Genomic DNA, 57,052 nt, shown 5'->3' with positions numbered 1-57,052 from the left:
TGCCGCGCACGAAGAGCCGCGCCTCGTAGATGGAATCGCCCAGCGCATCGCCGGCATCGCCCAACACCACGAGATTGCCGGACTGCGCCATGAAGGCCGACATGTGGCCGATATTGCCGTGCACGACGATGTCGATGCCTTTCATCGAGATGCCGCAGCGCGAGGAAGCATTGCCCTCGATGACCAAGAGGCCGCCCTTGCCGGTGGCGCCGGCATATTGGCTGGCGTCGCCCTTGATGACGATCTGGCCCGACATCATGTTCTCGCCGACGCCCGGGCCGGCCGAACCGTGCACGGTAATCGCCGCGCCGTCGTTCATGCCGCCGCAATAATAGCCGACGCTGCCGCGTACATCGATCGAGACCGGCTGGTCGACGCCGACGGCGACCGAATGGCTCCCCCTGGGATGGAGCACCTCCCAGGCGGTTTCGTTCGAACCCGGCGCCAGCTTGTGCAGCGCCTGGTTCAACTCGCGCAGTGAATGTTCGGCGAGGTCGAAGACGCGTGACGGTTGACTATGGCTCTGCTCTCGCTCGGCCTTGGACACGTTAGTTGCCGGCATCGGCTCAATGCTCCCAGAAATAGACGGTTGCGGGCTCCGGTTCCCAGACCCGCGCATTGTCGATGCCGGGCAGTTTGGTCAGCGCGCGATATTCGGAGCCGAAGGCGACATATTGGTCGGTCTCGGCCATGACGGCCGGCTTGCAGGCGATCGGGTCGCGCACCACGCCGAAGCCGTTCTTGGTGCCGACGACGAAGGTGAAGAAGCCGTCGAGGTCGGAGAGCGTGCCCTCCAGCGCCTCGCCGAGATTCTTGCCATGCGCCATCCGGTTGGAGAGGTAGGCGGCCGCCACTTCGGTGTCGTTCTCGGTTTCGAATTTCATGCCGTCGCGGATCAGCTCGCGGCGCACATTGTTGTGGTTGGAGAGCGAGCCGTTATGCACCAGGCATTGGTCGGCGCCCGTCGAGAACGGATGCGCGCCCATCGTGGTCACCGCCGATTCCGTTGCCATGCGGGTATGGCCGATGCCATGCGTGCCGGTCATCGCGCGCACGTCGAAGCGCTCGACGACGGCTTCCGGCAGTCCGACTTCCTTGTAGATCTCGACCGCCTCGCCGGCGCCCATGATGCGCACGTCCGGCCGCAGCGTTTGCAGCGCCTCGCGCGCGGCGTCGACCTTGTCGGGCGTGCTGCGGATGACCGCATGCGTCGACTTGACCGCAATGCTCACCGGCGCGCCGATCGCCTTGGCGAGCTCGGCATCGAGGCCGCGGAAGTCGCGATCGGGCTTGGCCGACTGGATGGTGATCTTGGCTTCATTGCCGGTGGTTGCGCCATAGATGGCGATGCCGGCGCTGTCCGGCCCGCGGTCGCTGAGCGACACCAGCATCTCCGACAGCATCGCACCGAGCTTCGGCTCCAGCGCCTTGTCCTTTAGGAAAAGTCCGACGATTCCGCACATGTTAGCCTCCGACGTTTGTGGGCTCTGAAGATGCTGTAACGAATGCGTTTGCTTAATTCAATGGCATGAAAGAAATTTTCCTGAGATTATATGTTCGAAGGTGCATCGCCTGCGGCACTATCGCCGTCCGGGCTCGCCTTGTGAACCCAGACGGCATGGCGGATGCGGGCAATCCTGTAGGCATCGAGGATCGACAGCGCATAGATCAGGAAGCCGCCGGCATGACGGCCGATGAAGCTGGCGTCCGCAGGCGCCACTTTCGTCGTCACCCAGCCGAAGATCACCATGAAGAACAGGAACTGCAGCCCGCGCACCGGAATGCCGAGCACGACATGGCCGCTGGCCGGCAGAACGATCGCGGCGCCAAGCACGAGGTAGGGGTTCGCGGGGGCAGGGGTATCGGTCATGCTGCTTGCCTTTCGCGCTGGTTGATAGCCGCGCGAAGCGCCGACGTCGCTTCCAGCAGCTTTTCGATCAAGGCCGGATCGATGGCCGTGTTGTTGAACGCGGCCTGCCGGAACACGCCGTAGCGCGCGCGCTCGGCCTCGGCCAGCAGCCAGACGATGCGCACGCCCTTCTGCGTGATCAGCAATTCCTTGGCGCGGCTTTCGGCAAATATTCCGGCATGCGCGGCGATCAGCTCCTGCGGGAAGGCAACGCCCCGGCGATCGGTCCGCAGCACGGCCTCGGCGGGAAGGGCAGTGGTCTTCGGCAGCGTGTGCGGCAGATGGTCGAAATTGGAGAAGGTGGTGGCCGAGCCCGGCCTCATCATCATGTCGAAAGTGCCTGGCACCGCCACCGGCTCGGTGATCGACACGCTCAGCCAGCGTGTCGGCAGTTTCCGGGTCGCCAGCGTGTCGACGATGGTGCGCACTTGCGCGCGCTGACCGTCCCATGTCCCGGCCCAGGTGGCGACACCGGCCGTGCCGTCCGAGACATCGACGGCGTCGGCTATTGTTGCGCGGACATTCGCCGTGTCGGCTTCGCGCGCCGCGTCGGCGCGCTTGCGGCTGGCGCGCGCGAGCCATGCGAGATGAAGGACGACGGCAAGCGCGATCGCCCCGGCAAACAACACTGACGCCAACTCGGACATCCCGTCACACTGCGACTTGCCCTGCTTTGGAGCAAGCCGTTCTTTCCGTTCAATAGCCCTGCGGCTTCGGCCACGGCATGGTGAACTGGTCGCCGCGGCGCACGAATTTGTAGCGGTAGAAGTGGAACCACAGCGAGATCAGGAAATAGAAGATCGTCATCGCGATCAGCTGTGAGCCGAAGCCGAGGAAGATGGCGAAGAAGGTCACCACGCACAGGCAGAACAGCACGATTGCCGGCAGCGGATGGAAGGGGTGCGTGTAGCCGCGGCGGATCGTGCCCAGCGGCCACTTCTTGCGGAACATCATGATGTTGATGCTCATGAACGTGTATTGCAGCACGCCCGACAGGATCGAGAAGGTGATCGCCTGGTTGAGGTCGGCGATGAAGGCGAAAGCCAGCGCGATCGGCAGCAGGAACAGGATCGAACGGTAGGGTGTGCGATACTTCGGATGCACCGCCGAAAACCAGCTCGGCAGATAGCGGTCGCGTCCAAGCGAGAACCAGGCGCGCGCCGCATCGTTGATGCAGCCATTGGCCGAAGCAAGCGCCGACAGCAGTGTCGCGACGAACAAAAGCTCTTCGAGCAGCGGGCTGCCGCTCAGCTTGCCGGCGTCCCAAAGCGGGTAATAGGTGATGCCGAGATACTCCCACGGCATCATCGAGGCACAAACATACCAGGTCATGGCGGCGGCGATCAGAAGCGTGATCATGCCAGCCATGGTGCCGTAGGGCAGCGAGCGCGCCGGCGAGCGCACTTCCTCCGCGGCCTGCGTGGTGCCTTCGATGCCGAGATAATACCAGATGCCGAACTGGAAGGCGGCGATGACGCCGATCCAGCCATAGGGCAGCGCGTTGCCGGGCGTGACCAACTCGTTGAGCTTCAGCACCGCGCCTTGCGTCCACGGGCTGACCGAGAAGAACAGGATGACGATCGAGACATAGGCGATTGCGGTGATGACGAAATTGACGTTGAGCGTCATGAGGACGCCGCGATAGTTGAGCCAGGCGAGCACCACGATGGTGGCGGCGATGAAGGAATTGTGCGTCAGCCCTTCGACGCCGGCCTTGGCGACGATGGTGTCGCCGAGCAGGATCGCGTCCGACACTTCCAGCATTGTGTAGGCAAACACCAGGAACAGCGCCACGTTGAAGGCCATCAGCGGGCCGACGATGTGCTTGGCCTGTGCATACTGGCCGCCGGCGGCGGCGACGGTCGACGTTACCTCGGAATCGATCATCGCGACCGAAGTATAAAGCAGTCCGACGATCCAGCAGACGATCAGTGCCGCCAGCGCGCCGCCCTTGTCGGCTGAAAAATTCCAGCCGGTGAATTCGCCGACCAGCACGATGCCGACGCCGAGTGCCCAGACATGGGCCGGCCCGAGCACTCGAAGCAGCGAGACCCTGTCACCGTGGATTGTCGTCGTCTTTCCCGTTTCGACCGCAGCCGTCATTGCTCAGTCCCCACTCAGATCCGGTGTGTTTCGGAAACGGCTTCAAGCTCGCCTTCGCGCGAGGAGGTCAGCGTCTCCTCGGAGTAGGTCGTGTCGACTTTGAACCAGTCGTAGAGCATCCACAGCGCAAGCACGGCCGAGATGCCCCAGCAAACGTAAGACAGTCCCATCCACATGGTTTTTTCCCCGGATTACTTATCTTCGAACTTCTCGTTGATCACCTCGCGATATTCGCGATCGGAGGCGCGGAACAGGAAGACGAAATAGCCGATCAGCACGACCGCCATGATGATCAGCGTCGGCCAGTCGATGATGTAATGGAAATGGTTGCGGATGACGTCGTGGGCAGTCTCGGGCGTGTAGCCGAGCTTTTCCCAGATCGATGCCATCGTCGCGTTCTGGCCGAGCGAGTCCCAGGTCTTGGTGTCGAGCGCGTCGATCGATTTGGCGGCGCCCGCCAGCCCCAGTTTCAGCGGCAGCCAGAGCGCCACGAAAATGGCGACCACCACGACCGCGATGTCGAAGATTTGCCCGACCTTGCTCTGCTCCGGCGGTGTATAGCGCGGCATCTCTTTACCCCTCAGGATTTGCGGTTGCGGGCCGCGTCGGCATTCTTGATGTCGAGCCCGTAGATGAAGTCCTTGTCTTCCTTGTAGTGGTTGAGCATGGCGAGGATGGCGGCGGTGTTGAAGATCAGCACCGCGGCCGCCGCGACCGCCACAACGAATTTGATCCCGCTGTCGGGGATGTAGGACCATGTCATCAAGAGGACGAAAAGGATCGTCGCCCACAGGCAGACGATCAGGAGCACGGATCCGCGCACGTCGGAACGGTACAGCGCTTCTATGCGCTGCTTAAGGTCGGCCATCGGTTTTCCCCTTTCTCGATGTCCGGCCCCGAAATCGACCGGGCATCCACTCTTTCTACAGAGTGAAATTTTTTTCATAAATTCCGACCGAATCTCGCGATTGTCAAGCCGGATTTACGCTCCGTAAACCGCTTGTTTCAGGTCAACAAATTTGCCTGACAATGAAATTATTTGCTTCAAGGGGATTGCAGCGCTCCGCCGTTTGCGGTCAATATTCGACCAAGCTCCGCCACCGAGCAGGAGCAGGGAACAGCAACGACTTGAAAATCGCAAGGAGGACGATCGGATGACGGCATCCTGGAGATTCTCGACCCTGGCGGATCGCCATCGCGCGCTCGGCTCGAAGCTCGAGGACTGGAGCGGCATGGGCACCGCCTGGACCTACAACAAGGACGCCGACGAGGAATATATCGCCATCCGCACCAAGGCCGGGCTGATGGACGTGTCCGGCCTGAAGAAGATCCACATCACCGGGCCGCACGCCTCGCATTTGATCGACCTCGCCACGACCCGCGACGTCGAAAAGATCTACCCGGGCAAGTCGGCCTATGCCTGCATGCTGAACGAGGCCGGCAAATTCACCGACGACTGCATCCTTTATCGCATCAGCCCGAACTCCTGGATGGTCGTGCATGGCTCGGGCACCGGCCATGAGGAATTGCAGAGGGCGGCGATGGGCCGCGACGTGTCGCTGCGCTTCGACGACAATCTGCACGACCTGTCGCTGCAGGGGCCGACCGCGGTCGACTATCTTGCAAAGCATGTGCCGGGCATCCGCGATCTGCCCTATTTCCATCACATGCAGACGCAACTGTTCGGTTTCCCGGTGATGATCTCGCGCACCGGCTACACCGGCGAGCGCGGCTACGAGATCTTCTGCCGCGGCCAGGACGCCGGCACGGTCTGGGACAGGATCCTCGACGAGGGCAAGAGCGCCGGCATCATCCCTTGCCGCTTCACTACGCTCGATATGCTGCGGGTCGAAAGCTACCTGCTGTTCTACCCCTATGACAATTCGCAGAAATATCCGTTCGAGAATGAAGGCCCCGGCGACACGCTGTGGGAGCTCGGCCTCGACTTCACCGTCAGCCCCGGCAAGACCGGCTTCCGCGGCGCCGAGGAGCACTACCGGCTGAAGGGCAAGGAGCGCTTCAAGATCTATGGCGTGTTGCTCGACGGCAAGGAGCCGGCGGACGAAGGCGCGCCGGTCTATCGCGACGGCAAACAGGTCGGCGTGGTGACCTGCGCCATGTATTCGCCGCTGGTCAAGAAATCGATGGGCATCGCCCGCCTCGACGTCGACTGCGCGGTCAAGGACACCAAGCTCGAAATCCGCAACAAGAGCGGGTCGATCAAGGCGACGGCGCAGCCGCTGCCGTTCGACGATCCGAAAAAGACCAAGCGCACCGCCAAGGGTTGAGGCATCATCAACGGGAGGGGTTTCGAGGCACGAAGGACGAATGGCCAAGACGATCATCAGCCGGCCCATTTACGGAACGCTCTCTCCGCAGCCCGGCAAGCACCATCTTTTCATCGCCGACGCCGAAGGCGCGCTGGCGATCACCGACATGGCCGGCAAGGCGCCGCCCGGCTTTTTCGACGGCGCCGAAATCGTCTTCATTCCAGGCCCTGAGGGCAAGCACGTCGCTGCCCTCGAAGCGCTGAAGCCGGCGCAACTGCACCTGCCGCCGTCTTTCGCCAGCCTGTTGCCGCGACTCAAGCAGACGTTGACCAACGCCCATATGGGCCTGCGGCTCTACCTTGCCGGCACTGAGGGCCTGATCGGCCAGGCGATGCAGGCAGCGCTTGAGGCCGGCATCGACCACACCTCGATGCAGACCGAGCATCGCGGCTCACTCGCCCGGCGCATGCAGTGCGTGCACTGCAAGGGCATCACCGAGAATGTGACGACGCAGCCTGCGCTCTGCGCGCATTGCGGCCTGCTGCTTCTGGTGCGCGACCACTATTCGCGCCGCCTCGCCGCCTTCCAGGGCGTGTGCATCAACGCCGAGGATCGCTCGGAGAACCCTCCGATGGAGGAGGCCTTCCCATGAGCACCGGCACCACCAAGCTCGATGTCGTCGTCAGCGACGTCGTTCCCGTCAACGAACTGGTCACGCGCTTCCATTTCCGCCGCCGCGACGGCGAGTTGCTTCCGACCTTTTCCGGCGGCGCCCATGTCGTGGTCGAGATGCGCGACGGCGACCGCACCAGGCTCAATCCCTATTCGCTGATGGGCTCGCCGCTCGATACGCGCGAATACACGATATCGGTCAGGCGCGACGATGTCGGCCGCGGCGGCTCGCTGTTCATGCACCGGCGCGTCCATGCCGGCGTGGAGATGGTGATCAGCTATCCGGTCAATTTGTTCTCGCTCGATCTGAGAGCCAGGAAGCACCTGATGCTGGCCGGCGGCATCGGCATCACGCCCTTCATGGCGCAGACCGCGCAGCTCGCCGGTTCCGGCGGCAATTTCGAATTGCACTACACCTGCCGCACCGCTTCGCTCGGCACCTATGCCGATGTGCTGCAACAGCGCCACGGCAATCGGGTGAAGCTCTATCACGACGATCGCGAGGAACGCATCGACCTCGATCGTCTGCTCTCATCGCAGCCGCTCGGCACGCATCTCTATGTCTGCGGCCCGGCCGGCATGATCAACTGGGTGCGCGACCGCGCCGCTGCCTTGGGTTGGCCGCCGGAGACCGTGCATTTCGAGCATTTCGCGGCACCCCAACCCGGCGCGCCCTTCGACGTGACGCTCGCCGTCAGCGGCAAGACGATCCGCGTCGGCGAGCAGCAGAGCCTGCTCGAAGCGATCGAAGCCGCCGGCGTCGATCCGCCTTATCTGTGCCGCGGCGGCGTCTGCGGCCAGTGCGAGACCAATGTCATCTCCTACGACGGCAAGTTCATCCACAACGACCACTGGCTGAGCGAGGAAGACCACCGTTCCGGCTGCAAGATCATGCCTTGCGTCTCGCGCTTCGAGGGCAAGTCACTGGTCTTGGAAAGATAGGAGGCGTCAATGGGCATCACCTTTCGCAAGGAAACCTTTCGCGACGACTATACCTTCAAGAACAGCCCGGAGCACATCAGGCGCTTTCCCTTCCCGTTCCACGAAGACAGCTACATGTATGCGGTCAACATCGAGCCGCATGTCGTCGGCCCGAAGGGCTCGGTGCTGGAGAACCTGATCGACGTCGACGAGCACTATGTCGCCGAGATGCAGGACCGCGCTTTGGTCTTGGCCGAGGATCCGCTGCGCTGCCAGTCGCTGCCGCATATGACCTTGGCCGGTTGGGACCTGCTCGAGCTTCTGATGGAACAGCAGGCGCTCGGCTATCCCGAACACTTCACGCTGCAGCGTGACGGCGACCGCTGGCGCTGGATCAACCGGCCGCTCGGCATCGACGACACCTTCACCTTCGGCGACACCTCGACGCTGCCCTATGGCCCGATGGAATACATCACCCGCCAGAGCCAGGGCGATTTCTGCATCCTCGACCAGCGTGACGGCAATCTGTGGATGGATGCCGGCATGGTCACCACCCAGGCCGACTGGTCGCTCGATTTCGACATCGGCATGAACTTCTTCGAATGGCACGCGCCGGTGCCGCTGGCGCATGAGAAAGGCATCTTCATCCGTGCGCTGAAGTTCCTCACCAACATCCAACAGGGCAAGCCGGCAAGGCGCCTCAACTGGACGATGACGATCAATCCGCGCCTCGACACCAGCCCCGAGAACTACCACAAATGGGGTCCTGACCGCGCCACGGTCACGCCCGAGAATGTCGGCCAGAAAGTGCATCTGCGCGTCGAATTGCAGAGCTTCTGGCGCCTGCCGCGCTCCAACGGCATCGTCTTCCCGATCCGCTGCTATTTGATCAAGATGGACGAACTGGTGACGCAGCCCAAATGGGCGCGCCGCCTGCACCGCGTCATCCGCGACCTGCCGGAAGAACTCGCGACGTATAAGGGCCTGACGCGGTATCGGCCGACGCTGGTGGAGTGGCTGTCGAAGCTCGATGATGGGAGTGCGACTTCACCGGGTTTCGGGCCGGATTAGGCGGGGCGCCGGCGCCGACGATCTCCTCTCCCCTCGGGGAGAGGTCGGATTGCCCCGAATTGCTCTTTGCAATTCGGCCTTGGCAATCCGGGTGAGGGGGCTGCGGCGGTCCGACTAACCAGCGCTGTTCTGCGGATAGCAGATGATCGACAGGTACCGCATCGGCAGCTTGGTCAGCTCTTCCGGTCCGTGCGGCGCGTCGGCGTCGAAGAACAGGCTGTCGCCGGGCTTCATCGGGTAGAGATTGTTGCCGTGCCGGTACACGACCTCGCCTTCGAGCATGTAGAGGAACTCCATGCCCGCATGCTGGAAAGTCGGGAACACGTCCGAATTCTCGGTCAGCGTGATGAGATAGGGCTCGACCACGACGCCGCTGGTGTTAGCGCCTATATGTCCGAGCAGATTGTACTGGTGGCCGGCGCGTGTGCCGCGCCGCTCGACATCGACGCCTTGGCCGGCTTTGACGAAGACGGCGCTGTGCTCCTCCTCGAAGCGGCGGAAAAAGGCGGTCACCGGAACGCCCAATGCCCTCGATAGCGCCTGCAGCGTCGTCAGCGACGGCGAGGTGATGCCGTTCTCGATCTTCGACAGCATGCCGAGCGAAATGTCGGTCGCCGCAGCGAGATCGGCGACGGTGATGCCGAGCTTCTTGCGGAAGGCGCGCACCTCGTGTCCGATCGCCACCTCCAGCACCTTTTCGCGCGTGTCGCGGATGGCGTGCGGGTTCTGCGTCAGCGGCGTGCGGATCGTGCGCCCGTCCGCCGAAACAGGCTTCGCCTTGCCTTTGGCGGCCACCTCGGCGGGCCTGGGATCGGAACTCTTCTTCGCCATGTCGCCCCCCGACTCTGCGGATTTATTTCACTCAAGGTGAACATATTCGGTGGCGATACAGGAGCGCAACCGCCCCGACAAGCCACTGTATGTCGCAGGCTATCCCGGGCTTGCGGGCGAGCGCCGCCGTCTTTGCGCACAAAAACCGTTTCGCGCAAACGCCGTTGCCGCAGATGTTTGTTGACAGCATCGAAGACCCAATTACTGTCACTGTGAGTGAAATTTGTTTCGTAGGAGCAATTCCAGGAAAAGTGTCGAACGGTTTTCCGTCCGGAATTGCGACAGGAAAAAGTCGAAATCGAAAAAGGAGGCCCGCCATGAAATCTCGCGTTGCCGTCATCGGTGCCGGACCGTCCGGTCTGGCGCAGCTCAGGGCCTTCAAGTCGGCCGCCGACAAGGGCGCGGATATCCCGGAAGTCGTCTGCTTCGAGAAACAGTCCGACTGGGGCGGGCTGTGGAACTACACCTGGCGCACCGGCCTCGACGAGCATGGCGACCCGGTGCACGGCTCGATGTACCGCTATCTGTGGTCGAACGGCCCGAAGGAGTGCCTCGAATTCGCCGACTACACCTTCGAGGAGCATTTCGGCCGGCCGATCGCCTCCTATCCGCCGCGTGCCGTTTTGTGGGACTACATCAAGGGCCGCGTCGAGAGATCCGGCCTGCGCGACTGGGTGCGCTTCAACAGTCCGGTGCGCATGGTGACCTACTCGGACGCGACGAAGAAATTCACCGTCACAGCGCATGATCGAACCAACGACGTCACCTACTCGGAAGAGTTCGACAATGTCGTCGTTGCCTCAGGCCATTTCTCCGTGCCCAACGTACCATTCTTTGAAGGCTTCCCCACCTTCAACGGCCGCATCCTGCACAGCCACGACTTCCGCGACGCGATGGAATTTAAGGGCAAGGACATCTTGATCATCGGCCGCTCCTACTCGGCCGAGGACATCGGTTCGCAGTGCTACAAATACGGCGCCAAATCGATCACCTCCAGCTACCGCTCCAAGCCGATGGGCTTCAAATGGCCGGAGAACTGGAAGGAAGTGCCACTCTTGCAGAAGGTCACCGGCAAGACCGCACATTTCAAGGACGGCACCACCAAGGATGTGGACGCCATCATTCTGTGCACCGGCTATCTGCATTCCTTCCCCTTCCTGACCGACGACCTCAAGCTCAAGACCGCCAACCGCATGTGGCCGCTCGATCTCTATGAGGGTGTCGTCTGGGAGAAGAATCCAAAATTGTTCTACATCGGCATGCAGGACCAGTTCTACACCTTCAACATGTTCGACGCGCAGGCCTGGTACGCCCGCGACGTCATCATGGGCCGCATCAAGCTGCCCGCGGCCGAAGCGATGGCCGAGCACAGCGCCAAATGGCGCGCGCGCGAGGAGACGCTTGAAGACGCCGAGCAGATGATCTGGTTCCAGGGTGACTACACCAAGGAGCTGATGGATCAGACCGACTATCCCGGCTTCGATGTCGAGGCGGTCAACCACACCTTCATGGAGTGGGAGCACCACAAGGCGGAAAACATCATGACCTTCCGCGACAACGCCTACCGCTCGTTGATGACCGGCACGATGGCGCCGGTCCATCATACGCCCTGGCTGCAGGCGCTTGACGATTCGATGGAAAGCTATCTCGCGGTGAAGGGCGTCGCGGCCGAATAGCGGAGCCGCTCAGGCCAACACTCCCCACGTGAAGCAATTTATGGGGTGTCTCGCAGGACACCCCATTGTTCTACCAGCAGACGTAGCCGCCATCGACAATCAAGTCGAGGCCGGTCACGAAGCTGGACGCGCGGCTGGCCAGGAATACGGTCGGCCCGACCATTTCCTCCGGCGCCGCCATGCGGCCCATCGGCGTGTCGCGCTTGAAGATCTTTATCTCCTCCGCCACTTCGGGCCGTTTGTTCATCGGCGTCAGCGTGTAGCCCGGGCTGACGACATTGACGCGCAAGCCGCGGTCCGCCCACTCCATGGCGAGGCTCTTCGACATGTGGATGACGGCCGCCTTCGAGGAGTTGTAATGCGCCTGCGTCAGCCCGCGGTTGACGATGCTGCCCGACATCGAAGCGATGTTGATGATCGAGCCCGCGCGCCGCGGAAGCATGACGCGCGCTTCCGCCTGACAGGACAGGAACACGCCCGCAACATTGACCTCATGCACCTTGCGCCATTTTTCCAGCGGCATGGTCTCGGCCGCTTCCGAACCGGCAATGCCGGCATTGTTGACGGCGACGGTCAGTGCGCCGAGTTCGGCTTCGACACGGTCTATCGCCGTGGCCAAATCGGTCTCGGAGGTCACGCTGCCGGTGAGCACCAGCGCTGTGCGGCCAAGCGCCTTGATTCTCTCGGCCGTCTCCTCAAGCCCGCCGTTCGAGGCATGACCGAAACAAGCGACGTCGGCGCCGGCCTCGGCAAGCCCGATGGCGATCGCCTGGCCGATGCCGCTGCCTGCGCCCGTCACAAGTGCTACGCCGCCGTCCAGTTTGAAAAGATCCATCGCACCCTCCCTAGTCGCAGGGAAGGTATGCGCTGAGTTGCGCCTTGATCAAGCGGTCCTGTTCTGGCTGGGCGGGCACCTTCAGCATGGCGGATGGCTAGCGGCAAAACTGCTTGAACGCGATTTCAACGTTTTTCACTCGCGCCGACCCATTTATGACTTGCGTCCGATGCAGTTCCGACCGCAAAACCTGCCACGCTCCCGGAACCGGCTGAGGAAGTTTCGTGCTGCAGAACATCGTTCGGCCACTGGCCACGACATATTGGCGGCGGCGGTTCAAGCCTCGCATGGAACGGCGGGAGCTTGACCTGTTCCAGAGGTTTCTGGCGCGGTCGTCCGCCTATTTCGAGTTCGGCACCGGCGGCAGCACATGCCTGGCGGCAAAACTCGTGAAAAGCACGATCCATGGCGTCGACAGCGATCCGGCCTGGGTGGCGAATGTGCTCCGGGAAATCGGACCGTCGAGAAAGGATATCTGTCTGCGGACGGTCGACATCGGTCCGGTGGGGGACTGGGGCTATCCGGTCGACACTGCCAAACTACCCCTCTTCGGGAACTACTCGAAGGCGATCCTGCACACCGGTTTTCGCGACTATGATCTTTGTCTGGTCGACGGACGTTTTCGCGTGGCCTGTTTTCTCCAGGCGCTGACCTATCTGCCGCAGGACGCGGCGATCGCGATCCATGATTACATTCGGCCCTATTACTGGGTGATTGAAGACTTTGCCCGGCCGGTCGCCGGCGTCGGCGAGTTGCGGTTCTTCGTCAGGCGTCCGGATGTCGACGAGGATCGGCTGGGCGAAGTGCTTGCCGCCCATAGGACTGTCGTCGAGTAGCAACTGTCGCCGCGATCAGGCCGGCTCCGCCTGTATGGCTTCCTGCTTCTGCAGCCTTGCCAGCTCCGCATAAGGGATATGGCAGCGGATCGTGTGCCCGGGCTCGGCCTCGGTCAGCTCCGGCTCCTGCGTCTCGCAGATGGCGCCGATCTTGCGCGGGCAGCGCGTGTGGAAGACGCAGCCCTTCGGTGGATTGGCGGCGCTCGGGATCTCGCCGTCGAGGCGGATGCGTGAGGTTTCGGTCCGGTCGAGCTTCGGCACGGCCGACAGCAGCGCTTCCGTATAAGGATGGTGCGGGCCGGAGAACACCGCTTCCGACGGACCGAACTCCATGATGCGGCCGAGATAGAGCACGGCGATCTTGTCGGAGAGGTAACGCACCACGCCGAGGTCGTGCGAGATGAAGATGTAGCTGACGTCCTGCTTCGTCTGCAGGTCGGCCAGAAGGTTGAGGATCGCCGCCTGCACCGACACGTCGAGCGCCGAGGTCGGCTCGTCGCAGACCACGATGCGCGGATCGCCGGCGAAGGCGCGCGCGATCGCCACGCGCTGCTTCAGCCCGCCCGACAGCTGACGTGGCTTGACCGCGAGATGCCGGTCGGTGAGCCGCACCGAGCGGACCAGCTCTTCTAGCCGCGTGTCCAGCGTCTTGCCGGTGAGCCCGCCCAGCCGCTTCAGCGCGCGGGACAGGATATGCCTGATCGAATGCGAGCGGTTGAGCGCCGAATCCGGGTTCTGGAAGACGATCTGCACCGCCTTCACCTGGTCCTCCGTGCGGCTCGCAAGCCGTGGCGCCAGCTTCTTGCCTTCGAGCGCGATCGAGCCGCCGTCGTCCGGCGAGACGAGGCCGAGCACCAGCCTGGCGAAGGTCGTCTTGCCGCTGCCGGATTCGCCGACCAGGCCGAGTGTCTCGCCAGGCCTCAGGCTGACCGAGACGTCCTTCACGGCCCTGAGCGGGCGGCCGTGGCTGGCATAGGTCTTGTTCAGCCCTTCTACCTGCAGCACCGGCGGCGCCTGTTTCGGTGTGACGGCGGGAATCTCGGCGGGTGTCGCGCGCGGCAGCGACTGCGCCTTGTCGTGATAGTGGCAGCGCGACAGCCGGCCGTCGCCAAGCTCGTAAAGCGGTGGTGGCTCGGCTCGGCAGCGCTCGGTCGCCAGCGCGCAGCGGTCGGCGAAAGCGCAGCCGACGATGTTGGCGCCGATGCCGGGCAGGAAGCCGGGGATGGTATCGAGCCGGCCCTGGTCCTTGCGCTGGCCGCCGCGCGGCAGGCAGCGCAGCAGCGCTACCGTGTAGGGGTGGCGCGGATCGTTGAAGACGTCCTTGGTCGGGCCTTCCTCAACCAGCATGCCGGCATAGAGCACGCCGACGCGGTCGCACATGTTGGAGACGACGGCGAGGTTGTGGCTGATGAACAGGATCGAGGCCGACAGCTCGCGTCGCAACTGGCCGATCAGGTCGAGCACCTCGGCTTCCACCGTCGCGTCGAGGCCGGTGGTCGGCTCGTCGAGGATCAGCATCGAAGGGTCGTTGGCCAGCGCCATGGCGATCGCCACGCGCTGCTGCATGCCACCGGAAAGCTGATGCGGATAGCGCTGCATGACGCTGACCGGATCGGAGATGCGCACGCGGTTGAGCATCGCGATCGCCTTGTCCTGCGCCGCCTGGCCGGTGATGCCGGCCAGCTCGAATATCTCAGTCAGCTGGCGGCCGATGCGTAGCGACGGGTTCAGCGCCTTGCCTGGGTCCTGATAGACCATCGACACGCTGTCGGCGCGGGCGCGTCTGAGCGCCTCGGCGTCGAGCTTCATCACATCCTGCCCGTCGAGCGCGATCGAGCCGCCGGTGATCGAGCCGTTGCGCGGCAGATAGCGCACGACGGAGAGCGCCACGGTCGACTTGCCGCAGCCGGATTCGCCGACCAGGCCGTAGGCTTCGCCGGCCTTGATGGTCAGGTTGACGTTGCGCAGCACCGCGCGGTTGCGTCCGGCGACGCGATAGGCGACGGAGAGGTCGTTGAGTTCGAGCGCGTTGGCGGCTTGGCTAGGCTCAGTCATTGAACGCTCCATGCACGCCGTCGGCCACGAGATTGACGCCGATCACCAGCGAGGCGATGGCCAAAGCATCGAACAGCACTGTCCACCAGAAGCCGCCGCCGATCATGCCGTAATTGGACGAGATCGACAGGCCCCAGTCGGGCGAGGGCGGCTGGATGCCGAAGCCCATGAAGGAGAGCGTAGCGACGGCGAAGATGGCGTAGCCCAGCCGCACCGTCGTCTCGACCAGGATCGGCGGGATGATGTTGGGCAGGATCTCGACGAACATCGTGTGCAGCGCGCCTTCGTGGCGCAGCTTTGCCGCCGCGACATAATCGAGTTCGCGCTCGGCGAGCACCGCCGAGCGCACTGTCCTGGCAATGATCGGGGCGAAGCTCAAGCCGATGACGACGATGACGGTGACCTTGGAGGTGCCGAGCGCGACGATGGCGAGCAGAGCGATGATCACCACCGGGATCGCCATGAAGGCTTCGAGCACGCGGCTGATGACGTCGTCGACGATGCCGCGGAAATAGCCGATGACGAGGCCGAGCGCCGTGCCGGCGATGGTCGCCAGGATGGTTGCCAGCGGCGCCACGGTCAGGATGTCGCGCGAGCCGACGATGACGCGCGAGAAGACATCGCGGCCGAGCTGGTCGGTGCCGAACCAGTGATCTGCGGCCGGCGGCGTGAGCGAGTTGATGATGTCGCTCGCCAGCGGATCGTAGGGGACGAAATGCTCGCCGAACAGCGCGCAGACGACCCAGAAGACGACGATCGCCAGCCCGGTCAGGAAGGTGCCGGAGCGCAAGAGCGAATGCAGCACCTCGCCCCAGGGGCTTCGCCGCGTCGTGTCGGGCGCGGCGGGCATGCCGATAGGGGTGTCAGTGGCGCTCATTGCTCTGCTCCCAGCCGGATCCGCGGATTGAGCACGGAATAGAGGAAGTCGGCGACCAAAGTGGCCACCGCGTAGACGATGCCGATGGTGAGGATGCCGGCTTCCAGCATCGGAAAATCCTTGCCTCGCGCGGCGGTGAAGATCAGCGAGCCGATGCCCTGGTAACGGAACAGCGTTTCGATGACGACCAGGCCGCCGATCAGATAGCCGGTCTGCGTGGCGATGACGGTGATGGTCGGCAACAGCGCATTGCGCAGGACGTGGCGCCAGATCACCGTGCGCCAGGGCAGGCCCTTCAGCACCGCGGTGCGCGTATAGTCGGAATCGAGCGCCTCGATCATGCCGGAGCGCGCCATGCGCGCGATATAACCGAACAGCACCAGGAACAGCGGCAGCGACGGCAGGATCAGATAATAGAGCTGGGTGAAGAAGCCGGCGTCCTTCGGCCAGGTGGCGGCGATCGGCAGCCAGCGCAGCCACACGCCGAAGATCAGGATCAGGATGATGCCGGTGACGAATTCGGGCAGCACCGTCACCGACAGGCCGCCGAGGCTGATGATGCGGTCGAGCGGCCGGTTGAGGTTGAGCGCCGCGATGACGCCGCCGAGGATGCCGATCGGCACCACCAGCACGAAGGCGACCGCCGCCAGCTTCATCGAGTTGCCGAGCGCATCGAGAACGAATGGCGCCACCGGCGCACGAAAGACGTAGGATGTGCCCATGTCGCCCTGGATGAAGTTCCAGATCCAGGTTCCGTATTGCGTCAGCAGCGGCCGGTCGACGCCGAGCGTGTGGTTGAGCGCATCGACGGCGCGCTGATCGGCGAACGGCCCCAATATGGCGCGCCCGACATTGCCGGGCAGCACTTGGCCGCCGAGGAAGACCATGACGCTGAGCAGGAACAGCGTGACCAGTGACAATGCCAGGCGCCGGACGAGGAAAGCTAGAATGGCCGCGTCTCCTTAACGAAGGTCTTTGTGTCCGGGCGCGCCGGACATGTCGGACAAACCGATAGTGGCAGGCGGATCGAAGGCTGTCACCGGCGGAACGGTGCCCGCAAAGCGCGAGACCTGAACCAGCGTCGAATTGCAGGTCGGCGACTGCGCCAGCCGCGACGTGCCGCGATCGGGCGTCAGCACATTGGGATTGCCGTGCTTTTCGAGGCCCTGCGGCTCTCCCGGACGGGCGGGATCGAACCAGGCGCCGGTCGGCAGCTGCACGACGCCGGGGATCAGGCTGTCGGTCAGTGCGGCACCTGCAAGGCAGGATCCGCGATCGTTGGAGACGAGTACCACCATGCCGTCGGCGATGCCGCGCGCTTGCGCATCCTGCCGGTTGATCAGCAACCTGGCGCGGCCGGCGATCTTGCCGGCACGGCTGACCGAGCCGTGATCGTATTGGCTGTGCAACTTGTCGGCCGGCTGCGGCGACAGGAGGTGCAACGGGAAGCGCTCGGCGAGGGTGGTGTTCCCCAGCCATTCGCGCGGCTCGCGCCACACGGCGTGGCCGGGACAGTCGTCATAGCCGAAGGATTCGATCGTCGCCGAGTAGAGTTCGATGCGACCCGACGGCGTCGCCAGGCGATGCCGCTCCGGATCGGCGCGGAAGGCGCCGAGGAAGGTCTGCGACGTCACCGAGCGGGCGAGTTCGGCATGGCCTTCATCCCAGAACCGGTCGAAGGGCGGCATCGTCACGCCGGCGGCGCCGGCATTCTGCAGCGCCTGGTCATAGAGGTGCCGGATCCATTGGTCGGCGTCGCGTCCTTCGGTGAAGGCCTCGCTGGTGCCGAGCCGTGCCGCCACATCGGCGAAGATGGCGAAATCGTCGCGCGCGTCCTGGAACGGCTCGATCGCCTGCTTCATGGCGACGATCAGGTTCTCGCGGTTGGAGAAGGAGAGGTCGTTGCGCTCCAGCGGTGTCGTCACCGGCAGCACGATGTCGGCATGGCGCGCCGTCGCCGTCCAGAATTGCTCGTTGACGATGATCGTCTCCGGCCGCTGCCAGGCCTGGACCAGGCGGTTGAGGTCCTGGTGATGGTGGAACGGATTGCCGCCGGCCCAGTAGACCAGCCTGATGTCGGGATAGGAGCGCGCCACGCCGTTGAAGTCGAAGCCGCCGCCCGGATCGAGCAGCATGTCGGCCATGCGCGCGACCGGGATGAAATGCGGCACCGCGTTCCGGCCTTGCGGCACCGAGGGCCAGCGGAAGCCCATCTCCGGCCGGCCGGCGCCATTGGTCGAGGAATAGCCGAAGCCGATGCCGCCGCCGGGCAGGCCGATCTGGCCGAGCAGGGCTGCCAGCGTGATCGCCGCCCAATAGGGCTGCTCGCCATGGTCGGCGCGCTGCAGCGACCAACTGACCATCAGCATCGTGCGGCTGGACGCCATGTCCCTCGCCAGCGCGACGATCGTCGCTTGATCGACGCCGCTGAGTTCCGCCGCCCATGCCGGATCCTTCGGATGGCCGTCGGTCTCGCCCATGATATACGGCCGCACAATGTCGAAGCCGGTCGAGTAGCGCGCCAGGAAGGCTTCGTCGTGCAGGCCGTCGCTGATCAGCACATGGCAAAGCGCCAGCATCACTGCAGTGTCGCTGTTCGGCCGCAGCGGCAGCCATTCGGTGTCGACGCCGCGCGGCGCGTCGTCGCGCACCGGCGAGACGTTGATCAGCCGCGCGCCGTTGGCGACCGCGTTGCTCAGCGCCACCGATGCCTCGTGCCGCGCCGAGCCGCCGCCTTGCACCTGCGCGTTGCGCCAGGGCAGCCCGCCGAAGGCGACGATCAGCTTGGCATGGCGCTCGATCCCATCCCAGGTTGTATGATTACCGGTCAGCGCATCGGTGCTGCCAAGCACATGCGGCAGGATGATCTCGGCCGCGCCATAGGAATAGCTCAGCACCGAGCCGGTATAGCCGCCGATCGTGTTGAGGAAGCGATGCACCTGGCCTTGCGCATGGTGGAATCGCCCGGCGCTCGCCCAGCCGTAGGATCCGGCATAGATGGCGCTGTTGCCATGCGCGAGGCGGACGCGATCGAGCTCTTTCGCCACGATATCCAGCGCGGTTTCCCACGGCACTTCGACGAAGGGTTCGTCGCCCCGTCTGCTTGTCGGAACGGACCTATCGCCTTCCAGCCAGCCGCGGCGGATGGCAGGGCGGGCGACGCGCAACTCGCCCTGCACCGTGCCCAGCATCGATCGGCCGATCGGCGACGGGTCTGGATCGCCGCTCCACGGCTCGACGCCGACGAGCCGGCCGTTCTCGGCGCGGACCTCGTAGGTCCCCCAATGCATGGTGGTGAGCAGGGTCGCGGTTCCCATGGGACGCGTCATCCCGCTGCGGCCGTTGCGGGCAGGGCGCCTGGCGCCCTGTCCCGTTTCGGCCGGCAAGCGCCAGCCCCTTGGGGAGCCGGCGCTGCGGGATCTACGCTTGCCTCATGCTCAGCCTTTCGACGCCTTGTCGAGGAACAACTGCGACATGGCGGTGGGCTGCGCGCCCGTCACGCCCTTCGCCGTCGCCGTCAGATAGTCGTAGAAATAGCCGAAGATGACCGGCGTTTCCTCGAGCAGCAGCTTCTGGATCTTGCCGGCGTCGGCCTTCTGCGCCTCGAGGTCGAGGGCGGCGATATAGCTCGTCGCGAGCTGGTCGTAGTCCTTGTTCTTGAAGTGGGCGGCGTTCCAGGTGCCCTCGCTCTTCAAGGGCGCGGCGAGATAGACATTGGGCACGCCGCGGTGGCCGTAATCGGTAATGCCCATCGCCGAGTCCAGCCAGTTCGACTTGCCGAACACGGCGTCGCCGTAATAGGCGCCCTGGTCCAGGATGTTGAGTTCGAGCTCGATGCCGATTTCCTTGACCCAGTTCTGGACCAACTGTGCGTATTCCGGGATCTCCAGATAGCGCTCGGTGGTCAGCGTCATCTTGAAGCCCTGCGCGAGGCCGGCCGCTTCCATCAACTGCTTGGCCTGGGCGATGTCCTGCTTGCGCTGCGGCACGCTGGTGTCGGTCGAGGGATAGACGGCGGCGAACGGGCTGTCATTGCCGAGCGCCGAGCGTCCCTTCATCAGGCCGGCGGCGAGTTTCTCGCGGTCGAGGCAGAGCGCGATGGCGCGGCGCACGCGCGCGTCCTTGGTCGGGCCCTCGTCGCAGTGCATATGCAACTGCTGATGCGCCGACGACTTCAGGCTGATGATGTCGACATTCGGATCGCTGAGCAGGCCGACGCCGGCCAGCACCGGCATCTGGTTGATGATGTCGATCTGGCCGCCCTGCAGCGCCAGGATCTGCGGCTGCATATCGGCGAAGAAGGTGAACTCGGTGCGATCCGGCAGCGCTTTGTCGCCCCAGTAGTCGTCGTTGCGCACGAAGGACGCGCCGACCTTGGGCGTGTATTTCTCCAGCTTGAACGGCCCGGTGCCGTCAAAACTCTTCTCGTAGTCGCCCTTGTAGCTCGCCGGGATGATGACGGCGTTGTAGTTGTCGGACGACAGCATATAGGGGAAGTTGCCGTTCGGCGCGTCGAGGTGGAATTCGACGGTGTAGTCGTCGATCTTCTTGCTGTTGCCCTTCTGCAGGATGCCGGTGAACACCGAGAGCGCGTTGGAGGAATTGGCCGGATCGGCGAGACGGTCGATGCTGGCCACCACGTCCTCGGCCTTCATCTCGCCGCCCGAGTGGAATTTCACGCCCTTGCGCAGCGCGAAGGTCCACACGGTGCCGTCGGCATTCGGCTTCCAGCTTTCGGCCAGCGCCGGCTTCAGCACCAGGTCCGGTCCGTCGACGCAGAGGAATTCGGCCACCTGCTGCATGACCAGCAGGCCGCCGGCGTCGGCGATGGTGACGGGATCGATCGCCGCGGCCGGCACGCTGCTGCCGACGCGGATGGTGGCGCCGGGCGCGCCGGCGCGCGCCAGCGAGGGCGCCGCGCCGAAGCCCGCGGCCATGCCGATGCGGCCGAGCAGCGGCAGCGACAGGCCGAGCAGGCTGCCGTGACGCACGAATTCGCGGCGGCTGATGCGGCCGTCGACAAGGCCGTCGATCAAATGGTTTTCGAGCGGCGTGCGGCCACGCCGCAGAAGATCGAGAATACGGTAGTTCTTCATGGGTCTAAGCCCTTTCCCCAGTTGTTGTGGTTGGTGAGGTGCATTCCAGCCAATGAGTTCCGTGGGAGTTCTCCTGTTCCCGGCCCTCATCGATATCGGTCGATCTACACTAGCATGCGGCTCCGACCGGTCCATCCGCTCGTTGGGACGGAAAAGTCAGATTTTCTTGATGAATTGTCTGTCGGCCAGGCGACCCGTGGCCGCCTTTTTCCCGATAAATCCTGCTTGCTTTTCGACATCCCTCCTAATTCAGCGGCAGACGGCGGTAAGTCCCGGGTTTTTCCGGATCGTGATATTTGTTGCAGGGTCCGTTCTCGACGAAATCGCGATGACAGGCGGCAAGCCTGTCTTGCGACAGCGTAACGCCGAGGCCGTGGCCTTCGGGCACCGGCACGACATTGTTCTTCGGCGAAAACGGGCCTTCCTCGATGATGTCCATCGGCCACATCCGAAACAGCGACTGGTTGGGCTCCCGGATCCAGCCGAGCGCGGCGCACAGATGCAAATAGCAGGCGCTGCCGATGCCGGTGTCGCCGCTGTAGCACCAATAGTCGATGCCGGCATGCTCGCAGGCGCCGACGAAACGCAGCATGCGGTTGATGCCGCCATGTGCCGTCGGATTGCCGACGAAAGCGTCCGGCACTTTCAACTCCATGGCACGCGCGATGTCGATGTTGTGGGTCGAGAACGGGATCGAGCAATGCCGGCGCAGTTCGCGCATCTCCTCGACGGTTGCCACCGGGTCTTCCCAGTTGCGCACGCCAAGCTCCTCCAGCGGCCGCGCCAGCTGGCGGGCGGCGGCCAGCGAATAGGCCTGGTTGGAATCGATGCGGATCATCGCAGCGTCGCCGAGCTTCTTGCGGATCAGCTCGACCATCTTCATCGAGACCTTCGGGTCCTGCGTCGAGAATTTGCCCTCGAAGAAGGTCGTGCCGTGGCGCTCGTTGAGTTCGACGCAATAGTCGGCGACTTCTTCCGGCGTCTTCTCGCCCTTCACCCTGGCGCCGTCGCCGCGCAGCGAGAAATAGTCGGTGAACGGGATTTCCTTGCGCACCGCGCCGCCGAGCAGCTGATAGAGCGGCTGCTTCCAGGCCTTGCCGCGCAGGTCCCACAGCGCCATCTCGATGGCGCCGAAGGCCATGATGCGGGTGCGGTCGTTGATCGACTGCACGCCGCTCCAGAAGGGCAGGCAGACTTCCTCGGCGCCGGCAATGTCGAATGCATCGCGGCCGGCAAGCCTTGGCGCCAGTATGTCGTTGATGATCGCGGCGGCGCCAGGAGTCGGCGCTTCGCCGATGCCGACAAGCCCGTCCTCGGTCTCGACCTCGACGATGGTCGGCGAAAAGCCGTCGAGCTCGCCGAACACCCAGACGTAAGGCGCTTCCAGCCTGTAGTTGATCGGCGTTGCCTTGATACGCTTGATCTTCATCTCAGCCGCTCTCGAAGAAGGGTTCGCCGAGCAGGCCGGGGTCGACATCGATGCCGAGGCCGGGGCCGTCGGGAATGCCCATATGGCTGCCGGTCACCGGCGGCGCGTTCCTGGCGGTGCGCACCGTCACCCATTCATGGAAGGCGATGGCGTGCAGCCGGCGTTCCTGCGGCGTCGACAGCGACAGATGCGCCATGGCGGCGGTGTCGATCTCGGCGCCGCCTGTGTCCTCGACCGTGATCATGAAGCCGAGATCGACGGCGACGTCGCGGATCTGCCGCGTCCGCGTCACGCCGCCAAGCCGCGAGATCTTCAGCGTCAGCCCGTCGGCGGCGCCCAGGCGGTGAATGGCGAGCATCTCCTCCAGCGAGGTGACGGATTCGTCGAGCACCATCGGCTTGTCGAGCATGCGGCGCACCGACATGTTCTCCTCGATTGTCGTGCAGGGCTGCTCGAACGTGTAGTCGATGCCGCGCGTGGCGTCGGCGAACTGGCGCGCCTGGTAGGGCGTCCAGCCGGCATTGGCGTCGCAGAAGATCACCGTGCCCTTCGGCACGGCCGAGGCCACCGTCGTCACCCGCTCGATATCGTCATGCACATTGCCGCCGACCTTGACCTGCAGCCGGCGGCAGCCTTCGGCGATGATCCGCTTGGCCAGTGCGGCCATCTGGTCGAGCGTGCCGTGGGTGACGACCCGGTAGGTCTCCGCCATGTCGCTCTCGCGGCCGCCGAGCATGGTCACCAGCGGCACGTCCGCCGCGCGCGCGGCAAGATCCCAGCAAGCCATGTCGAGCGCCGATTTGATGTAGGGATGGCCCTTGAACACCGTGTCCATCAGCCGGCCGATACCGGCGTGGCCGCGTGGATCCTGGCCGATCAGATGCGGCGCGATCTCCGGCACCCCGGCACGGGTGCCGGCCGGAAACGCGGCCGAATAGAAATTGCCGAGCGGCGCCATCTCGCCCCAGCCGGTGACGCCGCTGTCGGAGGTGATGGCGACGATCACCGCGTCGAAACAGTCGGCGACGCGCCCCTTGGACATGCGGTAGGGCCCGTCCACGAAGGGCTGCACGACATTGTAGGCCTTGATGCTCTTGATCTTCACTTTGCTGTCCGTTGATGGGCTTGCGTGTCAGTTCTTAGATGCGCTTTTCGAGGCTGCGCGCATAGGCGAGCAGCTCCTCGAAATCGAGGTCGATATGCTCGCGCGCATGGCGCTGTGCGGCGCGCATGTCCTTGCCCTTGAGCAGCGCCACATAGGTCTCGTGCACGTCCTCGGCCGGCACCGGCTCGTTGCGGGCGCGCTGGTGCAAGGCGAAATACATCTGCAGCCGGCTGGTCAGCCGCTGCCAGGTTTCCAGGAGCACCGAATTGTCGGCCCATTCGTAGATCAGCCCGTGCAACTGCAGTGCGGTCTCGATCTGGCGTGTGGTGTCCTTTGCCCGCGTCGCCTGCTTCACCGCCTCATGGCGGCGGTCGAGTTCGTCGAAGAAACGCTGGTCGCGCAGCGGCCAGGTCCGCTCGATGGCGAATTCGTCCAGCACCTGGTTGAGCGAATAGGCGTCGATGATGTCCTTGGCGGTGACCTCGATGACGAAGGTCCCGGCATAGGGGATGCTGGTCAGGATGCCTTCCTGCACCAGCTCGCGCATGGCTTCGCGCAAAGGCGCGCGGCTGACCCGCATCTGCTCGGAAATCCTGAGCTCGTTGAGCTTCTGCCCCGGCTCGAGCTGCCCGGTAAGGATCGCACGCCGCAGCAGAGCGACGATCTCCGCCCTGCGCGTGGTATCCGCGATCGGACTGAAATCCAGCTTGGCCATGCATCTCTCCTGGAAGGATTTATGCAAGACAATCAGATTGTCGACAATCTAACAAGTAGGCATTTCAAGATTCTTTGCGACGCCGCGCCTCATGCCGCGCGGCCGTAGAAACCGATCCGCTCCTCGTCGCTGAACATCACACCGGGGCGCTCGTAGTAAGAGAACACCGCGATCATACGCTCGCGTTTCCCTTCGACCGTGGTGACTCGGTGCGCGGTGTTCTTGCCGCGAAAGACGTTCAGCGTGCCGGCCTTGATGCGCAGGATCTGCGCTTCCGGGTCGCGCCCTTCGAGCAACTTCGCCACGCCGTCATAGTTCGGGTCGTTGTCCGAGCGCAGGTCGGTGCGGTATTCGAAGTCGCCGCCGATTTCAGGCGCCTGCAGCAAAAGCGTCGTGGTGAATTCCGAGCGGTCGAAATGCCAGTTGAGCGCCTCGCCGGCGCGGTAGCCCATGACGTTGGCGCGGGCCAGCGGATCCTGCATGACGTGCAGTTCAGGCTTGTCCATCGTCGCCGCCAGGAAGCGCACCAGCGGCTCGTATTCATAGATCGAAAGCACGGTGCTGCCGGGGATCTGGTCGGCGCAGACCGTGTGGCTGATCGTCTCGACCTTGCGCAGCGCCGGATGGTCGGGCGCAAGTTCCGGGATCGACGGCTTGAAGTAGATGTTGTGCATGCGCTTATGCACATGCGAGCGGCTGTCCATCACCGGCCGGATCTCGGCGACCGCCTTCTCGGCGATGCCGGGGCGCAGAAAACCTTCGAGGTTGAACATGCCACCCGCCGCGAGCGCTGCCTTGGACTCGTCCACCAGCCGCTGCCATTCAGGGCTGCCCTCGCGGTTCAGCGGGTAGCGGTCCAGGTCGAGAATGTTGTCGATCATAGCGTCCTCCAAAAATCTGAGGTCACTACACAGCAAGGAAATCTTGGCTGCAACGCGCAAAATTGTTAGGCTTGCCCAAGAAAATCTTTTGAGGATAGCGCTTGGAAAAGCTTCCGCCTTTGAATGCGATGCGGGTCTTCGAGGTCGCCGCGCGGGCCGGATCGTTCACGCTTGCCGCCACCGAGCTTGGTGTCTCGTCGGCCGCGATCAGCCAGCAGGTCCGCAATCTGGAGGACTGGTTCGGCAAGCAGCTTTTCGTGCGCAACGGCAACCGCATCACGCTCACCGATGCCGGCCATGCCATCTACCCGCAGACAGCGCGGGCGCTGGGCGAGATCGCAGCGGTCGGCCGACGCATGCTGGAAGGCGGCCTGCGCACGCGCCTCGTGGTCAGCGTGCCGTTCTCGCTGGCCGAGCTTTGGCTGGCGCCGCGCCTGGCGCAGCTGCTCGACGGTTTTCCGCAGATGGCGATCGACGTCCGCGTCGAGGACGATCCCGTCGACGTCGTGCGCCAGAACATCGACCTGCGCATCTCCTATGGCGACTACCACTATCCGGCGCTGAAGATGGTTCGGCTCGTCCATGACGACGTGCTGCCGGTCGCGTCGCCTGAATTCTGGCAGCGCCACGGCAACGGTTCCGCCGGCCTTGCGGATGTGCATGAGAGCCACTTCATCCACACCAATTGGGGTCCAAACTATGCCTCGCATCCGAGCTGGGCGGACTGGTTCGCGGCCGCCGGCGGCAATCGCGCGCCGGACCCGTCGCATGGCCGCCGTGTCGGCCTGTCTAGCCTGGCGATCGGCGCAGCAAGGTTGGGCTTGGGCATTGCGCTCGGTCAGCGGATCATGGCCGGCGCCGATCTCGAAGCCGGCCGGCTGATCGCGCTGTCGTCGGTCTCGGTGCGCCTCGGCCAGCCCTACTGCGCCTTCATGCTACCGGCCAAGGCGGAACGCGCCGATATTGCAGGGCTCGTGGCGCTGCTCAACAAAACGGCGCCCTCGGCGTTGGAACCGAGGGCGCCGTCGGACCGGATCTGATGGGGGAATCAGCTGGCCGGTTTCGGTTGCGGCAAGGGAGAAACCGGCATTCCAGGTCCGATCTTCTGTAAATTGCCCGTGATCACCTGGTCGGTCTCGGAGATGCCGGAGGTCACGGAAATCAGGTCGCCGTCGGTCGGCCCGAGCGAGACCAGCTTCTGGTCGACGGTGTTGCCCTTGCCCAGCACGTAGAGATATTTGCCGAGCTGGCTGGAACCCAGCGCGACCTGCGGCACCATCAGTGTGTTGGGCTGTTCCTTCACATGCAGGCGGACCCGCACATATTGTCCCGGCAGCAGCGAGAACTTGGCATTGCCGATCGTGGCGCGCGCCGTGATCGTGCCGGTCGAGTGGTCGATCGTGTTGTCGATGAAGGTCAGCTCGCCCTTCTGGCTGGGCTGCGTCTCGCCGGGCAACAGCACGTCGACTGCGATTGGACCGCTAGCCTTCGCCTGCTCGATCTGGACGAGGTCCGTCTCGCTCGGATTGAAGGTGACATAGATCGGGTCGAGCTGCACCAGCGTGTTGAGCACCGTGCCGGCGACGCTGACCAGCGTGCCGACCGAGGCCTGGTTGCGACCGATGCGTCCCGAGAACGGCGCCTTGATCTCGGCGTAGCCCAGATTTAGCTCTGCCGTCCGCACCGCCGCCTGGTCGACGGCAAGCGCGGCCTGCGCCGTGCGCAAATTGCTGGTGCGCTGGTCGAAGCTGTCCTTGTCGAGATAGCCGGCCTTGGCAAGGTCGGTGCCGCGGCCGAGATTGGACTTGGCGTATTCGAGCGTCGCCGTGTCGCGCTGCACCTGCGCCTTCGCCTGGTCGAGTGCCGCCTGATAATCATCCGGCGCGATGCGGTAGAGCATGTCGCCCTGCTTGACGTCGCTGCCGTCGGCCGCCGTCTGCTCCTGCAGATAGCCCGGCACGCGCGCCTGCAGCGTGATGCTGCGGATCGATTCCACCCGCGCCGCGTAGTCGAGATAGATCGGCAGCGTCTTCTTGACGACATTGACCACCGGCACCGGCATGACGAAGGCCGCCGGCGCGGGCGCCGCGCCCGCCGTGCCGCCGCCGAGGTAGCCGAGGTTCAACAGGTGGACGCTTGCCACCGAAACCGCGCCCACTGCGACGGCGGCTCCTAAAGCGATTTTCCATTTACGCATGATTGGTCTCCAATCCTATTCGGCCGCCTGGGCGAGCGGCTGAAGCGCCGGCTCGGCGGTCGGTTCGATTTCGTCTGGCTGAGGGGCGTGGTGTCCCTTGGCTGGTCCTTTCTCGCCGCGCTCGCGCAGCTGTTCGATCACCGCGTAGAAGACCGGCACGAAGACCAGCGACAGCACCGTCGCCGCCACCATGCCGCCGAAGACGGTGGTGCCGATCGACTGCCGGCTGGCAGCGCCCGCGCCCGTCGCGAACATCAGCGGCAGCACGCCGAGGATGAAGGCGAAGGCGGTCATCAGGATCGGCCGCAGCCGCAGCCTTGCGGCTTCCATCGCCGCCTCGACGATGGTCAGGCCTTCCTCGCGCCGGCGTCTGGCGAACTCGACGATCAGGATCGCGTTCTTGGCCGCGAGGCCGATCAGCATGACGAAGCCGATCTGCGAATAGACGTCGATCTGCATGCCGCGCAGCAGCAGCACCACGAAGGCGCCGAACAAAGCGAGCGGCACGGCGAGCAGCACCATGAAGGGCATCGCCCAGCTTTCATACTGCGCCGCCAGGATCAGGAAGACGAAGACGATCGCCAGCCCGAAGACGACAGACGCGATCGATCCGGCCTTGAGCTCCTGATAGGTGATGCCGGTCCACTCATAGCCGAAGTCGCGCGGCAGCACGGTCGCCGCCGCCCGCTCCATCGCCGCCACCGCCTGTCCGGACGAGAAGCCCGGAGCAGCGCCGCCATTGATGAGCGCGGACGCGTTGTTGTTGTAATGCGGCACGGTCTCCGGCCCGACGATCGGCACCAGTTTGCCCAGCGTGCTCAGCGGCACCATGCCGCCCGACGAATTGCGCACATAGAGCCTGGAGATGTCGGTCGCGTCGGCGCGCGCGTCCTTGTCGGCCTGGATGGTCACGCGGAAGGTGCGGCCGAACAGGTTGAAGTCGTTGACGTAGAGCGAGCCGAGATAGATCTGCAGCGTGTTGAAGACATCCGGCAGGTTGAGGCCGAGCAGCTTCGCCTTGCTCCGGTCGAGGTCGTAGTTGAACTGCGGCGTCGAGGTCGAGAAGGACGAGAACAGCTGCTGCGGGTTGAGCTCCGGCTGCTTGCGGGCTTCCGCGATCAGCGCCTGCGTCACGTCGTTGAGCGCAGCACTGCCGCGTCCCGACAGGTCTTCCACCTGGAACTCGAAGCCGCCGGTGGTGCCGAGGCCCGGGATCGACGGCGGATCGAAGGACAGCGCGAAGGCTTCCGGGATCTGCAACAGCTTGCCGCGCACCTGCTCGACCAGCTTCGAGGCGCTCTCGTCAGGCCCGCGTTCGTCCCATGGCTTGAGGATGGCGAACTCCACCGCCGAGTTCGACTGCGCGGCGCTGGTCAGGAAGTTGAGGCCGCTGATCGAGCCGACGATGTCGACGCCGGGCGTCGACTGCAGGATGTCGCGCGCCTTCTGCGCCGCTGCGTCGGTGCGCTCCAGCGAAGCGCCGTCGGGTAGCTGGATAACGACGAAGAAATAGCCCTGGTCCTCGACGGGGAGGAAGGTCGAGGGCAGCTTCTGCCAGACGAAGTAGGTGGCGACGAGACCGGCCGCGAACAGGCCGAGCATGATCCAGCGCAGCCTGATCAGGATGCGCACGCCATGCGCATAGGCGTGCGACAGCCAGTCGAAGCCGGCGTTGAACCAGCGGAACGGCGCGAACTGCGTCTCGCCGCGATGGCGCAGGAAGGCTGCGCTCAATGCCGGCGACAGCGTCAGCGAGTTGAAGGCCGAGATGCCGACGGAGATCGCCACAGTCAGCGCGAACTGGTTGTAGAGCCGGCCGGAGACGCCCGGAATGAAGGCGACGGGGATGAACACCGCCGCCAGCACCGCGGTAGTCGCGATGATAGGCCCGGTGACTTCCGCCATCGCAGCGCGCGTCGCCGCCAGCGGCGGCAGGCCCGCTTCCAATTGTCGTTCGACATTCTCCACCACGACGATGGCGTCGTCGACGACAAGGCCGATCGCCAGCACCATGCCGAGCAGCGACAGCATGTTGAGCGAGAAGCCCAGCATGTACATGATCGCCAGCGTCGCCACGAGCGAGACCGGGATGGCGATGGTCGGGATCAGCGTGGTGCGCCAGCTCTGCAGAAAGATGAACACCACCGCCACGACCAGCACCAGCGCTTCGCCGAGCGTGATCAGCACGTCATGCATGGAGGCCGACACGAAGCGCGTAGTGTCGTAATGCATGGCGTAGTTGACGCCCTTCGGGAAACGCGCCGACAGCTCCTTCATCTTGTCCTTAACCCGCTGCTGCAGGTCGAGCGCGTTGGAGCCTGGCATCTGGTACACGGCAAGCACCACGGTCGGGTCCTTGCCGAAGAAGGCGGACGAGGAATATTGCAGCGCGCCGAGCTCGATGCGGGCGACGTCGCGCAAGCGCACCAGCGAGCCGTTCTGCGAATTGGCGCGCACGACGATGTCGCCGAATTCCTTCGGGTCGCTCAGGCGGCCGACGGCGTTGACCTGCATTTCGAAGGCGGTGCCGGCCGGCGCCGGCGACTGGCCGATCTTGCCGGCCGCGACCTGCACGTTCTGCTCGGCGATGGCGTTCTGCACGTCGACGGCGGTGATGCCGAGATTGGCCAATTTGTCCGGGTCGAGCCAGACGCGCATCGAATAGCGGCGCTCGCCGAAGATCTGCACGTCGCCGACGCCGGGCAGGCGCTTCAGCGGATCGACCACCTGCAGATAGGCGAGATTGCTCAGCGCCACCGGATCGACGGAGCCGTCCGGCGAGGTGAGGTCGACGATCAGCACGAAATTCGGGTTCTGCTTCTTGATCGTCACGCCGCCCTGGTTGACGATAGCGGGCAGGGAGGATGCCGCTTGGCTGACGCGATTCTGCACGTCGACGGCCGCCGTGCTCAACGGATAGCCGACGTCGAAAGTGATGGTGATGGTGGAGGAGCCGTCATTCGAGCTCGTCGACGACATGTAGGTCATGCCTTGCACGCCGTTGATCTGCTGCTCAAGCGGCGTGGTGACGGTGTCGGCGACGACCTGGGCGCTGGCGCCCGGATATTGCGCGCTGACCACGACCTGCGGCGGCGTGATGTCGGGGAATTGCGAGATCGGCAGCAGGAAATAGGCGATCGCGCCGGCGAGCACCATGATGATGGCGATCGCCGACGCAAAGATCGGGCGGTGGATGAAAAAGTTCACCATGATGCGGATGCCTCGCCGAACGGTTTTGCGAAATGGCGCAGGCGCCGGGACCGGCCGGAGCCGGAATCCTGCAGGAAGGAGGGCAGGAAATCGCTCCACGCCTGTTCCGCCGCGCGCAAGCGCAGCATCCGTTCGAAGGCTTTGGGATCTACCCCATCCGCCTTCATCACCAGCCGGATCATCGGATCCCGGATGGCTTCGTCGATCGTCAGGTCTTTGCGCTTTTGCATAGGAGCGGCTCCTTGCTGCGGCCCGCATCGCATGATCACGAGCCGCCTTTTCTCGAATTCACCGGCCGAAGCCGCATGACAGGCTGTTTTTTCGTCCTATTTCACTCTGACAGGCCATCGGTAGGCCTTGTCGTTTGACGGCGAGTGGTATAGGTGTTACCAGTAAGTAACATCTGAAAGTTACAGACCGGTAACACCCTAGTCAAGAGGTGACCCCGGGTTTTTTTGGAAACGACGAAAGGAGAGCATGATGACTGACGGCGTTGCGGAGCGTTCCCGTCCGCGGGACCGGATCCTGGAAACGGCGCAGGACATGTTCCACAAGCACGGCATCAAGGGTGTGGGCGTCGACGCCATCACCGAGGCTGCCGGCACCAACAAGATGACGCTCTATCGTCACTTCGAATCCAAGGACGAGCTGATCATCGAATGCCTGCGCGCCACGGCGGCCAAGGGCGCAGCGGTCTGGGACGAATTCGAGGCTGAGCATCCCGGCGACAAGCTGGCGCAACTCCATGCCTGGGTCCGCAAGGTTGCCGACATGCTCGCTTCCGACAGCCGTGGCTGCGACATGGCCAACGCCGCGGTCGAGCTTACGGAAACCGATCATCCGGCCCGGCGCGTGATCAAGGAACTCAAAGAGGCCCAGCGCGATCGTCTGGTCTCCCTTTGCCGGGACGCCGGCATCGGGCAGGCCGAGCTTTTGGCCGACACGCTGTCGCTGCTGTTCGAGGGCGCGCGCGTCAGCGTGCAGACCGTGGGCAGCGAAGGCCCGAGCGCGCAATTCGTGCGCATGGCTGAGAGCCTGATCGCGTCGTTCCGGGCGCGCTGATATCTTCGCTTCGTCCTGACTCTGTTATGCTGTCCCGGAATTGGGATGCAGCGCGATGGGTCAGGCAAGTTTTCCGGAGATGTATGAGCGCTGGCTCGTGGGTCCTCTCTTCCGCCCTTGGGCCGAAGCGACCTTCGATGAGGTGAAGCTCAATCCAAGCAACCGTGTCCTGGACATCGCCTGCGGCACGGGGATAGTGGCGCGCGTCGCCAGGGACCGTCTCGGTGCTCCCGGATATGTCGTCGGCGTCGACGTCAACCCGGATATGCTGGCCGTCGCGCGCACCGTGGCGCCGGACATCGATTGGCGCGCGGGTAACGCCAGTGCGCTGCCCCTCCGTGACGGCGAGCAGTTCGACGTTGTCGTCTGCCAGCAGGGGCTGCAGTTCTTTCCCGACAAGCCCGCCGCGGTGGCGCAGATGCGGCGAGCGCTGGCGCAGGGCGGCCGGCTGGCGGTTGCCACCTGGCGCTCCGATGAGGAAATCCCCTTCTTTCGAGAACTCCGCCGCGTCGCCGAGCGATACCTCGGTCCAATCGCGGACCTGCGCCACGGTTTCGGGGCTGAGGCGCCGCTCGAGGCGCTGCTCCGGGACGCCGGCTTCCACGACGTTCGATCAAGGACGATAGCGCGCACCATACGCTTTGAGGACGGCGCGCCCCTGCTGCGATTGAATACGATGGCGCTGGTCGGCATGAGCGCTGCCGGCAAGGCAATGGCCGATCAGGAACGCAAGCGCGTCGTGGACGACATCGTGGGCGGGAGTGCGCCCGTGCTGCAGTCCTACGCCGATGGATCGGGAGTCGCTTTCGAACTCGCCTCCAACTTGGCGACAGCCAAAGGCTAGAAATCGCCCTGTTGGTTGGCGCCGCGTGCGCGCCGCTTCCATGCGCGCAAAGAAAAAGCCCGCTGCCGGGAGGAGGTGGCAGCGGGCTTGATTTCGAACACGGCACGGGAGGAGGTGTACCGTATTCACCGTCGGCGTGTCTGGGAGGAGGAAGACATCCGACAGCGTTATAAATACGATTTGCCTAACGATTCGGCAATTGCGAAACGTGCATAGCTGCTGTGCAGATTTGCGGGATCAATCGTCAGACAAATCGGGGAAGCGGCATTTGGCGCCGGTCGGCGAGCTACTGTAGCGGCACGTTTTCCTTGAAGATCAGTCTCGGCTCGATGAATTTCTTCGTCAAATAGGGCGCCGATGAGGCGATCGAGCCGAGCAGGCGGATTACCGATTGCTCGGCGATCAGCCGGGCATTCTGGTCGATGACGACGTCGGCCAGGTCGTCGACGAGATAGCGCCGCGTCTCCTTGGTGAGATCGTGGCAGATGAAGACCGGCTTCTTGCGCGGCCTCGCCTCGAGCAGCGCCTTGGCGACGCCCGAGCGTCCGGCGCCGACGCAATAGATGCCGAGCAGTTCCGGTTCGTCATGCAGCGCCTTGATGGTCGAACGGTAGCTGGCGTCAGGTTCGTCATGGCTCTCGACGGCGCTGGAGACGGTTAGGTTCGGAAACTCTTCGCTCAGCACGGAGCGAAAGCCCATCTCGCGTTCCTCATGGCCGCGATAGGAGCGCGAGCCGACCACCATCGCCAGATGTCCTGTCCTGCCGCCGAGGAAGCGCCCCATGAGCAGCGCCGCCGTGCGGCCCGCCACGCGGTTGTCGATGCCGACATAAGCCGAACGCGGCGCCGCCGGCACGTCGGAGACGAGCGTCACCAGCCTGATCCCCGCCTCGACCAGCTCGCGCAAAATGTTGCGCGTGCGCGGATGATCGACGGCGATCACGCCGACGCCGTTGGCTTTCAGTGACAGGTTCTCGACCGCGTTCTGCAGCGCGCCGGGCGAAATGCCGGCGAGGTTGTGGATGCGGCAGGAGGCGACCAGCGGCAGGCGCGCCGCATAGTCCTCGATGTGATGCGCGAGGTCGGCCATGAAGGCGTTGGAGCCGATCGGCAGGAAGAATTCGAGATGCGCCGGTTTCGACGGCAAAACCACCTGGTCGAGCGTCGGCAGGTAGCCGAGCTGCTTGGCCGCTTCCATGACGCGCTGCCGGTTGGCAGCGCTCGCGCCGGGGCGGTTGTTCAGCACCCTGTCGACCGTCGCGGTCGACAGGCCGCAGCTCCTGGCGATGTCGGCTACGGTGGCTTTCATGGGTCCAGTCATAGGATCGGATGCCAGCCTTGTCAGGTCAACTCAACGTCAGCCGAAATCAGCCATGCGATGGCGGGCCGTCGCTGACCGCATCGCGGATTTCCTTGTCCGACATGCCGGTGATGACGCGCTCGACTTCCGCCACCGTGGTTTTTTTCGGATCGATGTCGTCGGCCACCACCTTGCCCCTGCGCATCACCACGATGCGGTCGACCACCTGGAACACGTGATGGATGTTGTGGGCGATGAAGATGCAGGAATGGCCGGAGTCGCGCGCGCTGCGCACGAAGCTCAGCACGCCTTGCGTCTCGGCGACGCCGAGATTGTTGGTCGGCTCGTCGAGGATGATGAGGTCGCTGTCGAAATGCATGGCGCGCGCGATCGCCACCGCCTGCCGCTCGCCACCGGACAGCGAGCCGATCGGCGTCGTCGGCGGGATGTTCTTGGTGATGCCGACCTGCCTGAGCAATTCGCGCGCCACCGAATTCATCGCTTCCTGATCCATGCGGTTCAAAAAGCGCGGCCCCTTGATCGGCTCGCGCCCGAGGAACAGGTTGCGCGCGATCGACAACTGCGTGACCAGGGCGGAGTCCTGGTAGATCGTCTCGATGCCATGCGCGATGGCGTCGCTGGTCGAGCGCAGGCTCACCTTCTTGCCGCGGATGAAGATGTCGCCGCTGGTCAGCGGCACCGCGCCCGACAGCACCTTGATCAGCGTCGACTTGCCGGCGCCGTTGTCGCCCAGCAGGCCGACGATTTCCTTTTCGTTGACGTGGAAGTTGGCGTCCACCAGCGCCTGCACGCGCCCGTAGGACTTGCGGATGTTTGTCATGCGGATCAGAGGCTCGGCCATCGTCTTAAGTCCCTGCCTGGTGCCGGCGTTCGAGCCATGAATGCAGCGCCATCATGCCGAGGATGATCGCGCCGATGAAGATGTTGTAGGCCAGCCCCGGCACGCCGATCAGCACGATGCCGTTGCGCATGACGCGCAGGATCAGGATGCCGAGCACCGTGCCGATGATGGTGCCGCGCCCGCCGGTCAGCGCCGTGCCGCCGATCACGACCATGGCGATGACCTCAAGCTCGTAGCCGGTGCCGCTGTTGGGGTTGGCCGCCGACGTGCGCAGCGACGAGATCACGCCGGCCAGCGAGGCCATCACCGCCGACAGGATGAACAGGCCGACCTTGACGCGGTTGACGTTGACGCCGCGGGCGCGGGCCGCGAGCGGATTGCCGCCGGCTGCCTGGATCCAGTTGCCGATGCGGCTTTGCGTCAGCACATAGCCGAGCACGATCGCTGCACCTATGAACCAGAACAGCGAGGCATAGATGCGGAACGGGCCGACATAGAAATCGCCGACCAGGATATCGGCCAGCCAGCTGCCTTCGGCGCTCCAGGTCCGCTGCGGGAAACCATCGGTGACGAACAGCGCCGTGCCGCGCACCACCAGAAGCATGCCGAGCGTCACCAGGAAGGACGGGATCTTGAGCTGGGTGACGAACCAGCCGTTGACCAGTCCGATGAAGGCCGCGACCACCAGCGCGATCAGCAGGCCCACTTCCAGCGAGGTGACGCCGCTGTTGAACAGCGTCCACATCAGGACCGGTGAGAAGCCGAACAGCGAGCCGACGGAAAGGTCGAATTCGCCCGATGTCATAAGCAATGTCATCGCCAGCGCGATCAGGCCGAGCTCGACCGTGAAGGCCACGATGTTGGAGATGTTCTGGGCTGACAGGAAGTCGGGATTGATGCCCCAGAAGACGACGAGCTCGAGGATGAGCAGCACCAGCGGACCGAATTCCGGCCGCGCGATCAGGCGTTGGATGAAGGAACGGTTTTCCATTGAACCCGCGACGTTACAGCCGGCCGGCCTGGTCGAGGCGAGCGCGGAAGGGCGAAAAAAGGCGGTCGCGACTTTTTGCGGTCGCGACCGTTCGGATCACGGATTATTTGCCCGACAGGATCTTGTCGTAGACGCCGGCAGTGTCCTTCTCATAGAGCGCGCCGGTGATGACGTTGAAGCCCGGAGGAATGCCGCTGGCGGCCATGTTGGCGAGCGAAAGCGCCACATAGCTGGTCGCCTGCGGGTCCTGCCACTGCGCGGCGTTGACATAGCCGTTCAGCACTTCCTGCGTGGTGTCGAGCGAGTTGCCCCAACCGACGACCGGGATTTCGCCCGGCTTGACGCCGACCTGGTCGAAGACGCGCTTGATCGAACCGGTGACGAGGTCGCCAAGCCCGATGATCGCCTTCACCTTGCCCTTGTGCGCGGTGAGGTAGTCGGCCATGCGGCTGATCACTTCGGCCTGGTCGAGCGTGGCCTCCGTGATCTCATAGGTGATGCCGAGCGGCCCGAACACGCTCTTGATACCTTCCTCTTCCTGGACGCCATAGGTGGCACCGGGCACTTCGACCGGCATCCAGACGAAGTCGCCCTTTTTCACCAGGCCCTTGTCGACCAGATACTGCGCCCAATGCTTGCCGAAGGTGACGTTGTCGCCGCCGACATAGGCGTTGAAATTGGCCTTCGGATCGGGCGTGTTGAAGTTGATGATCGGGATGTTGGCCGCGCGTGCTTCCTTGGCCAGTTCGATCAGGCTGCCCGGATCCGGGCTGGTGGTGACGATGCCGTCGGCCTTGGCCGAGATGGCGGCGCGGATCGCCTCCTGCTGCGAGGCGACGTCGCCATTGTGGAACGAGGTGTTGACCTTGTTGCCGGTGTCGCTGGCCCATTGCTTGGCGCCGGCGAGGAAATAGGTCCAGACCGGATCGGCCGGGCCGCCATGCGAAATCCAGTAGAACGTCTTGGCCTCAGCCATCGCCGGAATGGCGATGAGCGCGATCAAGCCAAGCACGAGCAGTCTTAGCCGCGAAAGCATTCGATTTCCTCCCATGTTGAAACCAGTTCCAGATCGAGCGCGATGCGACGTGAAAAACCGCATCTCCTGCCAGCGCCGACCGGGATATCTAGGGCATTCCCTTTTTCGGGCGATAGCAAGCCTCCATCGCCAATGGATGTTGGCACAGGCTCGCGCGCCATCAGCAATCCCATCAGATCGCATCAACTAGGGTGATATTTATGTGAGGGACGCGGGCTTACGCCCATCGGCTTGCCCGGGTTGATGGCATGGGACCGCCGGGGCGCAGTCTTAGATAAGGCCCGCCTTGGCAAGGTCGCGCATCAAGTGGCTGGCGCCATAGGTCCAGTGCGGACAGTCCGGCGAAAGCCGCACGCGGTTGGTGAGCGCGCCGAGTTTTTCCGACGAGATGGTGACGATGTCCCCGACCTTGTGGGTAAAACCTTTGCCCTTCTCGCCGCGATCCTTCGACGGCACGAACATGGTGCCGAGATAGAGCGCCAGCCCGTCGGGATATTGGTGGTGCGGCCCCATCGCCGCCTTGACCAGCTCTTCCGGCGAGCGGCTGATCTCCGCCATCGAACTCGCGCCCTCCAGCGAGAAGCCGTCCTCGCCCTCGACGTTGAGCCGCACCGTGGCGCGCTTCACGTCGGCGATTGCGAAGGTGTCGTCGAACAGCCGGATGAACGGCCCGAGCGAGGCTGAGGCGTTGTTGTCCTTGGCCTTGCCGAGCAGCAGCGCCGAGCGTCCCTCGACGTCGCGCAGATTGACGTCGTTGCCGAGCGTGGCGCCGACGATGCGGCCCGAACTGTCCGCGATCATCGCGATCTCCGGCTCCGGATTGTTCCAGGTCGAGACCGGGTGCAGGCCGACATCGGCGCCGAAGCCGACCGAGGCCATCGGCTGGCACTTGGTGAAGATTTCCGCGTCCGGGCCGATGCCCACTTCCAAATATTGCGACCAGGCGCCGCGCTGGATCAGCTTGGCCTTGATCTCCATCGCCTCCGGCGAACCGGGCTTGAGCTTCGACAGGTCATGGCCGATCAATCCGGCGATGTCGGCGCGGATAGCGTCCGCCTTTTCCGCCGAGCCGCGCGCCTGCTCCTCGATGACGCGCTCGAGCAGGCTGACGACGAAGGTGACGCCCGAGGCCTTCACCGCTTGCAGGTCGACCGGGGACAGCAGGATCGGTTTCGTTGCATCACGCTTCGCCTCGAAGCTGTTCGCCGCGATGTCGGCGAGCGCGCCGATCGCCTTGCCCTTGGCCGAACGGACATGGTCGGCCGGATCCTTCAGCTCGCAGACGTCGCGCACCGTCGGCGCCGTGCTCGACGTGATGTCGATCACCTGGCCATCGCGCACCGTCACCACCAGCGGATGCGAGGCTGCGCTGGTCCTGGCGCGGCCGACGAAAAGTCCATCGGCGGGCAGGCGGGTCGGGTCGGTCATGGCAATGGTCCTCTCGTTTGCGCGCGGCACTTTCCCCGGATTTGGTCCACGCGTCCATCCCGTTGATTGCATCATTTGCGCGCCAATCGACGCTGCCTCGCAGCCACATGCGGACTGGCACAATCGAAACGCACTTTCAAATCTGTGAAATCGGCAATAGGATTTTCACGAAGTTCAAACGCCGAGGTGATGTTTGCCCGCAGCCTTTTCCGATCCCGTCTGGCAGAAGCCTCAAGCGGCGCCGGCCTTTCGGTCCGAACTGTCCGCTAGCGGCACATTGGACGCGGTCATCGTCGGCGGCGGCATCATGGGCCTGTCAACGGCGCTCCATGCGGCCCGCGCCGGCCTTTCCGTCCAGGTACTGGACGCTGGCGCGATCGGGCAGGGGGCGTCCGGCCTCAATGGCGGCCAGGTCATTCCCGGCCTCAAATACGATCCGGAATGGCTGCTGAGGCATTTCGGCAAGGAACGCGGCGAAGCCCTGATCGAGTTTGCCGCTTCGACGGCCGATGCCGTGTTCGATGTGATCCGCGACGAGAAGCTGGCGGTGCCGTTCACCCGCAATGGCTGGATCCAGGCCGCGCACACCGAGACGGCCTTGAAGGCGGCGGCGAACCGCGATCGCCAATGGCGAGCGCGAGGCGCGGACGTCCAACTGCTCGACCAGTCAGAAATCACGGCAATGACCGGCGCCAGGGGCTATCTCGGCGGCTGGCTCGACCGCCGCGCCGGCGTCATCGATCCGCTGTCCTATACGCTCGAATTGGCCCGCGTGGCGGCCTCTGCTGGCGCGAAGATTGCCGAGCAGCAGCGGGTGGTGAAGCTCGGCAAGGAGGCCGGCTTCTGGCGGGTTTCCACGCAAGGCGGCGCCGAACTGCGCGCGAAATCGGTCGTGCTCGCCACCAATGCCTATACGGATGGCCTGCTGCCCGGTCTCGCGCAGACGATCGTGCCGCTGCATTCTTTCCAGATCGCCACCGCGCCGCTGCCGGCGGAGCTTACCGCGAGCATCCTGCCGGATGGGCAAGCGGTGTCCGATTCCCGGCGCATCCTCGTCTACTATCGCAAAAGCCCGGATGGCCGCATGGTGCTGGGCGGTCGCGGCCGCATGGCACTCCCTTCCAGCGCTGCCGACTGGGCGCATTGCGAACGCGCGCTCGTCCGCCTCTATCCCGCGCTTGCCGGCATCCCTATCGAAAAGCGCTGGTTTGGCCGCGTCGCGCTGACGCCCGATCATCTGCCGCATCTGCATGAGCCGGAAAAGGGCCTGCTCGCCGTCGTCGGTTGCCAGGGCAGGGGCGTCGGACTGATGAGCGCGCTGGGCAAGCGCATGGCGAACTACCTCGCCAGCAGCGATGCCAGGCAATTGCCATTTCCCTTGTCGCCGATCCGGCCAATCCCGTTCCACGCCTTCCGCCAGGTCGGCGTCGCGGCGACCATCACTTGGTACCGGATGCTCGACGCCTTCGAGCGTTGACCAATGCATGTCGCCCAGAAGTGTGCAGCGGTTCTGGGAAAACGACATGCATCAAAACAAAGACGTGCAGCGCACAAGGGATTCAGCTTGACAGTTTCATGAATATGAAAAAGCATTAGTTGATTTCAGAATTCCGATGAGCAGTTCGATGTCGTCGACCATCGCCGCAGCACGGCCATTGCCGGAAAACCGCACCGCGCCGGCGTTCCGCTTCGCCATGCTGCTGCCGGGCGGGCTGGTCACCTTCTTCCTGATCCTGTTCGCGCTCGGCCTGGTGCTCTTCCTCGCCTTCCGCGGCAATGACGGTTCGCTGCTCGGCGTCGGGCTGACCGTCGAGAACTTCGTCACCGTGGCCACCGACCCGCTCTACTGGACGGTGACGCTGCGCTCGCTGGTCATCGCCGGCCTGGTGACGCTGGCGACCGTGGTGACCGCCTATCCGGTCGCCTACTATCTCGCCTTCCGTGCCGGCCGCCGGCGCAACCTTCTACTCTTCCTGGTCACGCTGCCGTTCTGGACCAGCTATCTCCTGCGCGTCTTCGCCTGGAAGATCGTGCTTGCCTATAATGGCGTGCTGAATTCGGCCTTCATCGAAACTGGCCTCTGGTCGCAGCCGACGCTGGCCTTCCTCAACACGCCGGCGGCGGTGGTGGTGACGCTTGCGCATGCCTATGCGCCCTTTGCAATCCTGCCGATCTATGTGGCGCTCGACACGATCCCGAAGTCGCTGCTCGAAGCCGCTTCCGATCTCGGCGCGCGGCCCTTCACCAGTTTTCGGCGCGTGGTGCTGCCCAACTCCATGCCGGGCGTGCTGGCGGCGGCCCTCGTCGTCTTCGTGCCGACGGTCGGCGATTATGTCACGCCGGCCATGGTCGGCGGTCCGGCCAGCACCATGATCGGCACGCTGATCCAGTCGCAGTTCGGCAAGGCCAATGACTGGCCGTTCGGCGCGGCACTTTCGGTCTGCGTCATGCTGGTGATCCTGTGCGTCGTCCTGGTCGCGCGCGGCGCCGACCGCAGATTCGGCAGCCGCACATGAGCGCGCGGACCGACACCAATGCGGGCGGCCGCTGGCTCGGCCTCTATGTGCTCGGCTATCTCGTCTTCCTCTATCTGCCGGTGCTGCTGATCCCGCTGTTTTCCTTCAACAACTCCATCCAGGCGGCGTTTCCGCTGCAAGGCTTCACGCTTGACTGGTACCGCTCGCTCTACGGCAATCCGGCGCTCTCCGGCGCCCTGGCCAACAGCTTGGTCATCGGCGTCATCGCCGCATCCGGCGCGACGCTCTGCGGCATCACTGTTTCCTATATGGACCTCTACGGCCGCTCGCCGCTGGCCGCCACGATCAGCGCCATCGCCCGCCTGCCGATCCTGATCCCCGGCGTCATCGTCGGCATCTCGCTGCTGATCCTGGTCAACCTCATCGGCCTCGGCCCGTCGCGCATCTCGATCGTGCTCGGCCATATCCTGGTGGCGCTGCCGACGACGGTGGTGGTGATGCGCAGCCGCTTCGCCGCCATCCCGAAGACGATCCGCGAAGCCGCGCTCGATCTCGGGGCATCGGACTGGACGACGTTTCGGCGCGTCATGCTGCCGCTGAGTGCGCCGGCCGTGCTGTCGGCTTTCATGCTCGCCTTCCTGACCTCCTTCGACGAGTTCATCGTCGTCTTCTTCCTCGCCGGCACCGAGCCGACGCTGCCGCTCTACATCTGGAGCCAGCTGCGTTTCCCTCGCTCGCTGCCGACCGTCATGGCGCTGGGCACGGTGATCCTTTGCGTCTCGTTCATCATCGCCGGCAGCGCCGAAATCCTTCGCCATCGCGGCCTCGGCGCCGCGCGCCGCAATCCAGCCTGAACCACAACAAAGAAGAGGAGAACGACAATGACAGTCCATCTGAAATCGATAACCGGCCGCAAAGCTCTGGCGGGTCTCACGGCGCTGGCGCTCGCGCTGTCGTCGACGGTCGCCTTCGCCGCCGACAAGCTGCAATATTTCACCTGGTCGGGCTACGAATTGCCCGACTTCAACAAGAGCTTCCTTGCCGCGCATCCGGACGGCGTCGAGGCGACGATCTTCGGCGACGACGACGACGCCTTCACCAAGGTCAAGGCCGGCTTCCGGCCCGACATCGCCCATCCCTGCTACGACAAGGTGGCGCGCTGGAACAAGGAAGGCCTGCTGCAGCCGATCGACACCAAGCGCATCAAGAACTGGGATTCGATCTTCCCGGTGTTCAAGAACCTGCCCGACCTGCAGGCCGGCGACGGCAAGGTCTGGATGGTGCCGTGGGACTGGGGCAACACCTCGATCCTCTACCGCACCGATCTGGTGAAGAACCCCGAGGCGAGCTGGAACCTTCTGTGGGACAAGCAATATGCCGGCCGTATGGCGACCATCGACGCCGTGCACGACACGCCGATCGTCGCCGCACTTCTCGCCGGCGTGAACCCCTTCGACATGACGCCCGAGCAGATGGACAAGGTCGCGGAAAAGCTGCGCGAGCAGCGGCCGCTTCTGTCCAGCTACACTACTGACATGACCTCGGTCGAACAGGCACTCGCAAGCGGACAACTGGTCGCCGCCATGACCTGGAACGCGTCGGCCACCTCGCTGAAGAAGCAGGGCGTGCCGGTCGAGTTCATGAAGCCGAAGGAAGGCATGCTGACCTGGGCCTGCGGCTTCGTCATGCTGAAGGACGCCAAGAATGTCGATCTCGCCTATGACTTCATCAACAGTCGGCTCGACGCCGACTCGGGTAAGTTCCTGATCCAGTCCTACGGCTATGGCAGCTCGCTCTCGACCGCCTTCGCCGGCGTGTCGAAGGACGAGCTCGACAAGCTGCAACTGCCGGCCGATCCGGATGTGATGCTGAAGTCGACCATCTTCACCGGCCCGATGAAGCAGAACGACGATGTGGCCAAGATGTTCGAGAAGGTGAAGGCTGGGGGTTGAAGCTCCACCTTCTCCCCTTGTGGGAGAAGGTGTCGCCGAAGGCGACGGATGAGGGGTGTTCCAGGGAATGCAAACGTCTCATTCCTTCATCCACCCCTCATCCGTCTCGGCGCTAACGCGCCGATCCACCTTCTCCCACAAGGGGAGAAGGGAAAGACAACGAGGACCATTGCATGGACATTGTTGACGAGGCGAAACCGAAGGACGACGCCGATGTCCGTGTCGGTCGGCGCGTGCGGGCGTTGCGCCTCGAGCGCAACCTGTCGCTGGCCGAACTCGCGGCCAAGGCCGGCATCTCGATCGGTGCGCTGAGCCAGATCGAACGCGGAATGTCCTCGCTGCGCGTCAAGGTGATCTGGCCGCTCGCCGCCGCGCTCGACATCGAGCCGTCGGCGCTGATCACCGACGGCAACGAAGCGGTCAACGACCTCTATTGCGTGCGCGCCGACAAGCGCCGTTCGATCCCGGTGAAGTCGGAAGGCATCGCCAAGGCGCTTCTGTCGCCGCCGGCGGCAACGCTCACCGGCATGCTGGTGACGGTGGAGGCCGGCGGCGGCACGGCGGAGGCCTACGCCCATGCCGGCCATGAATTCGGCTTCGTCATAACCGGCGAGGTCGAACTGGTGGTCGACGCCACAACATATGTGCTCAAGGCCGGCGACAGTTTTGCGTTCAAGAGCACGCTCTTGCATGCCTTCCGCAACTCCGGCGCCGAGCGCTGCCAGATCCTCTGGGTCAACACGACCAAGCCGTCTGAGGTGCGCGATGGCGCCTGAGACGCTCGTTCGACTGCAGAAAGTATCGAAAGTCTTCCCAGGTGGCATTGTCGGACTTGATAGTGTCGACCTCGACATCGCTCCTGGCGAGTTCCTGACCCTGCTCGGCCCGTCCGGCTGCGGCAAGACCACCAGCCTGCGCGTCATTGCCGGCTTCGAGAGCCCGACCGGCGGCACTGTGCTGCTCGAAGGCCGCGACATCACCGGCTTGAGGCCCTTCGAGCGTCCGGTAAACACCGTCTTCCAGGACTACGCCCTGTTCCCGCATATGGATGTCGCGGCCAATGTCGGCTTCGGCCTCTCGCTGCGCAAGTTGTCCAGCGCGGACCAGGCGAAACGCGTTCGCGAGGCGCTTGAGATGGTCGGGCTCGCCGACAAGCTGCGCGCCCGCGTCTCGGAACTCTCAGGCGGCCAGCGCCAGCGCGTCGCTCTGGCCCGCGCCATCGTCTGCGAGCCGCGCGTGCTCTTGCTCGACGAGCCGCTGTCGGCGCTCGACGCGCATCTGCGCGAACAGATGCAGGTGGAACTGAAGCGGCTGCAGGCGCGGCTCGGCACCACCTTCGTCATGGTTACCCACGACCAGACCGAGGCGCTGTCGATCTCCGACCGCATCGTCGTCATGAACAAGGGCCGCATCGAGCAGATCGCGCCGCCGGCGACGCTCTACGACCGTCCTGCTACCCGTTTCGTCGCCTCCTTCATCGGCACGATGAACCTCTTGCAGTCGCGCTTCGTCGGACGCGACGGCGAGCGCCTGCGCTTTGCAGCCGGCGACCTGCCGCTGGAAGCGACCTCCGACAGCGGCGAGATGCCGTCCGCCGGCGACACGCGCACGATCGGCGTGCGCCCGGAAGATCTTCTGGCGGGCGGCGAGGCCGGCGAAGGCACCGCGCCGGCGCGCGTCAGCGGCGTCGTCTTCCACGGCCGCACGCTGCGTCTTCACGCCGACCTCGGGCAGGGGGCATCGGTCGTCATCGATGCGCCACGCCGCGCCGACGGCTTTCAATTCAGCGTCGGCGACGTGGCGCATATCAGCCTGCGCCAGGGCGCCAACTGCCCTATGCTTTCCAACTGAACCTTTCCCCCATTCCCAGACAACGGAGCCCTTCGTGAGCAATCATCTGAAGTTTTTCATCGACGGCAAATGGGTCGATCCGGTCGCGCCGGCGACGCTGGACGTCATCGATCCGTCTACCGAGGAAGCCTATACGAAGATATCGGTCGGCTCGAAGGCCGATGTCGACAAGGCGGTCGCCGCCGCCAAGGCTGCCTTCCCGTCCTTCTCGCAGACCACCAAGGCCGAACGCCTGAAACTTCTGAAGCGCATCCTCGAAGTCTACAACGAGCGTTACGAGGACATCGCCCAAGCCGTCAGCCAGGAAAATGGCTCGCCCATCACCTGGGCGCGCGAAGCGCAGGCCTGGGCCGGCCGTGCCCATATGGAAGCGGCCATCAAGGCGCTGGAGGATTATGAATTCTCGGAGAAGCGCGGCTCGACCATGGTGGTCAAGGAGCCGATCGGCGTCTGCGCGCTGATCACGCCGTGGAACTGGCCGCTCAACCAGATCGTCTGCAAGGTGGCGCCGGCGATCGCGGCCGGCTGCACCGTCGTGCTGAAGCCGTCCGAGATCGCGCCCATCAGCGGCATCGTCCTTTCCGAGGTGATGGAGGCCGCCGGCACGCCGAAGGGCGTCTACAACATGGTCAACGGCACCGGTCCGGAAGTCGGCCAGATCATGGCCGGCCATCCGGATGTCGACATGGTCTCCTTCACCGGCTCGACCCGTGCCGGCATCATCGTCGCGCAGACCGCGGCGCAGACCGTCAAGCGCGTCGCCCAGGAGCTCGGCGGCAAGTCGGCCAACATCGTGCTGCCCGACGCCGATTTCGAAACGGCGGTGAGGAAGGGCGTGGAAGGCTGCTTCGGCAATAGCGGCCAGTCCTGCGACGCGCCGACCCGCATGCTGGTGCCGGCCGCCCGCCATGACGAGGCACTGGCCATCGCCAAGCAGGCCGCCGAAGCCCACAATGTCGGCGATCCGCGCTCGGAAGAGACCAAGCTCGGCCCGGTCGTCTCCGACATCCAGTACGGCAAGATCCAGCGGCTGATCGAGGCCGGCATCAAGGAAGGCGCCACGCTGGTCACCGGCGGTCCCGGCCGTCCGGAGCATCTCAACCGCGGCTATTATGTGCGCCCGACCGTCTTCGGCCATGTGAAGCCCGGCATGACCATCGAGAAGGAGGAAATCTTCGGCCCGGTGCTGTCGGTCATCTCCTATGACGACGATGCCGACGCGGTGAAGATCGCCAACGACACCGTCTATGGCTTGGCTGCCTACGTGCAGTCGCAGGACATCGACCACGCCCGCAAGGTCGCGGCGCAGCTGCGCGCCGGCCAGGTGTCGATCAACTATCCGGAGTGGGACACCTTCGCGCCCTTCGGCGGCTACAAGCAGTCCGGCAATGGCCGCGAATATGCCGATTGGGCCATCCACGACTTCCTTGAGGTCAAGGGCATCATCGGCTACGGCGGCTGATCGGGAGAGCTTGCTTTCCTCGCCCCACGACAGTGGGGAGAGGTGGCTCGGCGAAGCCGAGACGGAGAGGGGAGCGCCGTTGGAGAGTTACGCGCAGCTATAGACGCCGCAGGCCCCTCTCCGTCCGCTTCGCGGACACCTCTCCCCCGCCTCCGGCAGGGGCGAGGAACCAGGTCCCCCTACGACGCCTTGGCGAAAAATCCCTGATAGTCGGATTTGGCCTGCAGCAGGCGCAGGATGCTTTCGCGCGAGCCGCGCACATGCGCGCGGGCGCGCTCGCCGGCGAGCGTGACGTCGCCCTCGCAGATCGCATCGACGATGCCGGCATGCTCCTCGCGGGTGAGCTTCCATTCGTCGAGCCACAGAAGCTCGGTCCAGACATATTGCTGGCACTTGTCGAGGATGCCGCACAGCATGCCGTGGAGCATCTCGTTGCCGCTGATCTCGGCGATCACCCGGTGCAGGTCGATGCCGACCTGCAACTCCCCGAATTTTTCGCGCGTGCTGCGCTCCGGGATCGCCGCCAGCCGCTCGCATTCGGCGAGCATTTCGCGCAGCCGCGCCTTGTCGGCGGCGGTCGCGTTGGCGGCCGCCAGTTCGGTGGCGTGCCCGTCGAGCAGTTCGCGGATGTCGAAGGCTTCGCGGAACATGGTGAGATTGAACTCGGCCACCAGATAGCCCTGGCGCGGACGCCCGATCACCAGCCCATCGCGCTCCAGCCGGTTGAAGGCTTCGCGCACCGGCGTGCGGCTAACCTTCAGGCGCTCGGCGATCTCGTTTTCCGTGACGCGGCCGCCCGGCGGGATTTGCCCGGTGATGATCAACGCCTTCAGCGCCTCGAACACAGAGTCGCGCAGCGTGTTCTTTCTCTCCTTCAAGCGTCCGCCTCCAACGGCCTGTCATGGATTCGCGAGTTTAGTTCGTTTTAGGGCCTGCTTGAACAGAGGCTTTTCGAGGGCAGCAATCGCCCTGCGAAGCGGCTCATCCTCGAATGCCCAAAAATCACGAAAACCCGTGTTGACATCGGCTTCCGAAAAATTACACTCAAAATTGTATACAAATTCGCATACCAAAGCAATGATAACGGGAACACCAGTTGGAGAAGCGAACATGACGAAGAGACTTTGTATTCACGGCCTGGCGATCGCCGGGCTGCTGGCCTCGGCCGCCGTTCCCGCGTCGGCCGCCGACACAATCACCGTCGCCTCATGGGGCGGCACCTATCAGGAGGCGCAGACCAAGGCCTTCTTCGATCCGACGGCCAAGGAACTCGGCATCACCATCAAGCAGGATACCACCAACGGCCTCGACGACGTGCGCCTTCAGGTCACCGGCAATGCGGTGAAATGGGACGTCACCGAGCTTGGCGCCGACGAATGCGCGCGCGGTTCCAAGGAAGGCCTGTTCGAGAAGCTCGACTACAGCGTCATCGACAAGAGCGGCATCAACCCGAAGCTCGTGCATGACGACTGGGTCGGCATCTCCTACACCTCGGTGGTGCTGATCTACCGCACCGATGTCTTCGGCGACAAAGGCCCGAAGACCTGGGCCGATTTCTGGGACGTCCAAAAATTCCCGGGCCGCCGCGCGCTCTCCGGCAGCCAGGCGACGGAGACGCTGAGCGTCGCGGCGCTCGCCAAGGGCATCCCGATCGACAAGGTCTATCCCGTCGATATCGACGGCGCCTTGCAGTCGGTCGACAAGGTCAAGGGCCATATCGATGCCTGGTGGACTTCGGGCGCCCAGGCCATGCAGCTCGTCAAGGATGGCGAGGTCGACATGGCGAGCATCTGGAACGGCCGCGCTGGGACGCTCAAGAAGGAAGGTGCGCCGGTCAGCTTCTCCTTCGATCAGGGCGTGCTCACTGCCGACTGCATGGTCATCCCGAAGGGCTCGAAGAACAAGGACCTCGCCATGAAGGCTCTGGCCAAATTCGTCAGCCCCGAACTGCAAGCCAACCTGCCGCTCTATGTCGACAACGGCCCGGCCAACGAGAAGGCCTTCGACACCGGCAAGATCCCGCCCGAGCGTGTCAAGGAGATCAACTCGGCGCCGGAAAACGTCAAGAAGCAGGTGCTGCAGGATCCCGAGTTCTGGCGCGACACCCTGGTCGAGGCGACGGAAAAATTCGACAACCTGATCCAGCAATAGCGATCCTATCAGAGCGGCGCCCATGTGGCGCCGCTCCGCATCGTTTCGCGAAGAATGATCCGGAGTTGAAGGAGATGCTCTTGTCTCTTGCGCAGACCGCGCTGCCCATCGGCATCAGCGGTATCGAAAAACGCTTTGGCGGCGTGTCGGTGTTGCACGATCTCGGCCTCGATGTCGCGGCCGGCGAATTCCTGACGCTGCTCGGGCCTTCCGGTTCGGGGAAGACGACGCTGCTGATGATCCTGGCCGGCTTCGTGCGGGCCAATGCCGGCTCCATCAAGGTCGGCGGCGAGGAGATCATCACCATGCCGCCGCACAAGCGCAACATCGGCATGGTGTTCCAGAACTATGCGCTGTTCCCGCATATGAACGTCTTCCACAACATCGCCTTTCCGCTGAAGCAGCGACGCGTATCGGCCGCGGAAACAGCTGAACGCGTCGAGAGGGCGCTGGACCTGGTGCAGCTGAAAGGCCTCGGTGAGCGCCGCGTCGACCAGCTTTCCGGCGGCCAGCGCCAGCGTGTTGCCCTGGCCCGCGCCATCGTGTTCGAGCCGCGCATCGTTTTGATGGACGAGCCGCTGTCGGCGCTCGACAAGAGCCTGCGCGAGCACATGCAGATCGAGCTGCGCAACCTGCATCGCAGGCTCGGCATGACGACCGTCTACGTCACCCACGACCAGCGCGAGGCGATCACCATGTCGGACCGCATCGCCGTCATGAATGCCGGGCGCATCGAGCAGATCGACCAGCCGGAAATCATCTACGCCAGCCCCAAGACCAAGTTCGTTGCCGGCTTCATCGGCGAGTCCAGCTTCATTCCGGTCCAATGCCGCGACGGCGGCGTCTGGTATGAGGACAGGAAGCTTCGCATGACGACGGCGGCACCCTCCGCCGGCCGGCATCTGATGGTGGTCCGGCCGGAAAAGCTGCGCCTGGTCGCCGGCGAACAAGCGGGCGAGGTCAACGCACTGCCGGCAATTGTCGGCGACGTGATCTACCAAGGCGACAGCTTTGTCTGCTACGCGACGCTCAAGGATGGGCGGCAGCTGATCTTGCGCGACTATTGCCGCTCCGACGTGCTGGCGAAGCTGCCCGCGCCGGGCGAGCCGATCATGCTCGGCATCGATGCGCAGGATGTCGTGCTGGTGGCCGATCAATGAGCATAGGCTCCGCCATCCCGGGCAATGCCGGCAGGGTCAACGCGGATGCGCTCGACGCCGACGCGCGCGGCGAATCCTTCGGTCTGCTCGCGCTTTTGTCGCCCGGACTCTTTCTGGTCTTCGCCGTCATCATCGTGCCGATCGGCTGGCTGTTCTGGCTCTCGCTGTTCGACGAGGCCGGCCAGCTCAGCGCCTCGAACTATGCGCGCTTCTTCGAGCAAGCCTCCTACATCAAGACCTTCGTCACCACCTTCAAGGTCGCCTTCACCGTCACCGGCGCATCCGTGCTGCTCGGCTATCCGCTGGCCTATATGCTGTCGCAACTGCCGCGGCGCGCCGCCTCGATCTGCCTGATCTTCGTCATCCTGCCGTTCTGGACCTCGGTGCTGGTGCGCACTTATGCCTGGCTGGTCATCCTGCAGCGCAAGGGCCTGATCAACAGCTGGCTGATCGATCTCGGCGTGATCGGCCAGCCGCTGCCGCTCGCCAACAATTTCACCGGCGTCGTCATCGGCATGACCCACATCATGCTGCCCTTCCTGGTGCTGCCGCTCTACGCCTCGATGAAGACCATCGACACCGACTGCCTGCGAGCCGGCATGAATCTCGGCGCCAGCCCGGCCGCCACCTTCCGCCAGATCTTCTTCCCGCTGTCGCTGCCTGGCCTTGCCTCGGGCGTCGTCATCGTCTTCGTGCTGTGCCTCGGCTTCTTCGTCACGCCGGCGCTGATGGGTGGCGGCAAGGTGATCATGTGGGCGATGCGCATGGAGCAGACCACCAGCCTCTATTCCAACTGGGGCGCGGGCGCGGCGCTCGGCGTCGTACTGCTTGCCGTGACGCTGGCGCTGCTTGGCCTGTTCCAATGGCTGCTCGGCGCCCGCGCCACCGGCGTGTGGAGCCAGCGATGATGGAAAACAGCCTGCCCATTTCGCACCGGCAGCGCCTCTGGCTCTATGCGCTGGGCGGCCTTGTCATGCTGTTCCTGATCGCGCCATCGGTCATCATCGTCATCATGTCCTTCTCCGGCTCGAGCCTGCTGCAATTCCCGCCGCAGGAATGGTCGCTGCGCTGGTACCAAAGCTATTTCGGCTCGGTCGAATGGCGCGATGCCACGATCGTCTCGGTCAAGGTGGCGGTGATGACCGCGATCGTGGCGACGCCGCTCGGCACGGCAGCGGCCTATGCCATCAACGCGGGCACGCTCAGGCTGACCGGCTTGATCAACGCGCTGCTCACCGCATCGCTGATCATCCCAGTCATCCTGATAGGCATCGGCACCTTCTTCCTCTATGCCCGCATCGGCCTCAACAACACGCTGACCGGCCTCGTCATCGCGCATACAGTGCAGGCGCTGCCGCTGGTCGTGCTCACCGTGCTGTCCGGCCTGCGATCCTACGACATGAACCAGGAGAAGGTGGCGCGCAGCCTCGGCGCCGGGCGCTTCTCCGCCTTCTTCCAGGTGACGATGCCGCAAATCCGCTTCTCGATCGTCTCGGGCGCGCTGTTTGCCTTCATCACCTCGTTCGACGAGGTGGTGGTGTCGCTGTTCGTCTCCGGCGGCGAGACCACGACGCTGACGCGGCGCATGTTCAATGCGCTGCGCGACCAGATCGACCCGACGATTGCCGCCATTTCGACTTGCCTGATCGTGCTATCGATCGTCTTGTTGTCCGCCGCCCAGCTTTTCGGCCGCGGACGTTGAATGCAGGGACACCCAAAACAGCATGCGTGACTTCCAGTTTCCAGGCCGCTCGCCGGTCCGCGCCACCGAGGCCATGGCCGCCACCTCGCATCCGCTCGCCACCTTGGCTGCCATCGAGATGCTGCGCTCCGGCGGCAATGCGATGGACGCCGCCGTCTGCGCCGCCGCCGTGCAGGCCGTGGTCGAGCCGCAATCGACCGGCATCGGCGGCGACTGCTTTGTCCTCTATTGCCCGAAAGGACAGGGCGAGGTGATCGCCTTTAACGGCTCCGGCCGCGCGCCAGCCGCCGCGACCACCGACTGGTATCTGGACAAGGGCTTCAACGAGTTGCCGAAGCAGGGGCCGCACGCCGTCACCGTTCCCGGCGCCATCGACGCCTGGTGCCGGCTGCTGGAAGATCACGGCCGCAAGGGCATCGCCGATGCCTTGGCTCCCGCCATCCACTACGCCGAGAACGGCTATATCGTGCACGACCGCGTCGCCTTCGACTGGCAGGATCCCGAGACCGACCTGTCGGCCGACGAGGTGGCGGCGCGCATTTTCCTGCCCGGCGGCAAACCGCTCAAGGCCGGCGATGTGCATCGCCAGCCCGAGCTTGCCGAAACGCTGCGCATCGTCGCCAGGACAGGCCGCGCCGGCTTCTACGAGGGCGCGGTCGCCGAAGACCTTGTCGGTCGGCTGAGGCAGCTCGGCGGGCTGCACACGCTCGACGATTTCGCCGCGACCAAGGGCGACTACAGGACCCCGGTCGGCACCTCCTATCGCGGCCACGACATCCACCAGATGCCGCCGAACAATCAGGGTCTTACGGCGCTGCTGATGCTCAACGTGCTGTCGGGCTTCGATCTGGGCAAACTCGATCCCGACGGCGCCGAGCGTCTGCATCTGGAGATCGAGGCCGGGCGGCTGGCCTATCAGGACCGCGACGCCTTTTTCGGCGACCAGGACCATGTCGACGTTCCGGTCAAGGCGCTGCTCTCCGGCACCTATGCAGAGCGGCTGCGCGCCGCGATCGATCCCGAGCGCGCCATGACGCATCTGCCGCGCCTCGATCTGCCGGGCAGCGACACGGTCTACCTCACCGTCGTCGACCGCGACCTGAATGCCGTGAGTTTCATCAACTCGACCTACTATTCCTTCGGCAGCGGCGTCGTCGGCCCGAAGACCGGCGTCATCCTGCAGAACCGCGGCTCGAGCTTCCGGCTCGATGCGAAGCACCCCAACGCGATTGCGCCCGGCAAGCGGCCGATGCACACCATCATGCCAGGCATGATGACCAAGGACGGCCGCGCGGTGATGCCCTTCGGTGTCATGGGCGGCGGCTACCAGCCCTTCGGCCATGTCCATGTGCTGACCAACATGATCGACTTCGGCATGGACCCGCAGCAGGCGATCGATGCCGCGCGCGTCTTCTACAACCACGATGTCGTCGAAGCCGAGCGCAGCGTACGCCCCGACGCCATCGAAGGCCTGCGCCTGCGCGGCCATCGGGTGGTGGAAGCCGATCATCCGCTCGGCGGCGGCCAGGCGGTGCTGATCGACTGGGAGAAGGGCACGCTGACCGGTGCCTCCGATCCGCGCAAGGACGGCTTGGCGCTCGGATATTGAGCATCACTTTGCTGGACATCGGCCGATCGCTCGCAACATAGTTGGAACCATGACCGCAACAGAAAACACCGACCTCGCCCATCGCCTTGCGGCAGGCGCCGACGACGCGCCGGCGATCCTGGCGCCCGACCGCGCAACCCTTTCCCATGGCGGATTGCGCAAGCTGATCCTCGACACCGTCGCGCGGCTCAATGCGCTCGGCATCGGCCGTGGCGACCGCGTCGCCATCGTGCTGCCGAACGGTCCGGAGATGGCGAGCGCCTTCGTCGCCGTGGCGGCCGCCGCCTCGACGGCGCCGCTCAATCCCGCCTACCGCGCCGACGAGCTCGATTTCTATCTCAGCGACGTCGGCGTCAAGGCGATCCTCGTCGGCAAGGACGAGACGGGGCCGGCTGTCGACGTTGCGGCAAAACTCGGCATCCGCGTGCTGCGGCTGGTCGTGCCGGAAAATGCGCCGGCCGGAATCTTTACGATCGAGGGCGATCCAGTCGCGTCGGCGGTGACGTCCGGATCGGCACAGGATGGCGACATCGCACTGCTGCTGCACACATCTGGCACTACCTCGCGCCCAAAGCTGGTGCCGCTCAGCCACGCCAATCTTGCCGCCTCGGCAAGGCATATCGGCGCCACGCTTAGCCTGACGCCGACCGATCGCTGCCTCAACATCATGCCGCTGTTCCACATCCACGGCCTAATCGCCGCGGTGCTGTCCTCGCTCGCCGCCGGCGGCAGCGTCTTCTGCACGCCGGGCTTCAACGCGCTGCGCTTCTTCCAGTGGCTCTCCGACGCCAGGCCGAGCTGGTACACGGCGGTGCCGACGATGCATCAGGCGATCCTGCCGCGCGCCGCGCGCAATCCCGAGCAACTCGCCGAAGCCAAGCTGCGCTTCATCCGCTCGTCTTCCGCGTCGCTGCCGGCGCAGGTTATGGCCGAATTGGAAGCGACCTTCGGCTGTCCGGTGATCGAATCCTACGGCATGACCGAGGCCGCGCATCAGATGGCGTCCAACCGTCTGCCGCCCGGCCAGCGAAAGCCGGGCAGCGTCGGCGCCTCGGCCGGACCGGACGTCGCCGTGATGGCGCCGGACGGGCGGTTGCTCAAGCCGGGCGAGACCGGCGAGATCGTCATTCGCGGCCCCAACGTCACCGCCGGCTACGAGAAGAACCCGGACGCCAACGCCAGCGCCTTCGCGCATGGCTGGTTCCACACCGGCGACCAGGGCGTGCTCGACGCGGACGGCTATTTGCGTGTCACCGGCCGGCTGAAGGAGATCATCAATCGCGGCGGCGAAAAGATCTCGCCGCTCGAAGTCGACGAGGTGCTGATGGATCATCCGGCGGTGGCGCAGGTCGTCACCTTCGCCATGCCGCATGACAAGCTGGGCGAAGAGGTCGCGGCCGCTGTCGTGCTGCGCGAAGGGCAGGGCGCCAGCGAGGCCGACATCCGCGGCTTCGCCGCGACCCGGCTCGCCGATTTCAAGGTGCCGCGCAAGGTGCTGATCCTCGACGAGATCCCGAAAGGTGCGACCGGCAAATTGCAGCGCATAGGGCTGGCCGCAAAACTCGGGCTCGGCTGATGCGTATCGCAGTCTTTGGCGCCGGCGCGATCGGCGGCTATCTCGCGGCCAAGCTGGCGATCGCCGGCAGGATCGAACTGTCGGTGGTGGCGCGCGGCGCGCATCTCGACGCGATCAAGGCCGATGGCCTCAAACTGATCGAAGACGGCAACGAGACCGCAGCGCCGGTGAGGGCGGCGGCGCGGGCCGAGGAGCTCGGCGCGCAGGACTATGTCGTGCTGGCGCTGAAGGCGCATTCCGTGGCGCCGGCGCTTGATCAGATCGCGCCTTTGCTCGGTCCCGATACGGCTGTTGTCACCATGCAGAACGGCGTGCCCTGGTGGTATTTCTACAAGGCTAGCGGCGCGCTCGAAGGCACGCGACTCGCGGCGGTCGATCCCGGCGGCGCGATCTGGCAGCGCATCGGGCCGGAGCGCGTCATCGGCTCCGTTGTGTACCCTGCCGTCGAGGTCGATGCTCCAGGCCTCATCCGCCATGTCGAAGGCACGCGCTTTTCGCTCGGCGAGCCGTCCGGCGAAAAGAGCGAGCGGGTCGCCGCCCTTGCGCGCGAACTGGTCAAGGCCGGCCTGCAGGCGCCGGTGCGCGAGGACATCCGCTCGGAGATCTGGGTGAAGCTTTGGGGCAATCTGTCCTTCAACCCGATCTCGGCGCTGACCGGCAGCACGCTTGCCGCCATCGTTGCCGACGACGGCACCCGCGCACTTGCCCGCGCCATGATGCTTGAGGCGCAGGCGATCGGCGAACAGCTCGGCGTGCGCTTTCCAATTCCTGTCGACCGCCGCATCAAGGGCGCCGGCGATGTCGGCGAGCACAAGACCTCGATGCTGCAGGACCTCGAGCGCGGCCGCCCGATGGAGATCGATGCGCTGGTCACGGCCGTGCAGGAACTCGGCCGTCTGACTGGGCAGCCGACGCCGACCATCGACGCCGTGCTGGCGCTGGTGCGGCGGCTGGCCATCGAGCGCGGGTGCTATTCGCCCTTGTAGCTTGTTCCTTATTTGCTCCAGTCTGATCCTGGCGATGGTATATTTGACAGACCCCCTGGGAACTACGATCCCGGCCGAATCCGATCTCGGACACGGCGTAGCGCTTCAGATATGCAAATGGCGTATCGCCGCTCTACCGTCATGCGTTCGTCGGCCGTTAGATCGGTTCGTTCCAAATTGCGCACTTCGTTGGCGATAATGCTTCGCAGATGGTCGTCGCCAATCTGAGCTAGTGTTTTCGGCATGCGTAGTCATAGCCTCGTTAGGGACTGTCTGGACGCTAACGACGGCGGAACCATCGAGACGGCCATATGTTCCGACGAGTCGATGATTTGAACGCATGAGGAGGGGATGGATGCTCGCCCCTGGGGAGGTAGCTGAGCATCCATCAAACTGACGATGAAGGGACTACGCTCGCCAGCCAAGTCAAAACTAGGAAACGGGCAGTCGGTTTCGTAGCACGGACCATTGCGCGCGCGTGTCAGACCACAGTCCGGGACACTGGCATCTACGGCGACCCACCCCCAAACCATCGAACAAACTCCGCATCCTTCCCAGTGACGTCCTTCACGGTCCTTAATAGAGCTTCATGCAGTTCGCGCATTGAGCGGTAGTGGTCGCACTGCGGCGATATCAGAGGCTGCACTATGGCGATATGCAGCCCCGCCGATGCCTGTAGGAACTTCTCCAAGTCTGCACCCGATAGTTGCTTCGGCTTGTTGCGCCTGACCACTTGCGATCTCCGTTGCGGAATCGCCCCATCTAGGACAATGTTCCTACATCGGCAAACGAAATCAAGACGAACTGAATGTCGTTTGCTCGTCCTGGTCCACAGCTTTCCGGGGCAGGGCTGCCATCAGCTTTGCGGAAGCTGGCAGTTGAGCGGCCAGGACGACTCGCATGCCGTCATGTGAACATCTCAAACGGCGACTATCTTCACCTGGCCGTGTCGCATCCTGACACGAATTGTCACCTTGGAACGACGCAGCGGTGGCAGCCGAGCAATCGGCCCCCTACTTGCAGTTCGTTCAAACAGGAGGAAATCATGACCATTGCAGAAATTGCCAAGGATTTCACGGAACTCCTCAAGCAGGGGGACAGCCACGGCGCTGCCGCGAAATACAATGCCGACGACATCGTCAGCTATGAGGCGATGGAAGGGCCGATGGCCGTCTGCAACGGCAAGGAAGCCGTCAAGCAGAAGGGCGAGTGGTGGGAAGCCAACCATGAGGTCCACGGCGGCTCTGTTGACGGCCCTTATGTCAATGGCGACCAGTTCGCGCTGCGTTTCAAATTCGACATAACGCCCAAATCCACCGGCGAGCGCGTCACCATGGATGAGGTCGGCCTCTACACCGTCAAGAACGGCAAGATCGCTGAAGAGCGTTTTTACTACTAGGTTACATCTCGGCGGCAGGGGTGACATACCCCGGCCGCCGCGAGCCGCGGCGAAGCGCTGGCAAAGCCGCCACGGCGGGCTTAGGGTTCGCTTAGATTCGCAAACCCCCGAGGCTCGCCTTGACCATCACCATGTACGGCATCACCACCTGCGACACGATCAAGAAGGCACGCGTCTGGCTGGAGAGCCATGACGTTCCCTACCGCTTTCATGACTACCGGGCCGAAGGCATCGAGGCGGACAGGCTGGACGGCTGGGTCGGCAAGGTCGGCTGGGAAAAGCTGCTCAACAAGGGCAGCACGACCTTCCGCGAGCTGCCCGACAAGGACAAGGCCGGCCTCGACGAGAAGAAGGCGAAGAAGTTGATGCTGGCAAAGCCGACGATGATCAAGCGGCCGGTGCTGGAGGTGGGGACTGACGTTCTCGTTGGCTTCAAGCCAGAGTTTTACGAAGCAAAGGTGAAGTAGGACTCAAATTTAGAAGTCGAGTTCCTTCGCGCCCCCCTCTGTCCTGCC

Annotated in this window: 54 protein-coding genes (1 of these 54 cut by a window edge); 25 read left to right on the top strand and 29 right to left on the bottom strand. The window is 64.3% G+C overall.

The features are described 5' to 3' along the window. The 8 genes from FJ988_RS09605 to FJ988_RS09570 all read right to left on the bottom strand — a co-directional run. On the bottom strand, nt 1-562 hold the 5' portion of the coding sequence (locus FJ988_RS09605) for a GXGXG domain-containing protein (RefSeq protein WP_140816881.1). It extends 179 nt beyond the left edge of the window; the window shows 562 of its 741 coding nt (coding positions 1-562); the start codon lies at nt 560-562; its stop codon lies off the left edge, out of view. Between the two features lie 4 nt (nt 563-566). Next, nucleotides 567-1,463, bottom strand: a complete 897-nt coding sequence (locus tag FJ988_RS09600; RefSeq protein WP_140816879.1) for a glutamine amidotransferase family protein — start codon at nt 1,461-1,463, stop codon at nt 567-569. An 86-nt stretch (nt 1,464-1,549) separates the two neighbouring features. After that, a complete protein-coding gene (locus tag FJ988_RS09595) occupies nt 1,550-1,870 on the bottom strand; it encodes a hypothetical protein (protein ID WP_140816877.1) in 321 nt (106 codons plus the stop codon). Next, nucleotides 1,867-2,556 carry a hypothetical protein gene (locus tag FJ988_RS09590; protein ID WP_181183481.1) on the bottom strand — a complete coding sequence of 230 codons (690 nt, stop codon included), beginning with the start codon at nt 2,554-2,556 and terminating at the stop codon, nt 1,867-1,869. Before FJ988_RS09590 ends, FJ988_RS09595 begins: the two co-directional genes overlap by 4 nt. A gap of 49 nt (nt 2,557-2,605) precedes the next feature. Further along, nucleotides 2,606-4,012, bottom strand: a complete 1,407-nt coding sequence (locus FJ988_RS09585; RefSeq protein ID WP_140816875.1) for an APC family permease — start codon at nt 4,010-4,012, stop codon at nt 2,606-2,608. Nucleotides 4,013-4,026: 14 nt separating this feature from the next. Next, nucleotides 4,027-4,188, bottom strand: coding sequence for a hypothetical protein (locus FJ988_RS09580; protein ID WP_140816873.1), 162 nt, complete (start codon nt 4,186-4,188; stop codon nt 4,027-4,029). Nucleotides 4,189-4,203: 15 nt separating this feature from the next. Further along, nucleotides 4,204-4,581: a hypothetical protein gene (locus FJ988_RS09575; protein WP_140816871.1), complete on the bottom strand. Its 378-nt coding sequence runs from the start codon at nt 4,579-4,581 to the stop codon at nt 4,204-4,206. A gap of 11 nt (nt 4,582-4,592) precedes the next feature. Beyond that, nucleotides 4,593-4,880: a hypothetical protein gene (locus tag FJ988_RS09570; RefSeq protein ID WP_140816869.1), complete on the bottom strand. Its 288-nt coding sequence runs from the start codon at nt 4,878-4,880 to the stop codon at nt 4,593-4,595. A 286-nt stretch (nt 4,881-5,166) separates the two neighbouring features. Here FJ988_RS09570 and FJ988_RS09565 point away from each other — a divergent pair, with 286 nt between their 5' ends. The 4 genes from FJ988_RS09565 to FJ988_RS09550 are packed head-to-tail and all read left to right on the top strand — an operon-like array spanning nt 5,167 to nt 8,946. Beyond that, nucleotides 5,167-6,300 (top strand): aminomethyltransferase family protein, encoded by a 1,134-nt coding sequence (locus FJ988_RS09565; protein ID WP_140816867.1) that lies wholly within the window; start codon nt 5,167-5,169, stop codon nt 6,298-6,300. Nucleotides 6,301-6,340: 40 nt separating this feature from the next. Beyond that, on the top strand, nt 6,341-6,934 hold the full coding sequence (locus FJ988_RS09560; RefSeq protein ID WP_140816865.1) for a dimethylamine monooxygenase subunit DmmA family protein: 594 nt from the start codon (nt 6,341-6,343) through the stop codon (nt 6,932-6,934). Beyond that, a complete protein-coding gene (locus tag FJ988_RS09555) occupies nt 6,931-7,896 on the top strand; it encodes a PDR/VanB family oxidoreductase (RefSeq protein ID WP_140816863.1) in 966 nt (321 codons plus the stop codon). Before FJ988_RS09560 ends, FJ988_RS09555 begins: the two co-directional genes overlap by 4 nt. A 9-nt stretch (nt 7,897-7,905) precedes the next feature. Continuing rightward, a complete protein-coding gene (locus FJ988_RS09550) occupies nt 7,906-8,946 on the top strand; it encodes a DUF3445 domain-containing protein (protein WP_140816861.1) in 1,041 nt (346 codons plus the stop codon). 114 nt (nt 8,947-9,060) lie between these two features. On the opposite strand, the gene FJ988_RS09545 is transcribed toward FJ988_RS09550, so the two are convergent. Continuing rightward, on the bottom strand, nt 9,061-9,777 hold the full coding sequence (locus tag FJ988_RS09545; RefSeq protein ID WP_140816859.1) for a helix-turn-helix domain-containing protein: 717 nt from the start codon (nt 9,775-9,777) through the stop codon (nt 9,061-9,063). Between the two features lie 317 nt (nt 9,778-10,094). Here FJ988_RS09545 and FJ988_RS09540 point away from each other — a divergent pair, with 317 nt between their 5' ends. Continuing rightward, nucleotides 10,095-11,453 (top strand): NAD(P)-binding domain-containing protein, encoded by a 1,359-nt coding sequence (locus FJ988_RS09540; RefSeq protein ID WP_140816857.1) that lies wholly within the window; start codon nt 10,095-10,097, stop codon nt 11,451-11,453. A gap of 70 nt (nt 11,454-11,523) precedes the next feature. Here the strand turns inward: FJ988_RS09540 and FJ988_RS09535 are convergent, their stop codons facing one another. Continuing rightward, nucleotides 11,524-12,288 (bottom strand): SDR family oxidoreductase, encoded by a 765-nt coding sequence (locus FJ988_RS09535; RefSeq protein ID WP_140816855.1) that lies wholly within the window; start codon nt 12,286-12,288, stop codon nt 11,524-11,526. A 224-nt stretch (nt 12,289-12,512) separates the two neighbouring features. Between FJ988_RS09535 and FJ988_RS09530 the strand changes: the two genes are divergently transcribed. Further along, nucleotides 12,513-13,124 (top strand): hypothetical protein, encoded by a 612-nt coding sequence (locus FJ988_RS09530; RefSeq protein ID WP_140816853.1) that lies wholly within the window; start codon nt 12,513-12,515, stop codon nt 13,122-13,124. 15 nt (nt 13,125-13,139) lie between these two features. Here the strand turns inward: FJ988_RS09530 and FJ988_RS09525 are convergent, their stop codons facing one another. The 9 genes from FJ988_RS09525 to FJ988_RS09485 all read right to left on the bottom strand — a co-directional run bounded on the left by FJ988_RS09525 (nt 13,140) and on the right by FJ988_RS09485 (nt 25,282). Next, nucleotides 13,140-15,179 (bottom strand): ABC transporter ATP-binding protein, encoded by a 2,040-nt coding sequence (locus FJ988_RS09525; protein ID WP_140816851.1) that lies wholly within the window; start codon nt 15,177-15,179, stop codon nt 13,140-13,142. Further along, complete coding sequence (locus tag FJ988_RS09520; protein WP_181183480.1) at nt 15,172-16,056, bottom strand: ABC transporter permease; 885 nt, start codon at nt 16,054-16,056, stop codon at nt 15,172-15,174. The genes FJ988_RS09525 and FJ988_RS09520 overlap by 8 nt, the downstream gene beginning before the upstream one ends. Then, a complete protein-coding gene (locus tag FJ988_RS09515) occupies nt 16,053-17,006 on the bottom strand; it encodes an ABC transporter permease (protein ID WP_140816849.1) in 954 nt (317 codons plus the stop codon). The genes FJ988_RS09520 and FJ988_RS09515 overlap by 4 nt, the downstream gene beginning before the upstream one ends. A gap of 12 nt (nt 17,007-17,018) precedes the next feature. After that, entirely contained in the window at nt 17,019-19,373 is a 2,355-nt protein-coding gene (locus FJ988_RS09510; protein ID WP_140816847.1) for a molybdopterin guanine dinucleotide-containing S/N-oxide reductase, read from the bottom strand. Between the two features lie 120 nt (nt 19,374-19,493). Next, nucleotides 19,494-21,152: an ABC transporter substrate-binding protein gene (locus tag FJ988_RS09505; RefSeq protein ID WP_140816844.1), complete on the bottom strand. Its 1,659-nt coding sequence runs from the start codon at nt 21,150-21,152 to the stop codon at nt 19,494-19,496. 244 nt (nt 21,153-21,396) lie between these two features. Continuing rightward, a complete protein-coding gene (locus FJ988_RS09500) occupies nt 21,397-22,581 on the bottom strand; it encodes a mandelate racemase/muconate lactonizing enzyme family protein (RefSeq protein ID WP_140816842.1) in 1,185 nt (394 codons plus the stop codon). A 1-nt stretch (nt 22,582) separates the two neighbouring features. Further along, nucleotides 22,583-23,686 carry a mandelate racemase/muconate lactonizing enzyme family protein gene (locus FJ988_RS09495; RefSeq protein WP_140816840.1) on the bottom strand — a complete coding sequence of 368 codons (1,104 nt, stop codon included), beginning with the start codon at nt 23,684-23,686 and terminating at the stop codon, nt 22,583-22,585. Nucleotides 23,687-23,720: 34 nt separating this feature from the next. Next, a complete protein-coding gene (locus FJ988_RS09490) occupies nt 23,721-24,401 on the bottom strand; it encodes a GntR family transcriptional regulator (RefSeq protein ID WP_140816838.1) in 681 nt (226 codons plus the stop codon). 89 nt (nt 24,402-24,490) lie between these two features. Continuing rightward, complete coding sequence (locus FJ988_RS09485) at nt 24,491-25,282, bottom strand: 2OG-Fe(II) oxygenase (protein ID WP_246688491.1); 792 nt, start codon at nt 25,280-25,282, stop codon at nt 24,491-24,493. 101 nt (nt 25,283-25,383) lie between these two features. On the opposite strand from FJ988_RS09485, the gene FJ988_RS09480 reads away from it, so the two are divergent. Beyond that, a complete protein-coding gene (locus FJ988_RS09480; protein WP_140816835.1) occupies nt 25,384-26,322 on the top strand; it encodes a LysR substrate-binding domain-containing protein in 939 nt (312 codons plus the stop codon). Between the two features lie 8 nt (nt 26,323-26,330). Here FJ988_RS09480 and FJ988_RS09475 read toward each other — a convergent pair whose 3' ends face one another. The 3 genes from FJ988_RS09475 to FJ988_RS09465 are packed head-to-tail and all read right to left on the bottom strand — an operon-like array spanning nt 26,331 to nt 30,919. Continuing rightward, entirely contained in the window at nt 26,331-27,479 is a 1,149-nt protein-coding gene (locus FJ988_RS09475; RefSeq protein WP_140816833.1) for an efflux RND transporter periplasmic adaptor subunit, read from the bottom strand. A gap of 15 nt (nt 27,480-27,494) precedes the next feature. Then, a complete protein-coding gene (locus FJ988_RS09470; RefSeq protein ID WP_140816831.1) occupies nt 27,495-30,689 on the bottom strand; it encodes an efflux RND transporter permease subunit in 3,195 nt (1,064 codons plus the stop codon). After that, nucleotides 30,683-30,919, bottom strand: coding sequence for a hypothetical protein (locus FJ988_RS09465; protein ID WP_140816828.1), 237 nt, complete (start codon nt 30,917-30,919; stop codon nt 30,683-30,685). Before FJ988_RS09465 ends, FJ988_RS09470 begins: the two co-directional genes overlap by 7 nt. A 250-nt stretch (nt 30,920-31,169) precedes the next feature. Here FJ988_RS09465 and FJ988_RS09460 point away from each other — a divergent pair, with 250 nt between their 5' ends. Further along, complete coding sequence (locus tag FJ988_RS09460) at nt 31,170-31,751, top strand: TetR/AcrR family transcriptional regulator (RefSeq protein WP_140816826.1); 582 nt, start codon at nt 31,170-31,172, stop codon at nt 31,749-31,751. Between the two features lie 79 nt (nt 31,752-31,830). Further along, the gene (locus tag FJ988_RS09455) at nt 31,831-32,595 is read left to right on the top strand and encodes a class I SAM-dependent methyltransferase (RefSeq protein ID WP_181183479.1); all 765 of its coding nucleotides are present in this window, start codon (nt 31,831-31,833) and stop codon (nt 32,593-32,595) included. A gap of 286 nt (nt 32,596-32,881) precedes the next feature. Here the strand turns inward: FJ988_RS09455 and FJ988_RS09450 are convergent, their stop codons facing one another. The 6 genes from FJ988_RS09450 to FJ988_RS09425 form a co-directional block, all read right to left on the bottom strand. Then, complete coding sequence (locus tag FJ988_RS09450) at nt 32,882-33,904, bottom strand: LacI family DNA-binding transcriptional regulator (RefSeq protein ID WP_140816821.1); 1,023 nt, start codon at nt 33,902-33,904, stop codon at nt 32,882-32,884. A gap of 58 nt (nt 33,905-33,962) precedes the next feature. Next, a complete protein-coding gene (locus tag FJ988_RS09445) occupies nt 33,963-34,757 on the bottom strand; it encodes an ATP-binding cassette domain-containing protein (protein WP_140816819.1) in 795 nt (264 codons plus the stop codon). Between the two features lie 4 nt (nt 34,758-34,761). After that, a complete protein-coding gene (locus FJ988_RS09440; protein WP_140816817.1) occupies nt 34,762-35,748 on the bottom strand; it encodes an ABC transporter permease in 987 nt (328 codons plus the stop codon). A gap of 103 nt (nt 35,749-35,851) precedes the next feature. Then, the gene (locus FJ988_RS09435) at nt 35,852-36,784 is read right to left on the bottom strand and encodes a substrate-binding domain-containing protein (protein ID WP_140816815.1); all 933 of its coding nucleotides are present in this window, start codon (nt 36,782-36,784) and stop codon (nt 35,852-35,854) included. Further along, on the bottom strand, nt 36,769-36,957 hold the full coding sequence (locus FJ988_RS09430) for a hypothetical protein (protein WP_140816813.1): 189 nt from the start codon (nt 36,955-36,957) through the stop codon (nt 36,769-36,771). The genes FJ988_RS09435 and FJ988_RS09430 overlap by 16 nt, the downstream gene beginning before the upstream one ends. Before the next feature lie 97 nt (nt 36,958-37,054). Continuing rightward, nucleotides 37,055-38,212 (bottom strand): fumarylacetoacetate hydrolase family protein, encoded by a 1,158-nt coding sequence (locus tag FJ988_RS09425; RefSeq protein ID WP_140816811.1) that lies wholly within the window; start codon nt 38,210-38,212, stop codon nt 37,055-37,057. A gap of 193 nt (nt 38,213-38,405) precedes the next feature. Between FJ988_RS09425 and FJ988_RS09420 the strand changes: the two genes are divergently transcribed. From FJ988_RS09420 to FJ988_RS09390, 7 genes are all read left to right on the top strand, one after another. Continuing rightward, entirely contained in the window at nt 38,406-39,689 is a 1,284-nt protein-coding gene (locus FJ988_RS09420) for an FAD-binding oxidoreductase (protein ID WP_140816808.1), read from the top strand. Between the two features lie 136 nt (nt 39,690-39,825). Next, complete coding sequence (locus tag FJ988_RS09415; RefSeq protein WP_246688490.1) at nt 39,826-40,728, top strand: ABC transporter permease; 903 nt, start codon at nt 39,826-39,828, stop codon at nt 40,726-40,728. Further along, nucleotides 40,725-41,543, top strand: a complete 819-nt coding sequence (locus FJ988_RS09410) for an ABC transporter permease (protein ID WP_140816806.1) — start codon at nt 40,725-40,727, stop codon at nt 41,541-41,543. Before FJ988_RS09415 ends, FJ988_RS09410 begins: the two co-directional genes overlap by 4 nt. Before the next feature lie 27 nt (nt 41,544-41,570). Beyond that, nucleotides 41,571-42,641, top strand: a complete 1,071-nt coding sequence (locus FJ988_RS09405) for an ABC transporter substrate-binding protein (RefSeq protein WP_140816804.1) — start codon at nt 41,571-41,573, stop codon at nt 42,639-42,641. Nucleotides 42,642-42,814: 173 nt separating this feature from the next. After that, entirely contained in the window at nt 42,815-43,417 is a 603-nt protein-coding gene (locus tag FJ988_RS09400) for a cupin domain-containing protein (protein WP_140816802.1), read from the top strand. After that, the gene (locus FJ988_RS09395; RefSeq protein ID WP_140816800.1) at nt 43,407-44,492 is read left to right on the top strand and encodes an ABC transporter ATP-binding protein; all 1,086 of its coding nucleotides are present in this window, start codon (nt 43,407-43,409) and stop codon (nt 44,490-44,492) included. The genes FJ988_RS09400 and FJ988_RS09395 overlap by 11 nt, the downstream gene beginning before the upstream one ends. A gap of 34 nt (nt 44,493-44,526) precedes the next feature. Then, nucleotides 44,527-45,954 (top strand): aldehyde dehydrogenase family protein, encoded by a 1,428-nt coding sequence (locus FJ988_RS09390; protein ID WP_140816798.1) that lies wholly within the window; start codon nt 44,527-44,529, stop codon nt 45,952-45,954. 179 nt (nt 45,955-46,133) lie between these two features. Here the strand turns inward: FJ988_RS09390 and FJ988_RS09385 are convergent, their stop codons facing one another. Further along, entirely contained in the window at nt 46,134-46,832 is a 699-nt protein-coding gene (locus tag FJ988_RS09385) for a GntR family transcriptional regulator (RefSeq protein ID WP_140816796.1), read from the bottom strand. Between the two features lie 232 nt (nt 46,833-47,064). Here FJ988_RS09385 and FJ988_RS09380 point away from each other — a divergent pair, with 232 nt between their 5' ends. The 9 genes from FJ988_RS09380 to FJ988_RS09335 all read left to right on the top strand — a co-directional run bounded on the left by FJ988_RS09380 (nt 47,065) and on the right by FJ988_RS09335 (nt 57,004). Continuing rightward, the gene (locus FJ988_RS09380; RefSeq protein ID WP_140816794.1) at nt 47,065-48,105 is read left to right on the top strand and encodes an ABC transporter substrate-binding protein; all 1,041 of its coding nucleotides are present in this window, start codon (nt 47,065-47,067) and stop codon (nt 48,103-48,105) included. 80 nt (nt 48,106-48,185) lie between these two features. Then, nucleotides 48,186-49,265 carry an ABC transporter ATP-binding protein gene (locus FJ988_RS09375; protein ID WP_140816792.1) on the top strand — a complete coding sequence of 360 codons (1,080 nt, stop codon included), beginning with the start codon at nt 48,186-48,188 and terminating at the stop codon, nt 49,263-49,265. Next, complete coding sequence (locus FJ988_RS09370; RefSeq protein ID WP_140816790.1) at nt 49,262-50,173, top strand: ABC transporter permease; 912 nt, start codon at nt 49,262-49,264, stop codon at nt 50,171-50,173. The genes FJ988_RS09375 and FJ988_RS09370 overlap by 4 nt, the downstream gene beginning before the upstream one ends. Continuing rightward, nucleotides 50,173-50,967, top strand: coding sequence for an ABC transporter permease (locus FJ988_RS09365; protein WP_407067755.1), 795 nt, complete (start codon nt 50,173-50,175; stop codon nt 50,965-50,967). The genes FJ988_RS09370 and FJ988_RS09365 overlap by 1 nt, the downstream gene beginning before the upstream one ends. 22 nt (nt 50,968-50,989) lie before the next feature. Continuing rightward, nucleotides 50,990-52,576 (top strand): gamma-glutamyltransferase, encoded by a 1,587-nt coding sequence (gene ggt / locus FJ988_RS09360; protein ID WP_140816786.1) that lies wholly within the window; start codon nt 50,990-50,992, stop codon nt 52,574-52,576. Between the two features lie 49 nt (nt 52,577-52,625). Continuing rightward, nucleotides 52,626-54,152, top strand: a complete 1,527-nt coding sequence (locus FJ988_RS09355) for an acyl--CoA ligase (protein ID WP_140816784.1) — start codon at nt 52,626-52,628, stop codon at nt 54,150-54,152. Continuing rightward, entirely contained in the window at nt 54,152-55,138 is a 987-nt protein-coding gene (locus FJ988_RS09350) for a 2-dehydropantoate 2-reductase (protein WP_140816782.1), read from the top strand. Before FJ988_RS09355 ends, FJ988_RS09350 begins: the two co-directional genes overlap by 1 nt. A 1,045-nt stretch (nt 55,139-56,183) precedes the next feature. Next, on the top strand, nt 56,184-56,537 hold the full coding sequence (locus tag FJ988_RS09340) for a nuclear transport factor 2 family protein (protein ID WP_140816778.1): 354 nt from the start codon (nt 56,184-56,186) through the stop codon (nt 56,535-56,537). Between the two features lie 119 nt (nt 56,538-56,656). Then, nucleotides 56,657-57,004 (top strand): ArsC family reductase, encoded by a 348-nt coding sequence (locus FJ988_RS09335; RefSeq protein WP_140816776.1) that lies wholly within the window; start codon nt 56,657-56,659, stop codon nt 57,002-57,004. Nucleotides 57,005-57,052: the final 48 nt, after the last annotated feature.

The organism is Mesorhizobium sp. CU3 (genome assembly GCF_006442965.1).
Taxonomy (GTDB): Bacteria; Pseudomonadota; Alphaproteobacteria; order Rhizobiales; family Rhizobiaceae; genus Mesorhizobium.
The sequence above is the reverse complement of the archived record's forward strand: the minus strand, read 5'-3'. Positions and strand labels throughout refer to the sequence as shown.

Bases quoted from the DNA above. Each gene is read 5' to 3' on its own strand.
- FJ988_RS09450 (WP_140816821.1), bottom strand. From the start codon at position 33,904: ATGAAAGCCACCGTAGCCGACATCGCCAGGAGCTGCGGCCTGTCGACC.
- FJ988_RS09600 (WP_140816879.1), bottom strand. From the start codon at position 1,463: ATGTGCGGAATCGTCGGACTTTTCCTAAAGGACAAGGCGCTGGAGCCG.
- FJ988_RS09340 (WP_140816778.1), top strand. From the start codon at position 56,184: ATGACCATTGCAGAAATTGCCAAGGATTTCACGGAACTCCTCAAGCAG.
- FJ988_RS09455 (WP_181183479.1), top strand. From the start codon at position 31,831: ATGTATGAGCGCTGGCTCGTGGGTCCTCTCTTCCGCCCTTGGGCCGAA.
- FJ988_RS09540 (WP_140816857.1), top strand. From the start codon at position 10,095: ATGAAATCTCGCGTTGCCGTCATCGGTGCCGGACCGTCCGGTCTGGCG.
- FJ988_RS09400 (WP_140816802.1), top strand. From the start codon at position 42,815: ATGGACATTGTTGACGAGGCGAAACCGAAGGACGACGCCGATGTCCGT.
- FJ988_RS09585 (WP_140816875.1), bottom strand. From the start codon at position 4,012: ATGACGGCTGCGGTCGAAACGGGAAAGACGACGACAATCCACGGTGAC.
- FJ988_RS09405 (WP_140816804.1), top strand. From the start codon at position 41,571: ATGACAGTCCATCTGAAATCGATAACCGGCCGCAAAGCTCTGGCGGGT.
- FJ988_RS09590 (WP_181183481.1), bottom strand. From the start codon at position 2,556: ATGTCCGAGTTGGCGTCAGTGTTGTTTGCCGGGGCGATCGCGCTTGCC.
- FJ988_RS09565 (WP_140816867.1), top strand. From the start codon at position 5,167: ATGACGGCATCCTGGAGATTCTCGACCCTGGCGGATCGCCATCGCGCG.
- FJ988_RS09415 (WP_246688490.1), top strand. From the start codon at position 39,826: ATGAGCAGTTCGATGTCGTCGACCATCGCCGCAGCACGGCCATTGCCG.
- FJ988_RS09545 (WP_140816859.1), bottom strand. From the start codon at position 9,777: ATGGCGAAGAAGAGTTCCGATCCCAGGCCCGCCGAGGTGGCCGCCAAA.
- FJ988_RS09435 (WP_140816815.1), bottom strand. From the start codon at position 36,784: ATGCTTTCGCGGCTAAGACTGCTCGTGCTTGGCTTGATCGCGCTCATC.
- FJ988_RS09440 (WP_140816817.1), bottom strand. From the start codon at position 35,748: ATGGAAAACCGTTCCTTCATCCAACGCCTGATCGCGCGGCCGGAATTC.
- FJ988_RS09355 (WP_140816784.1), top strand. From the start codon at position 52,626: ATGACCGCAACAGAAAACACCGACCTCGCCCATCGCCTTGCGGCAGGC.
- FJ988_RS09470 (WP_140816831.1), bottom strand. From the start codon at position 30,689: ATGGTGAACTTTTTCATCCACCGCCCGATCTTTGCGTCGGCGATCGCC.
- FJ988_RS09445 (WP_140816819.1), bottom strand. From the start codon at position 34,757: ATGGCCGAGCCTCTGATCCGCATGACAAACATCCGCAAGTCCTACGGG.
- FJ988_RS09535 (WP_140816855.1), bottom strand. From the start codon at position 12,288: ATGGATCTTTTCAAACTGGACGGCGGCGTAGCACTTGTGACGGGCGCA.
- FJ988_RS09580 (WP_140816873.1), bottom strand. From the start codon at position 4,188: ATGTGGATGGGACTGTCTTACGTTTGCTGGGGCATCTCGGCCGTGCTT.
- ggt (WP_140816786.1), top strand. From the start codon at position 50,990: ATGCGTGACTTCCAGTTTCCAGGCCGCTCGCCGGTCCGCGCCACCGAG.
- FJ988_RS09510 (WP_140816847.1), bottom strand. From the start codon at position 19,373: ATGGGAACCGCGACCCTGCTCACCACCATGCATTGGGGGACCTACGAG.
- FJ988_RS09575 (WP_140816871.1), bottom strand. From the start codon at position 4,581: ATGCCGCGCTATACACCGCCGGAGCAGAGCAAGGTCGGGCAAATCTTC.
- FJ988_RS09490 (WP_140816838.1), bottom strand. From the start codon at position 24,401: ATGGCCAAGCTGGATTTCAGTCCGATCGCGGATACCACGCGCAGGGCG.
- FJ988_RS09520 (WP_181183480.1), bottom strand. From the start codon at position 16,056: ATGAGCGCCACTGACACCCCTATCGGCATGCCCGCCGCGCCCGACACG.
- FJ988_RS09365 (WP_407067755.1), top strand. From the start codon at position 50,173: ATGGAAAACAGCCTGCCCATTTCGCACCGGCAGCGCCTCTGGCTCTAT.
- FJ988_RS09505 (WP_140816844.1), bottom strand. From the start codon at position 21,152: ATGAAGAACTACCGTATTCTCGATCTTCTGCGGCGTGGCCGCACGCCG.
- FJ988_RS09370 (WP_140816790.1), top strand. From the start codon at position 49,262: ATGAGCATAGGCTCCGCCATCCCGGGCAATGCCGGCAGGGTCAACGCG.
- FJ988_RS09500 (WP_140816842.1), bottom strand. From the start codon at position 22,581: ATGAAGATCAAGCGTATCAAGGCAACGCCGATCAACTACAGGCTGGAA.
- FJ988_RS09410 (WP_140816806.1), top strand. From the start codon at position 40,725: ATGAGCGCGCGGACCGACACCAATGCGGGCGGCCGCTGGCTCGGCCTC.
- FJ988_RS09465 (WP_140816828.1), bottom strand. From the start codon at position 30,919: ATGCAAAAGCGCAAAGACCTGACGATCGACGAAGCCATCCGGGATCCG.
- FJ988_RS09560 (WP_140816865.1), top strand. From the start codon at position 6,341: ATGGCCAAGACGATCATCAGCCGGCCCATTTACGGAACGCTCTCTCCG.
- FJ988_RS09475 (WP_140816833.1), bottom strand. From the start codon at position 27,479: ATGCGTAAATGGAAAATCGCTTTAGGAGCCGCCGTCGCAGTGGGCGCG.
- FJ988_RS09570 (WP_140816869.1), bottom strand. From the start codon at position 4,880: ATGGCCGACCTTAAGCAGCGCATAGAAGCGCTGTACCGTTCCGACGTG.
- FJ988_RS09555 (WP_140816863.1), top strand. From the start codon at position 6,931: ATGAGCACCGGCACCACCAAGCTCGATGTCGTCGTCAGCGACGTCGTT.
- FJ988_RS09595 (WP_140816877.1), bottom strand. From the start codon at position 1,870: ATGACCGATACCCCTGCCCCCGCGAACCCCTACCTCGTGCTTGGCGCC.
- FJ988_RS09525 (WP_140816851.1), bottom strand. From the start codon at position 15,179: ATGACTGAGCCTAGCCAAGCCGCCAACGCGCTCGAACTCAACGACCTC.
- FJ988_RS09380 (WP_140816794.1), top strand. From the start codon at position 47,065: ATGACGAAGAGACTTTGTATTCACGGCCTGGCGATCGCCGGGCTGCTG.
- FJ988_RS09550 (WP_140816861.1), top strand. From the start codon at position 7,906: ATGGGCATCACCTTTCGCAAGGAAACCTTTCGCGACGACTATACCTTC.
- FJ988_RS09350 (WP_140816782.1), top strand. From the start codon at position 54,152: ATGCGTATCGCAGTCTTTGGCGCCGGCGCGATCGGCGGCTATCTCGCG.
- FJ988_RS09460 (WP_140816826.1), top strand. From the start codon at position 31,170: ATGACTGACGGCGTTGCGGAGCGTTCCCGTCCGCGGGACCGGATCCTG.
- FJ988_RS09430 (WP_140816813.1), bottom strand. From the start codon at position 36,957: ATGGGATTGCTGATGGCGCGCGAGCCTGTGCCAACATCCATTGGCGAT.
- FJ988_RS09485 (WP_246688491.1), bottom strand. From the start codon at position 25,282: ATGATCGACAACATTCTCGACCTGGACCGCTACCCGCTGAACCGCGAG.
- FJ988_RS09395 (WP_140816800.1), top strand. From the start codon at position 43,407: ATGGCGCCTGAGACGCTCGTTCGACTGCAGAAAGTATCGAAAGTCTTC.
- FJ988_RS09425 (WP_140816811.1), bottom strand. From the start codon at position 38,212: ATGACCGACCCGACCCGCCTGCCCGCCGATGGACTTTTCGTCGGCCGC.